The 44,152-nt window shown below is 61.1% G+C and carries 35 protein-coding genes and 1 tRNA gene; 22 read left to right on the forward strand and 14 right to left on the reverse strand.

The features are described from left to right. Positions 1–400 precede the first annotated feature (400 nt). Entirely contained in the window at positions 401–904 is a 504-nt protein-coding gene (locus AC07VF_RS21425) for a GNAT family N-acetyltransferase (protein WP_495010177.1), read from the forward strand. Positions 905–1,243: 339 nt separating this feature from the next. Here AC07VF_RS21425 and AC07VF_RS21430 read toward each other — a convergent pair whose 3' ends face one another. Both AC07VF_RS21430 and AC07VF_RS21435 read right to left on the reverse strand, forming a co-directional pair. Then, complete coding sequence (locus AC07VF_RS21430; RefSeq protein ID WP_495010176.1) at positions 1,244–1,711, reverse strand: hypothetical protein; 468 nt, start codon at positions 1,709–1,711, stop codon at positions 1,244–1,246. A gap of 209 nt (positions 1,712–1,920) precedes the next feature. Beyond that, positions 1,921–6,777, reverse strand: a complete 4,857-nt coding sequence (locus tag AC07VF_RS21435) for an NAD-glutamate dehydrogenase (protein ID WP_495010175.1) — start codon at positions 6,775–6,777, stop codon at positions 1,921–1,923. Between the two features lie 813 nt (positions 6,778–7,590). Here AC07VF_RS21435 and AC07VF_RS21440 point away from each other — a divergent pair. The 11 genes from AC07VF_RS21440 (at position 7,591) to AC07VF_RS21490 (ending at position 21,215) form a co-directional block, all read left to right on the forward strand. Next, complete coding sequence (locus AC07VF_RS21440; protein WP_192171037.1) at positions 7,591–7,953, forward strand: hypothetical protein; 363 nt, start codon at positions 7,591–7,593, stop codon at positions 7,951–7,953. Between the two features lie 187 nt (positions 7,954–8,140). Further along, a complete protein-coding gene (locus AC07VF_RS21445) occupies positions 8,141–9,100 on the forward strand; it encodes an AAA family ATPase (protein ID WP_037013687.1) in 960 nt (319 codons plus the stop codon). Positions 9,101–9,104: 4 nt separating this feature from the next. After that, entirely contained in the window at positions 9,105–10,049 is a 945-nt protein-coding gene (locus AC07VF_RS21450; RefSeq protein WP_423572641.1) for a DUF58 domain-containing protein, read from the forward strand. After that, positions 10,046–10,537, forward strand: a complete 492-nt coding sequence (locus AC07VF_RS21455) for a DUF4381 domain-containing protein (RefSeq protein ID WP_423572642.1) — start codon at positions 10,046–10,048, stop codon at positions 10,535–10,537. The genes AC07VF_RS21450 and AC07VF_RS21455 overlap by 4 nt, the downstream gene beginning before the upstream one ends. Next, complete coding sequence (locus AC07VF_RS21460) at positions 10,530–11,597, forward strand: vWA domain-containing protein (RefSeq protein WP_423572644.1); 1,068 nt, start codon at positions 10,530–10,532, stop codon at positions 11,595–11,597. Before AC07VF_RS21455 ends, AC07VF_RS21460 begins: the two co-directional genes overlap by 8 nt. A gap of 8 nt (positions 11,598–11,605) precedes the next feature. Further along, positions 11,606–13,327 carry a VWA domain-containing protein gene (locus tag AC07VF_RS21465; protein ID WP_495010019.1) on the forward strand — a complete coding sequence of 574 codons (1,722 nt, stop codon included), beginning with the start codon at positions 11,606–11,608 and terminating at the stop codon, positions 13,325–13,327. Beyond that, the gene (locus AC07VF_RS21470; RefSeq protein WP_495010016.1) at positions 13,324–15,018 is read left to right on the forward strand and encodes a BatD family protein; all 1,695 of its coding nucleotides are present in this window, start codon (positions 13,324–13,326) and stop codon (positions 15,016–15,018) included. The genes AC07VF_RS21465 and AC07VF_RS21470 overlap by 4 nt, the downstream gene beginning before the upstream one ends. 68 nt (positions 15,019–15,086) lie before the next feature. After that, positions 15,087–16,328, forward strand: coding sequence for an exonuclease SbcCD subunit D C-terminal domain-containing protein (locus AC07VF_RS21475; protein WP_495010015.1), 1,242 nt, complete (start codon positions 15,087–15,089; stop codon positions 16,326–16,328). Then, entirely contained in the window at positions 16,325–19,972 is a 3,648-nt protein-coding gene (locus AC07VF_RS21480; RefSeq protein ID WP_495010014.1) for an AAA family ATPase, read from the forward strand. Before AC07VF_RS21475 ends, AC07VF_RS21480 begins: the two co-directional genes overlap by 4 nt. Before the next feature lie 101 nt (positions 19,973–20,073). Beyond that, positions 20,074–20,583, forward strand: a complete 510-nt coding sequence (locus tag AC07VF_RS21485) for a peptidylprolyl isomerase (protein ID WP_037013702.1) — start codon at positions 20,074–20,076, stop codon at positions 20,581–20,583. Positions 20,584–20,615: 32 nt separating this feature from the next. Then, positions 20,616–21,215 (forward strand): glutathione S-transferase, encoded by a 600-nt coding sequence (locus tag AC07VF_RS21490; RefSeq protein WP_495010018.1) that lies wholly within the window; start codon positions 20,616–20,618, stop codon positions 21,213–21,215. 34 nt (positions 21,216–21,249) lie between these two features. On the opposite strand, the gene AC07VF_RS21495 is transcribed toward AC07VF_RS21490, so the two are convergent. The 8 genes from AC07VF_RS21495 to AC07VF_RS21530 form a co-directional block, all read right to left on the reverse strand. Further along, on the reverse strand, positions 21,250–21,480 hold the full coding sequence (locus AC07VF_RS21495; RefSeq protein ID WP_172611276.1) for a hypothetical protein: 231 nt from the start codon (positions 21,478–21,480) through the stop codon (positions 21,250–21,252). Further along, positions 21,477–21,668: a hypothetical protein gene (locus AC07VF_RS21500; protein ID WP_495010013.1), complete on the reverse strand. Its 192-nt coding sequence runs from the start codon at positions 21,666–21,668 to the stop codon at positions 21,477–21,479. Before AC07VF_RS21500 ends, AC07VF_RS21495 begins: the two co-directional genes overlap by 4 nt. Positions 21,669–22,232: 564 nt before the next feature. Continuing rightward, positions 22,233–22,415, reverse strand: a complete 183-nt coding sequence (locus AC07VF_RS21505) for a hypothetical protein (RefSeq protein WP_074890378.1) — start codon at positions 22,413–22,415, stop codon at positions 22,233–22,235. A gap of 183 nt (positions 22,416–22,598) precedes the next feature. Continuing rightward, complete coding sequence (locus AC07VF_RS21510) at positions 22,599–23,768, reverse strand: lactonase family protein (RefSeq protein ID WP_495010012.1); 1,170 nt, start codon at positions 23,766–23,768, stop codon at positions 22,599–22,601. Between the two features lie 240 nt (positions 23,769–24,008). Then, a complete protein-coding gene (locus AC07VF_RS21515) occupies positions 24,009–24,314 on the reverse strand; it encodes a DUF5629 family protein (RefSeq protein ID WP_495010011.1) in 306 nt (101 codons plus the stop codon). Positions 24,315–24,397: 83 nt separating this feature from the next. After that, complete coding sequence (locus tag AC07VF_RS21520; protein ID WP_423572652.1) at positions 24,398–25,723, reverse strand: MFS transporter; 1,326 nt, start codon at positions 25,721–25,723, stop codon at positions 24,398–24,400. A 216-nt stretch (positions 25,724–25,939) separates the two neighbouring features. Beyond that, positions 25,940–26,932 (reverse strand): AraD1 family protein, encoded by a 993-nt coding sequence (gene araD1, locus AC07VF_RS21525; RefSeq protein WP_495010010.1) that lies wholly within the window; start codon positions 26,930–26,932, stop codon positions 25,940–25,942. Between the two features lie 51 nt (positions 26,933–26,983). Then, the gene (locus tag AC07VF_RS21530) at positions 26,984–28,300 is read right to left on the reverse strand and encodes an MFS transporter (protein WP_192171020.1); all 1,317 of its coding nucleotides are present in this window, start codon (positions 28,298–28,300) and stop codon (positions 26,984–26,986) included. 230 nt (positions 28,301–28,530) lie between these two features. Here AC07VF_RS21530 and AC07VF_RS21535 point away from each other — a divergent pair, with 230 nt between their 5' ends. Beyond that, complete coding sequence (locus AC07VF_RS21535; RefSeq protein ID WP_346625420.1) at positions 28,531–30,273, forward strand: IlvD/Edd family dehydratase; 1,743 nt, start codon at positions 28,531–28,533, stop codon at positions 30,271–30,273. Positions 30,274–30,549: 276 nt separating this feature from the next. Beyond that, on the forward strand, positions 30,550–31,272 hold the full coding sequence (locus AC07VF_RS21540) for a FadR/GntR family transcriptional regulator (protein ID WP_133773389.1): 723 nt from the start codon (positions 30,550–30,552) through the stop codon (positions 31,270–31,272). Between the two features lie 90 nt (positions 31,273–31,362). Here AC07VF_RS21540 and AC07VF_RS21545 read toward each other — a convergent pair whose 3' ends face one another. Continuing rightward, positions 31,363–32,055, reverse strand: coding sequence for a sensor histidine kinase (locus tag AC07VF_RS21545; protein WP_282372427.1), 693 nt, complete (start codon positions 32,053–32,055; stop codon positions 31,363–31,365). Further along, positions 32,052–33,656, reverse strand: a complete 1,605-nt coding sequence (locus AC07VF_RS21550) for a response regulator (protein WP_495010009.1) — start codon at positions 33,654–33,656, stop codon at positions 32,052–32,054. The genes AC07VF_RS21545 and AC07VF_RS21550 overlap by 4 nt, the downstream gene beginning before the upstream one ends. A 310-nt stretch (positions 33,657–33,966) precedes the next feature. Here AC07VF_RS21550 and AC07VF_RS21555 point away from each other — a divergent pair, with 310 nt between their 5' ends. The 4 genes from AC07VF_RS21555 to AC07VF_RS21570 all read left to right on the forward strand — a co-directional run bounded on the left by AC07VF_RS21555 (position 33,967) and on the right by AC07VF_RS21570 (position 40,027). Continuing rightward, the gene (locus AC07VF_RS21555; RefSeq protein ID WP_495010008.1) at positions 33,967–35,607 is read left to right on the forward strand and encodes a methyl-accepting chemotaxis protein; all 1,641 of its coding nucleotides are present in this window, start codon (positions 33,967–33,969) and stop codon (positions 35,605–35,607) included. 378 nt (positions 35,608–35,985) lie between these two features. Continuing rightward, complete coding sequence (gene mqo, locus AC07VF_RS21560) at positions 35,986–37,626, forward strand: malate dehydrogenase (quinone) (RefSeq protein ID WP_495010007.1); 1,641 nt, start codon at positions 35,986–35,988, stop codon at positions 37,624–37,626. Positions 37,627–37,830: 204 nt separating this feature from the next. Beyond that, positions 37,831–38,427, forward strand: a complete 597-nt coding sequence (locus tag AC07VF_RS21565) for a chemotaxis protein CheB (protein WP_346625424.1) — start codon at positions 37,831–37,833, stop codon at positions 38,425–38,427. Between the two features lie 22 nt (positions 38,428–38,449). Then, the gene (locus AC07VF_RS21570; RefSeq protein ID WP_495010017.1) at positions 38,450–40,027 is read left to right on the forward strand and encodes a sensor domain-containing diguanylate cyclase; all 1,578 of its coding nucleotides are present in this window, start codon (positions 38,450–38,452) and stop codon (positions 40,025–40,027) included. An 84-nt stretch (positions 40,028–40,111) separates the two neighbouring features. Here the strand turns inward: AC07VF_RS21570 and AC07VF_RS21575 are convergent. After that, a tRNA-Arg gene (locus AC07VF_RS21575) sits at positions 40,112–40,183 on the reverse strand. Between the two features lie 286 nt (positions 40,184–40,469). On the opposite strand from AC07VF_RS21575, the gene AC07VF_RS21580 reads away from it, so the two are divergent. From AC07VF_RS21580 to AC07VF_RS21590, 3 genes are all read left to right on the forward strand, one after another. After that, positions 40,470–40,718 (forward strand): hypothetical protein, encoded by a 249-nt coding sequence (locus AC07VF_RS21580; protein ID WP_495010006.1) that lies wholly within the window; start codon positions 40,470–40,472, stop codon positions 40,716–40,718. Positions 40,719–40,792: 74 nt separating this feature from the next. Further along, positions 40,793–40,990, forward strand: a complete 198-nt coding sequence (locus AC07VF_RS21585) for a PA3371 family protein (protein ID WP_192171011.1) — start codon at positions 40,793–40,795, stop codon at positions 40,988–40,990. Positions 40,991–41,404: 414 nt separating this feature from the next. Continuing rightward, a complete protein-coding gene (locus AC07VF_RS21590; RefSeq protein ID WP_192171010.1) occupies positions 41,405–41,731 on the forward strand; it encodes an Arc family DNA-binding protein in 327 nt (108 codons plus the stop codon). 126 nt (positions 41,732–41,857) lie between these two features. Here AC07VF_RS21590 and mgtE read toward each other — a convergent pair whose 3' ends face one another. Beyond that, positions 41,858–43,300 carry a magnesium transporter gene (gene mgtE / locus AC07VF_RS21595; protein ID WP_192171009.1) on the reverse strand — a complete coding sequence of 481 codons (1,443 nt, stop codon included), beginning with the start codon at positions 43,298–43,300 and terminating at the stop codon, positions 41,858–41,860. Between the two features lie 321 nt (positions 43,301–43,621). Between mgtE and AC07VF_RS21600 the strand changes: the two genes are divergently transcribed. Then, on the forward strand, positions 43,622–44,107 hold the full coding sequence (locus AC07VF_RS21600; RefSeq protein ID WP_495010005.1) for a DUF4124 domain-containing protein: 486 nt from the start codon (positions 43,622–43,624) through the stop codon (positions 44,105–44,107). The last annotated feature ends 45 nt before the right edge of the window (positions 44,108–44,152 follow it).

The raw sequence follows: 44,152 nt of genomic DNA on the forward strand, positions 1-44,152 counted from the left end.
GCTGAAGCCGGTCCTACCGACACAGCGCATGCTTTTTGTAGGACCGGCTTCAGCCGGGAAGACGGTCCCACTGAGTGCACGCGCTGCTGCTGTTAGTGGGACCGGCTTCAGCCGAGAAGGCCATCCCACTGGATGCACGCGTTGCCGTTAGTGGGACTGGCTTTAGCCGGGAAGGCGCCTGCTCAGGCAGGCAAAGACTGATGAAACGACACCGTCCCCGTGGGAGCGAGCTTGCTCGCGAATGCTGTTGATCGTTCCCACGCTCTGCGTGGGCATGCATCCCGTGACGCTCCGCGTCACAACTCACGCTATCCATGCTTTTGGGCGCTGGCCACCGTAGCCACATCCGCAATTAGCCGCTTAGACTGTCCCCTCTTTCTGTTTTCAAAGGATGAATCCAGTGAATGTTGCTGTTGATCAGGTGGTGATCCATCGTTTTACCGAGGCCCATATCGAGGGTGTCACTGCGTTGTATAACGACCCCAGTGTGTGTCGTCAGGTGCTTCAGATGCCGTATCAGTCGGCCGATGTCTGGCGCAAACGGCTGGCGGGGGCGGATGACCGTTCGGTGAAGCTGGTCGCTTTGCATCAGGGTCATGTGATTGGCAACATCGGTCTGGAACAATACGCGCGCATTCGCCAGCGTCATGTGGGCGCCATCGGCATGGGCGTGGCGGCGGAGTGGCATGGCAAAGGGGTGGGGTCGCGGCTGATGGCCGCCGTACTGGAAGTCGCGGACAACTGGATGAACCTGCACCGGGTTGAACTCACCGTGTTTGCCGATAACGAAGCCGCCCTGGCGCTGTACCGCAAATTCGGCTTCGAAACCGAAGGCCGCCTGCGGGACTACGCCATACGCGACGGCGTCCTCGTCGACGCCATCAGCATGGCGCGATTGAAATAACCGCGCTTTAGAAAGAGCGACGCTGAGTGTCACAGGCTGCATACCCACGCGGCGCGTGGGTACAATCATCCTGACTCAGCGGAAGGGCATAATTCGGGAGCGAATTAATTTACGGTGAAGCGTAGTAAATAAATCAGTCCCACTAAATCCCCTTGAACGATCAACAGCATTTGCGAGCAAGCTCGCTCTTAAAAGAACGGTGTCGTGTCATCAACCTTCGCTTGCCTGAGCGAGCGTCTTCCCGGATGAAGCCCGTCCCATCGAAAAAACTCTACAACGAGAGAGCGACCTATTCTATTACCACTGATTCACAGGGTAACAGCCGAAAGCATTATCCTGTCACACGCTAACAGGGGATTTGAAAGTGATCTTCTTGATATGTGCTGAAGGCATTGGCGTTCCGTCGGGTCGACCACTACCACCTGCTACCAAATCCGTGATATAGCCATCAACTGTACCGGTCTCAAGATTTATTCCGTCTATATGGAGGGTGCCATCAAGCCCCATTCCACCGCTGGTGCAATGAAAGCTACCTCCCTCGACGAGTAATATGGATACCCGATCTACCGGAATCTGATGATCGCCAGGCGTCAGGTTGAAGCCAGCGTTAAAGTCGATTCGGAGCACCCAGTCTGTAGGCTTGGTCTCTCCCCGGACATTATTTCCATAAAGATAATTTTTAGTCAGATAAGCATAGTGCAATTTTATTCGGTTACCATCACCATCCTTATCTAAAAAGATTTCTGCCGGCTCAGAATCAACCTTGTCTAGGCTAACCTCTAGCTGTTTTGCAATATTCGCGTCCATATGACATCTCCTTATTTGAATTAAAAAACTAACGCAAATAGTCGTTGGCGTAAAGTATATACATGGACCCTTTCGAAATAGCGTTCATAGCTTTAATCGCTATACAGTTTAAACAACACCGAGCGCCTGGCCCTCATCCTCAAGAATCCTTTCATAAAAAAGCCCCGCGTCTCTCAACGCGGGGCTTCCGTTTACAGCCGACTAAACCATCACACCACAGCCGTCTGCCCACTCATCGCCAGATCCAGCAACTCACGGTTAGCGACCGCATACATCGCATAATCGTTACCGCTTGCCGCACGCAACTCCACCAACATCGCGCGCCAGCGCTCGACCATCGGCAAATGCTGCTCCAGCCACAGACTCAAACGCTCCTCGACATCCGCAGGACCATTCGCCATCTGCAACACCGACACCGTAATCGCCCGCTGCTGCCAATCGATATCATCACGGAACGCCTCACGGGCCAGCGCCTGCCAATTGTTCTCCACCGACAACGCACTGATCTGCTGCAGATACCACGTCACATCCAGCGAACTGCCCACCGCGAAATACACCTTCGCCACATCCGCTGCATTCTGACCGGTCACATCAGACGCCTCGATGATCGGCAACAGCGTGTACAAATGACTCGTACCCGCCACCATCCGCGCCAGCAACTCCGGCACGCCCGCCGCCACGTACTCCTGATAACGCGTCTGCCAGACCTCACGGGTCGGCCCTTCCAGCAACTCGTCCAGCTTCAGACCCAGCGCCGCGATGTGCGGACCGAAGTGCGCCACATCACGGGCCGCGTCCAGCTCGTTGCGACGGCTGCGCAGGAACCAGCGCGTCGCGCGACGGCCCAGACGCATCAGCTCATCCATCAACGCCAGTTGAATCTCGGCCGGGACCTTGTAGTCCAGCGCCTCGATCTGACGGAACCAGTGCGGGAGGTGGAAGATGTCACGCACGATCACGTAAGCCCCAGCCACGTTGGCAGCGGTCATGCCGGTCGACTCTTTGAGCCGCTGCACGAACGTGATGCCCATATGGTTGACCAGGTCGTTGGCGATCTGCGTGCTGACGATTTCGCGCTTCAGACGGTGACGACGCATCGACTCGGAGAACTTCGCGCCCAGTGACGGCGGGAACGCCGTTTCCATGTCGCGGGCCAGGTAGTCGTCATCCGGAACGCGGGATTCCAGCAGCGCTTCCTTGAGGTCGATCTTGCTGTAGGAAATCAGCACCGACAGCTCGGCCCGGGTCAGGCCCTTCTTCTCGGCGATGCGCTCGGCCAGTTGATCTTCCGCCGGCAGGAACTCGATGGCACGGTCCAGCTTGCCGCGCGTTTCCAGGTCGCTCATCAGGCGTTTGTACTCGGCGATGCGCTCGTAGGCACGGCGCTCCGCCAGGGACAGGGCCTGGGTCTGCTTGTAATTGTTGCCGAGAACGAGGTTGCCCACTTCGTCGGTCATGCTTTCGAGCAGCAGATTGCGCTGCTTCTCGGTCATGTCGCCGGCCTGGACCACTTCGTTCAGGAGGATCTTGATGTTTACTTCGTGGTCGGAGCAGTCCACACCACCGGCGTTGTCGATGAAGTCGGTGTTGGTCGCGCCGCCCATCAGGCCGAATTCGACACGGCCCAGCTGGGTCATGCCGAGGTTGCCGCCCTCGCCCACCACTTTGCAGCGCAGCTGATTGCCGTTGACGCGCAGTGCATCGTTGGCCTTGTCGCCGACGTCCGCGTGGGATTCGGTGCTGGCCTTGACGTAGGTGCCGATGCCGCCGTTCCACAGCAGATCCACTGGCGCCTTGAGCAGCGCGTGCATCAGTTCGGTCGGGGTCAGCTTGTCAGCGGTGATGTCAAAGCGTGCTTTCATCTGCGGGGTGATCGCGATGCTTTTCGCGCTGCGCGGGAAGATACCGCCGCCTTCGGACATCAGGCTGGTGTCGTAATCGGTCCACGCCGAACGCGGCAGGTCGAACAGACGCTGACGCTCGACAAAACTGCTCGCCGGGTCCGGATTCGGATCGATGAAGATATGCAGGTGGTTGAAGGCCGCCACCAGCTGAAGCTTGTCGGACATCAACAGGCCGTTGCCGAAAACGTCACCGGCCATGTCGCCGACGCCGATCACGCTGATGCTGTCCTGCTGCACGTTGATGCCGCGCTCGCGGAAGTGGCGCTGCACGCCGACCCACGCGCCCTTGGCGGTGATGCCCATTTTCTTGTGGTCGTAACCCGCCGAGCCGCCGGAAGCGAAGGCGTCGCCGAGCCAGAAGCCGTAGTCGATGGCGATACCGTTGGCGATGTCGGAGAAGGTCGCGGTGCCTTTGTCGGCGGCGACGACCAGGTATGGGTCATCGTCGTCGTGGCGCACGACGTTGGCCGGCGGCACCAGTGCGCCTTCTTTCAGGTTATCGGTGATGTCCAGCAGACCGGAAATGAACAGGCGGTAGCAGGCAATCGCTTCGGCCTGGATTTCATCGCGGGTCCCGGTGGTCGGCAGACGACGGGGCAGGAAGCCGCCCTTGGCGCCGACCGGCACGATGACCGAGTTCTTCACTTGCTGGGCTTTGACCAGACCCAGCACTTCGGTGCGGAAGTCTTCTTCACGGTCGGACCAGCGCAGGCCGCCACGGGCCACGTTGCCAAAGCGCAGGTGCACGCCTTCGACGCGTGGCGAGTAGACGAAGATTTCGAACTTCGGCACTGGCTTCGGCAGCTCTGGGATCAGGCGCGGGTTGAACTTGAAGCTGAAGTAGCTCTTGCTCTGGCCGTTGGCGTCGGTCTGATAGAAGTTGGTGCGCATGGTCGCCTTGATCAGATCAAGGTAGCGACGCAGGATGCGGTCTTCGTTTAGCACTTGCACGCCGTCCAGCGCGGTCAGAATGGCCTGCTCCAGACGCTGCTGCATGTCGTCGAGGTCGCCGCCGCTGAGCTTGCGCGCCAGGTAGAAGCGGGTCTTGAACAGACGCGTCAGTTCGCGGGCAATGTCGGCGTGGTTGTTCAGCGTGCTGGCGATGTAACCCAGGTCGAAGCCCAGACGGATCTGCTTCAGGTAACGCGCGTAGGCCCGCAGCAGCGCCACGTCGCGCCACGGCAGACCGGCCGTCAGCACCAGACGGTTGAAGGCGTCGTTTTCGGCTTCGCCACGGACGATGTGGACGAAGGCGTCCTGCAGCGTGTCGTTGAGCTGTTGCAGATCCAGTTTCAGACCTTCGCCGTAGGTGAACGCGAAGTCGTGAATCCAGAATTCGCGGCCATTGGTGTGGCGCAGGCGGTACGGGAATTCACCGAGCACGCGCAGTCCAAGGTTTTCCAGAATCGGCAGCACGTCGGACAGCGCCAGCGGCGTGTCAGCGTGGTACAGCTTGCAGTGCAACTGCGCCTTGTCGCCCGACAGCGGCTGGTAAAAGCTCATCACCAGCGGATTGGCTTCGGACAGGCTCAGCACGTGCTGCATGTCGACCACGGCGGAATGCGCGGCGAAACGCTCGCGGTAGCCTGCCGGGAAACCTTTCGGGAAGTCGGCCAGGACATTGGTGCCCTGGGCTTCACCGAAGCTTTCGATGACCAGACTGGCGTAGTCGTCTTTCCACGAACGGCAGGCCTGGATGACTTCGTTTTCCAGCTGCTGCGGGTCGATGTCGAGGGTGACTTTCGGGTCCACACGCAGGATCAGCTGCACGCGCGCCAGTACCGACTCGGAGAAGAAGGTCCAGAACTCGCAGTCAGTGGCTTTCAGGCGATCCATCAGCACTTGCTGGATCTTCTGACGGACTTCGGTGGAGTAGACATCGCGCGGCACGTAGGCCAGGCAGTAGCAGAAACGGCCGTAGGGGTCTTTGCGCAGGAACACGCGGATCTTGTTGCGCTCCTGGATCTGCACGATCGACATGACGGTGGTGAACAGCTCGTCCACCGGGGTCTGGAACAGGTCATCGCGGGGCAGCACTTCAACCACCTGCGCCAGTTCCTTGCCCAGGTGGGCCTTGGCGTCGAAGCCGGAACGGCGCTCGACTTCGGCAACCTTGCGGCGGATGTACGGAATGGCGCGCACGCTTTCGCCATACACCGACGAGGTGTACAGGCCCATGAAGCGCGATTCCTTGATGACCTTGCCGTCGGCGTCGATCTGGCGGATCGACACGTAGTCCGGGTATGCCGGGCGATGCACGCGGCTCGGGTGCGCGGCTTTGGCGAAGGACAGCAGGGTCGGCTCCTGCAGGTACTTCACTGCATAGCCTTCGATGTGCAGGTCTTCGGCAGTGAGCCCTGCGCGCAGCAGTTTGGTCAGACCGAGGAAGGACGACGGGTCGTAATGAAGCTGACCGCCCTCGCCTTCGTCGTCGACGGTAAATTCTTCATAGCCGAGGAAGGTGAAGTGGTTGTTCACCAGCCACTCGAGGAACACCTTGACCTCGGATTTCTCCTCGGGGTCGATGTTGTATTCGGTGGCGTCGATGCCGACCAGCAGCTCGTGGAGCTTGGCTTTCATCGGCTCGAAGTCTTCAACGGCAACGCGGACTTCGCCCAGCACCTGCTCCAGTTCGCGGGCGAGCACGTTCAGCTCCGCGGCATTGGCGCAACGGTCGATCTCCAGGTACATCAGCGATTCTTGCAGGACGTCGTCGCCGGTGGTGCCTTTTGGCAGCAGTTCGAGCAACTGGCCTTTCGCGTCACGGCGGACGCTCAGCACGGTGGTCTGCAGCGTGTGGATGCTGTAACCGCGGCGGTTCAGTTCGGTACGCACCGAGTCGACCAAAAAGGGCAGGTCGTGGTGCAGGACTTCGACGGCGGTGTGGGTGGACTGCCAGCCGTGACGCTCGTAATCGGGGTTGTAGACGCGGACCTGGGGCGTGCCGTGCTCGAAGCGTTCGAGCAGGCGCCAGGCCGAGAGGGTGCAACCGGCCAGGTCAGAGAGTCTGCGCTGGGTGAGTTCGTCGAGGGAGATGATGCCGAAGAATTGCTCGGCGAACAGCGCCACTTGTGGCAGTGCCTGTTCGCTGATGTGCTGAGCCAGTGCCGCTCGCAGTTGGTGCTGGAAGTCGGACTTGCTGGCTGCGGTGAAGAACGCCATCTGTGGTACTCCGATTGGCTTGAGCTTTTATATAGGAGAGATGCGTGTGTCGGGTGGAGCTTGTGTGTTTGTCTCGTTTGCGTCTGGTCGATGATAGTCAGCATAACGTGACAGGGGGCGTCGCGTTTCGCGTTGCCTGTTTTACTAACGCTTTTGGTGTGTGTGCCGTCACATTTGTTCGGCGTGGGTGCAGCTTAACGAGTGGCGCCCTGAATCTGCTTGCGATGCTGCGACATATTCGGACATCGGGTTGCAGGCCTGGACCTGCGGCGTGGCTTAGTGCGCCAGGATCAAGGGCGTCGGCCTGGCGGCCTCGGTTTCGCCTTCGGCGAGTTACTTTTAAAAAGCACTAAAAGTAACCAAAAGTGCCTGCTCTCGGTTTGGCCCTTCCTTCGTCAGGGTTCCTTCACTCCGGTCTCGCTCCGTGGGCCCGCGCCGAACGGACATCCATGTCCTGACGGCGCTCTCGCCGCATCCATGCGGCTCGACCCACTGCGCGAAACCTGCGTTCAGCCTGCACCCAAGTCGCGATTGGCGGTGACTGGACTTTTTGCGTATGAAGATCAAGAGCATGGAGCAGATCAAAAGCTTCCCGGCTGAAGCCAGTCCCACAGGCTGTACGCGATGCTTTTTTAGTGGGACCGGCTTTAGCCGGGAAGAGGCCGGTTTGGTCGCTGTTAATAATGGAGCGAACGCATCAGGTCAGGCTCCTCCCAACCACTCGGCCCGTCACCCACCGCAATCTTCAGCAAATCTCTCACAGGACTGGCAAAATCCATCCCTGCCCTGAACCCATCCACGGGAGTTACCGCCATGCAAATGACCACCGACAGCTTCATCTACAACCCATGCGACGAGGAGGAGGATGATATGGCGCTGGCCTGCTGCCATGGCAGCAGCACCGGTGATCTGTTTCTGCTCGCGCGTTTCCCCGATGAGGATGAGGTCGATATCACGTTTCGTGACGACACGATCCATGTCGAAGACAACATCACCGTCACCCTGAGCGCCACCCGGCTGTTGGTCGAGATCGACGCCAACGATGCCGAACCCCTGGGCGGCGACACCACGTACGACATTAGCCACAACACACCTGACAGTGAGTTGACCGACCTGGACGCCACGTTGCGGATCATCCTCAACGGTGTCGGGACGTACGTCAGCCAGATCAACTGAGACCCCGGCAGCACCGGGCGGCAATTGACGCAAATGTAAGACAGTTCTTGTTTTAGCCCAGTCCTTTGCTGAAAAGCCGAAAAAACCCGCCGGCCGATTAGTCGGCGCCCCTGCGATGGATTAAAGTAACGCCCCCAGCTTCGGCGCCACTTGGCGCTGCTGCCTCTCCTGCCAGGAACTGTCATCGATGGAACATCGTGAAGCGTTGATCGCGCTGCGGACCTTTCTCTCCACCCAGATTCTCGGGCAGGAGAAACTGGTTGAGCGCTTGCTGATCGCGCTGTTGGCCGACGGCCACATGCTGGTCGAAGGCGCGCCGGGTCTGGCGAAGACCAAAGCGATCAAAGAGCTGGCGGAAGGCATCGAAGCGCAGTTCCATCGCATTCAGTTCACCCCCGACCTGCTCCCGGCCGACATCACCGGCACCGAGATCTATCGTCCGGAAACCGGCAGTTTCGTCTTTCAGCAAGGCCCTATCTTCCACAATCTGGTGCTCGCCGACGAAATCAACCGCGCGCCGGCCAAGGTGCAATCTGCCTTGCTGGAAGCCATGGCCGAGCGTCAGGTCAGTGTCGGGCGCAGTACCTACGACCTGTCGCCGCTGTTTCTGGTGATGGCGACGCAGAACCCCATCGAGCAGGAAGGCACCTACCCGCTGCCCGAAGCGCAGCTCGATCGTTTTCTGATGCACGTCAAGATCGGCTTCCCGGACGCCACCGTCGAACGCAAGATTCTCCAGCAGGCTCGGGGCGAAGCGCTCAATGGCGAGACCAAGCCCGAGCGCCGGGTCAGCCAGCAGGCGATTTTCGCCGCGCGCAAGGAAATCCTCGGCCTGTACATGGCCGACGCCGTCGAGGAATACCTGGTGCAACTGGTGATGGCGACCCGCACGCCCGCCAAGTTCGATGCCGAGCTGGCCGAGTGGATCGGTTACGGCGCCAGCCCCCGCGGTTCGATTTCCCTGGACCGCTGCGCCCGGGCCCACGCCTGGCTGGCCGGGCGGGATTTCGTCAGCCCCGAAGACATCCAGGCGATGGTCTTCGATGTGCTGCGTCATCGCATCATCCTGTCGTTCGAAGCGGAAGCGGCCGGCATCGATCAAGACCGCGTGATCCAGCGCATTCTCGACGTCGTGGCCGTCGCCTGAGCCCATGCAACCCTATCTGATCTCTCAACCGGGCATCCGCATCAGCCTCGCCGACCTCATTGAGATGCGTCATCGCGTGCGGGAAGTGCAGCTGTTTTCAACGCCCAGCCAGCGCAGCCCGTTGATCGGTCTGCACCACTCCAAGCTGCGCGGGCGCGGCGTCGACTTCGATCAGGTCAGGGTGTATCAGGCCGGCGACGACGTCAGGACCATCGACTGGCGCGTCACCGCCCGCACGCAAGAGCCCCACACCAAACTGTTTCACGAAGAACGCGAGCGGCCGATTTTCATTATGGTCGAGCAAAGCCGCCGTCTGTTTTTCGGCTCCGGGCTGATGTTCAAATCAGTTCTCGCCGCCCAGGCCGCCGCGTTGGTGGGATGGGCTGCGCTGGGCCACAACGACCGGGTCGGCGGGCTGGTGTTTGGTGACAACGAGCATTACGAAATCAAACCGCGACGCAGCAAACAAAGCCTGCTGCAACTGCTGAACCGGCTGGTGCGGGTCAATCAGTCGCTGCACACCGAGGCCGCTGCCGACCGCGACACCTTCGGCGTGGCGCTGCGCCGAGCGCGGGAGGTGATGCGTCCGGGCAGTCTGGCGATCATTCTGTGCGACGAGCGCGCGTTGTCCGACTCCGTAGAACAACAGCTGACTCTGCTGTCCCGGCATTGCGACCTGTTGCTGCTGCCGCTGTCCGATCCGCTGGATCACGCGTTGCCCGCCGCCGGTTTATTGCGCTTCGCTGACCGGGGCGCGCACCTTGAGCTCGACACGCTGAACGCCGACTTGCGTCAGAGCTACCGTGCCCAAGGCGAGGCGCGTCAGGCGCGCTGGGAATTGCTGGCGCAGAAGCTGCGCGTGCTGATGATGCCGCTGAGCACCCAGCGTGAAATGGTCGAGCAACTGCGCGAATACCTCAACGGCCAGCGTCCGGTGAAACAGCCATGAGTGCGCTGGACCAGCTGCAACCGCTGATCCTGCCGGAGCCGGTCGGGTTCTGGCCGCCCGCGCCGGGCTGGTGGCTGTTGCTGATCCTGCTGCCGGCGCTGGGCTACGGCCTGTGGCGCGCGCGCACGCTGCTGCCGAAAAAGGCCAGCCGCGACACCGTCGAGCCATTGGACCCGCTGCGCCAGGCCGCGCTGGTCGAACTCGCGCAGATGCCCAAACCCTACGACGGCGCCCCGGCCGGTGCCTGGCTGCAACAGATCAACGGTCTGCTCAAGCGCCTGTGCCGCAATCACTACCCCTACAGCCAGAGCCACACCCTCAACGGCCGCAAATGGCTGGCGTTTCTTGACAACCGCTGCCCGGCCGCCGGCCTCACGCGCTGGATGATCCTCGTCGAGGGCGCCTACAAGCCCGAATGCAAACTCGACGACAAGGCCATCAATGGCCTGACCCAGTCCGTCGAGACCTGGATTCGCAAGCATGTTTGAATTCGCCTGGCCGTGGCTTTTCGCCCTCCTCCCCCTGCCCTGGGTGATGCGCTTCGTGCTACCCGCCGCAGACAGCGGCGAAGCGGCGTTGAAAATCAGCTTTCTCCCCGAACTGGAAGGCCTCGCCGGTCGCCGCGCCCGAACCCGTTTGCCGGGCTGGCGGCGTCAGTTGCCGTTCATTACCGTCTGGCTCCTGCTGCTGGTCGCTGCCGCCCGCCCGCAATGGCTGGGGGAGCCGTTGCCGGTTGCCGCCAGCGGGCGCGATCTGTTGGTGGCGGTGGACGTGTCGGGGTCGATGGATTACCCGGACATGGTCTGGAAAAACGACGAGGTCAGCCGGCTGACCCTGGTGAAAATGCTGCTGGGGGACTTTCTTGAGCACCGTCAGGGCGATCGCATCGGCCTGATTCTTTTCGGCAGTCAGGCGTACCTGCAGGCGCCGCTGACCTTCGACCGCAAGACTGTGCGGGTCTGGCTGGACGAAGCGCGCATCGGCATTGCCGGCAAGAACACCGCCATTGGCGACGCGATCGGGCTGGCGTTGAAGCGTCTGCGCCAGCGTCCGGCCCAGAGCCGCGTGCTGATTCTGGTCACCGACGGTGCCAACAACGCGGGCCAGATCGACCCGCGAACCGCCGCGCGTCTGGCCGCCAGCGAAGGCGTGAAAATCTACCCGATCGGCATCGGCGCCGATCCCGACAAAGGCGCCACCAGCATTCTCGGCCTCAACCCCAGCCTGGATCTGGACGAGCCCGCGCTGCGGGAAATCGCCGCAGTCAGCGGTGGCCAGTATTTCCGCGCGCGCAACGGCGCCGAGCTCGCCGGCATCGGCAAGGCGCTGGACCGGCTGGAGCCTGTCGCGCAACAACCGACCCAGGCACGTCCGGCGCGGGCGCTTTATCACGTACCGCTGACGATGGCGCTGTTGTTGAGCCTGCTGCTGGTGGTTCAGGAGCGCTGGCCGAACAACGCGGTTTATCGCTTCTTCGCGCGCCGGCCGACGATTGCGTGGCGTACGCAGTGGCGTCAGCACTTGAAGCGCCTGACGAGGCGCCCATGATCGAATTCCTGTCCGGTCTCTGGCCCCATTGGTCCCGCCCAGGCTGGCTGCTGATGCTGCCGGCGCTCGGCTGGCTGTTGTGGCGGTTATGGAATCGGCAGAAGCGCGTCGGGCGCTGGCAGATGATTATTCCCAGTGCCTTTCATTCCGCCCTGCTCAGTGGTGGCGGCGGTCGGGAAAGCAAATTGCCGTGGGTAGTGCTGGGTCTTGGCTGGTTGCTGGCGCTAATGGCACTGCTCGGGCCGAGCTGGCAGCGGGTTGAGCAGAACAGCCAGCGGCCGGTCGATCCGCTGGTGGTGATGCTGGAGCTGACCCCGGAAATGCTCGCGGCTGACAGCCCGCCCACCCGACTCGAACAGTCGCGACGCAAGTTGCTCGATCTGTTGCAGGCGCGCAGCGATTCACAGACCGCGATCATCGTGTATGCCGGCAGCGCCCACACGCTGGTGCCGCTGTCCGATGATCTGGCGACCAGCAAAAACCTGCTGGATGCGATCAAGCCGTCGATCATGCCTGAAGCCGGCCAACGCGCAGACCTCGCCGTGCGCAAGGCGCTGGATTTGCTGGAACAGGGTGACCTCGGCCAAGGACGGCTGCTGTGGATCGGTTCGTCCCTCAGCGACGCCGAGCGTCAGGGCATTCGCACCGCCATGACCGGCCGCGATGCCCCTCCTTTACTGATGCTCGGGGTCGGCACCGCGGAAGGCGCGCCGGTCACCCAAGAGAAAGGCGGTTTCCTGAAGGACGCCCAGGGCGGCATCCTTGTGCCGCGTCTGGACGGGCCGGTGCTCAAGGATTTCGCCGACAGCATGGGCGGTCGTTACGCCTCGCTGCGCCTGGACAATCAGGACCTGAACGACCTCGGTCTGCTCGACGGTCCGAAGAGCCTGATCAGCCAGGGCCAGAAGGTGCGGCTCGACCGCTGGGCCGATCAGGGCTACTGGTTGCTGCTGCCGCTTCTGCTACTGGCCGGTTGCGCCGGGCGACGCGGTTGGTTGCTGTGCCTGCCGCTGTTGCTGATGGCCGTGCCGCAACCCAGCTATGCCTTCGGTTTCGAAGACCTGTGGCGCCGCCCCGACCAACAGGGCGAACACTTGCTCAAGCGTCATCACCCGGCGGAAGCCGCGCGGCATTTCGAAGACCCGCAGTGGCAAGGCTTCGCGCTGTATCAGGCCGGTGACTATGCCGGCGCCGTCCAGCGCTTTGCCAAGGGCAGCAGCGCCGCCGACCATTACAATCGCGGCAATGCACTGGCCCGAAGCGGTGAGCTGGAAGCCGCCATCGACGCCTATGAACAGGCGCTGGAGCGTCAACCGGACTTCCCGGCGGCGTCAGCCAACAAGGCGTTGGTGGAAAAGGTGCTGGAGCAGAACAAGGCGTCGAACCAGGCGAAAGCGGACGAGAAGGCGAAGAGTGACGAGAACGCCGACAATGCCCGCGAAGGCAATACCGGACAGTCGTCATCGAGTGCGCCGTCTGCCCAGCAGGATGCCGATGCCGACCGCTCGGCCAGCGATCAGCAAAACGCCGCCGACGAGCAGGCTTCCGGCGCGGGATCCGACAGCGACGAGCCGGCGCGTGCCTCCGGCAAACCGGCCGACGGACAGATCGATGGCGAGCAGAAACAGGCGCTCGAACAATGGCTGCGGCAGATCCCCGACGAACCCGGGGAGCTGTTGCGGCGCAAATTCTGGTACGAACAACAGCAGCATCAGGAAAAAACCCGATGAGTCGTCTGCACAGGTTGCTGATCGCAGGAATGTGGTGCCTGTTCGCCCTGGTGGCGCCGTTGGCCCAGGCCGACAGTGCAGGCTCCACGCTGCAATCCAGCGTTGACCGCACACGCGTCAACACCGGCGAAACCGTCGAACTGACCCTTGAAACCGACGACGCGACCGTCTTCGGCCGACCGGACATGAGCGCGCTGGACGCCGACTTCGAGGTCCGCGACACCCGCCAGCTCAACAGCCTGACCACGCTGGAAGGCAATGTTCACGCGACGACCCGCTGGCTGATCACGCTGATGCCGCGCCACAGCGGCTCGATTGAAATCCCTCCGCTGAAGCTGGGCGAAATGACCAGCCAGCCGATCGTGCTGCAAGTGGTCGACGTCGGCCCCGCCGCCCAGGGTCAGGAGCAGAAGCTTGCGCCGGTATTCATGGAGGCGAGCCTTGACCAGGACAGCGTGTATGTTCAGGCGCAGGTCTTGCTCACCGTGCGCATCTACCACTCGGTGTCGCTGTTCGACGACAGCAGCCTGACACCGCTGCAAGTGCCCGACGCGCGCATCGAAAAGCTTGGCGACACGCGCACGTACGAGAAACAGATCAATGGCATTCGCCACGGCGTGATCGAAATGCGCTATGCGCTTTACCCGCAGCATAGCGGTGCGCTGACCATCCCCGCCCAGGCGTTCAGCGCCACGCTGGTTCAGGACACCACCGACGCCGCTGCGGCCGCCGCCATGGCGCCCGGCGCGATTGCCAGCGGGCCGAAACCCGGCCGACTGATGCACGTGACGTCGCTGCCCCTGACCCTCGACGTCAAGCCGCAACCGGCGCACTACCCCGCCGATACGCCATGGCTGCCGGCGCGCAGCGTCAGCCTCAGTGAAAACTGGAGCCCGGAACCTGCCCACAGCCAGGTCGGCGATTCCCTCACCCGCACCCTGCAATTGAAGGCCGAAGGGCTGTCCAGCGCGCAATTGCCGCCGCTGCCTGCCACCGACGTCAGCGCGTTGCGGCGCTACCCGGACCAGCCGCAACTGAGCAATCAGGCCGGTGAGCGCGGCTTGACCGGCGTGCGTGAGGAACGCGAGGCGCTGGTGCCCAATCGTCCCGGCGCCATCGAGATTCCCGCTGTCGATCTGGTCTGGTGGAACACCCAGGAAGATCACCTGGAGCACAGCGCCCTGCCCGCCCGCACCTTGCAGGTCAGCCTCAATCCGGCGTTCGCCGTGGACACGCCCGTGAGCGATAACGGTAATGTGACGGTGATCGGTCCGCCGGTGTGGCCGTGGCAGTTGAGCACGGTGGTGTTGAGTTTCACCACGCTGCTGGGCTTCGGCCTGTGGTGGCGCGGGCGGTGGCAACCGGCACTGGCCCGGGTCGCGCAAACGGGGCCGAGTCCGCGTACAGTGCTCGACGACCTGAAACGCGCGTGCCTGGCCAACGACCCACACGCGACCCGCCAGGCGCTGGACGCCTGGGCCCGTCAACAACCGGAAACCCTGGCCGACATGGCCGCGCGCTTCGTGCCGCTGTCCCATGCGCTGGACGGATTGAATGGCGCGCTGTACAGCGAGACCGAAAAACTGTGGCTGGGCGAAGACCTCTGGCGCGCCGTCAAAGCGCTGCCCGCCATTGAAAACCCCCAGGACCCGAACGGAGGCGACAGCCTGCCGCCGCTGTATCCAAAATGATTTCCATCGATCAGCGCGTTTTCCGGCAACACTGGAAAACAGGCTGATCGTTAAACCAAGGTACCCCCATGCGTCTGTTCCACACCTCCGACTGGCACCTCGGCCAGAACCTTCATGGTCAGGAGCGAGATTTCGAACACGCCAGCTTTCTGACCTGGCTGCTGGCCCGTCTGGCCGAGCGCAAACCGGATGTTCTGCTGATCGCCGGCGACATCTTTGACACGGTCAATCCGCCGGTCAAATCCCAGGAGCGCCTGTACGATTTCATCGTCAGCGCCCACGAGCAGAACCCGCAGCTGACCATCGTCATGATCGCCGGCAACCACGATTCCGGCTCGCGCATCGAACTGCCCGCGCCGCTGATGCGACGCCTGCGCACCCACGCCCTGGGCCGGGTGCTCTGGCTCGACGATGGCGTGCTCGACGTCGATCGCCTGTTGCTGCCACTGAGCAATGCCAAGGGCAAAGTCGTCGGCTGGTGCCTGGCGCTGCCTTTCCTGCGCCCCGCCGAAGTGACCGGCGCCGCGTTGGGCGATAACTATCTGCGCGGCATCGGGCAGGTCCACGAAATGCTCATCGCCGCCGCAAACCAGCGGCGCAAGAAAGGCCAGGCGCTGATCGCTATCAGCCACGCGCACATGGCCGGCGGCTCGGTGTCGGAAGACTCCGAACGCAGCCTGATCATCGGCAACGCCGAAGCCCTGCCCGCCAGCCTGTTCGGCGAGAGCATCACCTACGTGGCCCTGGGTCATCTGCACAAACCCCAGCGAATCAATGGCGAAGACCGCATTCGCTACTGCGGCTCGCCGATTCCCCTGTCGTTTTCGGAAATCGGCTACCAGCACCAGATCCTCGAAATCGAGTGCGACGGCGACACACTGGTCAGCGTCAAACCGCTGCTGATCCCCCGCGCCGTGAACCTGCAACGGGTCGGCCCGGCAAGCTTGGCCGAGCTGTTGCTGCAACTGCGGGATCTCCCGGACATCGACCTGCTGGCCGACGTCGACCGTCAACCGTGGCTCGAAGTCCGCGTACGCCTGGACGAGCCGCAGCCGGATCTGCGCAACCAGATTGAGGCCGCGCTGGAAGGCAAGGCCGTGCGACTGGTGCGCATCGCCGCCGAATACGCCGGCAAGGGCGGTCGCGATGAAGACGCCAATCAAGACTTGATCGAGCTGGACCAACTGAGCCCGCAGGAACTGTTCAGCCGTGCGTGGCAGGACAGTTACGGCAGCGAGGTCGACGAACAGACGCTGCAGGACTTTGCGACCCTGCTTCAGGACGTGCAGCTGGAGAACGAGCAGCCATGAAGATCCTCGCCATTCGCCTGAAAAACCTAGCCTCGCTGGCTGGCCCGTTTGAGCTGGATTTCACCGCCGAGCCCCTCGCCAGCGCCGGCCTGTTCGCCATCACCGGCCCCACCGGCGCGGGCAAGAGCACGCTGCTGGATGCCCTGTGCCTGGCGCTGTTCGGCGCGATTCCCCGGCTGAACAACATCGGCCAATCCCGCGTGCCGGAGATCGACGGGGATATCAGCACCAACGATCCGCGCAACCTGCTGCGTCGCGGCACCGGCAGCGGTTACGCCGAGGTGGATTTCGTCGGCATCGACAAGCGCCGGTATCGCGCGCGCTGGGAAGCCAACCGCGCCCGCGACAACGCCACGAAAAAACTCCAGGCCAGCCGCCAAACACTGATCGACCTGGACAGCGAGCAGATTCTCAGCACGCAGAACAAGACCGAGTACAAGACCCTGCTCGAAGCGCGACTGGGGCTGAACTTCGAGCAGTTCACCCGGGCGGTGATGCTGGCGCAAAGCGAGTTCAGCGCCTTCCTCAAGGCCGACGACAAAGACCGCAGCGAACTGCTGGAGAAGCTCACCGACACGGCAATCTACAGCCAGTTGGGCCGCCGCGCCTACAGCAAAAGCAAGGAAGCCGAAGAAGCGCTGAAAACCCTTCAGGCCCAGGCCGGCACGCTGACGCCGATGGAGCCTGAGCAGCGCGCCGAGCTTGAGCAGCGCTTCAACGACGCTCAGCAGCAACTGAAACTGCAACAGGCGCACCTGCGCCAGCTGGAGCTCAAGCAGCAGTGGTTCAAGGAATTGAATCGCCTGCGCGACAGCCATCAGGCGGCCAACGAACAGCTCGCCAGCGCCCAGCAGACGTGGGACGCGCACAGTGTCGATCGTCAGCAGCTCGCGCTATTGGAGCGTCTGGCGCCGCAGCGGCATCTGTTCGGTCAGCGGTCCAGGCTTCAAGCTCAGCTCGCGCCGCTCACCGCCGCGATTCAGGCCCATCAGCTCCAGCAAACCGGGCTCGATGGGCGCATCGCCGACCTGGACAGCAAACGCATCAGCGCCGACGGCGCGTTGCAGCAAGCGCAGGAACAACTGCTCAATGCGCGGCCTGTCCTGAGTGAAGCGTTCGAGCAGCAGGCGCAGCTCAACCATCTGAATCAGGAACTGCAACAACTCGGCGAGCAAACGCGTGCCGCGCAGCAGGCCAGCAACGAAGGTCAGTCGACCCTCGATCACCTGGCCGAGCAGCAGCGCCAGGTCGAAGGACGTTTGCAGTCGATCGCCGATCAACTTGAGCAGAGCGCGTCGCTGACCACGCTGAGTCAGTCGTGGAGCGCCTACCGGCCGCGTCTTCAGCAAACCGTGCAGCTCAGCGCGCGCCTGATTCAGGGACGTGCCGAGCTGCCGCAGCTGGAGAAAAACGCCACCCTCGCCGAGCAGACGCTAAGCGAGCGCCGCAGCGCGTTGCAGGCGCTGTACGACGACGCCGAGGTTAAGGCCGACGCGGTCAGCCACGAGATCGAACGGCTGGGACAACTGCTCCAGCACAACCGCCAGCAGCACGGCGCCAGCGACTCACTTGAACGTCTGTGGCAGCGGCATCAGGACGTCGCTGGCCGCCTGCTCGACGTGCAAACCCGCCAGCAGCAGGCCACCGAGCGTCGCGCCCAAAGCATCGCTCAGGGCCTGAAACTCAAGGCCGAGCACGAAGCCGCCGAGCAGGCGCTGAAGGTCACCGTTGAACTGCTGCAACGCCAGCGCCTGGCCCGCAGCGCCAGTGTCGAGCAACTGCGCGAGCAATTGGTCGATCAGCAACCGTGCCCGGTGTGCGGCAGCGAAGAACATCCCTATCACCAGTCCGCCGCGCTGCTTGAAGCGCTGTCGGGGCACGACGACGGCGAAGAAGCACGCGCCCGGCAAACCGTCGGGCAGCTCAGTGAAAAGCTCGCCGAGCTGCGCGCCGAAGTCGCCGAGCTCAATAACCAGCTCAAGCAGTCCAAACCGCAGCAGGACCAACTGGCCGAACAGCTGGAAAGACTGGCGCCTGAACTGGAAGCTCACCCGGTCTATCCGCGTTTGCTGGAGCAACCCGAGCACCTGCGCGGCGACTGGCTGAGCGAACGCCTGCATCAGCTGGCCCAGGACATTCACAGCGCCGAACAGCGCCAGACCCGTTTGCTGAAAGTGCAGCGGGACGCCGAGTCCCTGCAACAGCAGGTGCTCGATGCGCGCGAGGCCAGTCAGCAGGCGATGAAGCTGCTCGACGATCAGCAACGCCATATCGCCCTCGACAATCAGGGCTTCGAAGCGGCGCTGCAGGAGTTTGAGCCGCTGCTGCCTGCCGAAAGCCTGAGCCAGTGGCGCGAGTCGGCGACCCAGAGCTTCATGCAGCTGGACAACGACATTGCCGCCCGCGTCGAGCAACTGGATCAGCAGAAGACCGAGCAGCAGGAGCACAGCGAGCGCGCGCAAAAACTCGAGCGCGAGCAGGTTGCCCAGCAAAGTCGCGCGGCAGAACATCAAAAGTTGAGGGCTCAACTCGATGCCGGTCAGCAGCAACACCAGACGGTGCAACAGCAACTGGCGCAGACCCTCGGCGACCACGCGTCACCCGAGCGCTGGCAGCACGCCCTTGAGCAGGCGGTCGAGCAGGCGCGGGAGGCGCAAAACGCCATCGCCCATGAACTGCAAGCGGCGCGCAGCGAACTGATCAAGCTCACCGCAGAGCTGGAGGGTGAGCAACAGCGCTTGCACGCCCTTGAACAGGAGCTGGGAGAACTCGAGCGGCAGATCGCCGAGTGGCGCAGCAGCCACAGCGAGCTCGACGATGCCGCGCTTGAGGTGTTGCTGGGGATGAGCGACGACAGCGTTGGCGAGTTGCGTCAGCAATTGCTGTCCAGCGAAAAAGCCCTGGAGCAAGCCAGAGTTCTGGTGGCAGAGCGCGCGGCGCAGTTGCAGCAGCATCAGGCCCGGCACAGCGACAGTGGCGACGCCGAGCAGTTACTGGCCGCGTTGACCGAAGCGCAGGCGCAATCGGTGGTTCAAGATCAACTGTGCGCCGACCTGCGCGCCCAGGTCAGCGAAGACAACCGCCGTCGCGACGCCAGCAGCGAGCTGCAACAGCGCATTGCCCACGCACACGCTGAATATCTGCGCTGGGCCCGGCTCAACGCGCTGATCGGCTCCGCCACCGGCGATACGTTCCGCAAGATCGCCCAGGCCTACAACCTGGATCTGCTGGTGCACCACGCCAACGCGCAGCTCAAGCAGCTGGTGCGTCGCTATCGCCTGAAACGCGGCGGCAGCATGCTCGGCCTGCTGGTCATGGACACCGAAATGGGCGACGAACTGCGCTCGGTTCACTCGCTCTCGGGCGGTGAAACCTTCCTGGTATCCCTCGCCCTGGCGCTGGGCCTGGCGTCCATGGCTTCAAGCACGCTGAAGATTGAATCGCTGTTCATCGACGAAGGCTTCGGCAGCCTTGACCCCGAATCCCTGCAACTGGCCATGGACGCCCTCGACGGGCTGCAGGCCCAGGGCCGCAAGGTCGGGGTGATCTCCCACGTGCAGGAAATGCACGAGCGCATCCCCGTGCAGATTCAGGTGCGGCGTCAGGGCAATGGCCTGAGCACCGTCGAGGTCAGCAGCGGCTAATCCGTTTTTTCACGACGCACGGAAGCGCCCGATGGCGTTTCTGTGCAACCCTGTATCCCTTGCGCGACAGTCGCGCCAAACTCGAAAGAAGGTAAAACCACGTGGCAAACTCAAAAGTATTTTTCGACATCACTGCCAACGACGAGCCAATGGGCCGCATCGTCATGGAGCTGCACAACGACGTCGTTCCGAAAACCGCTGAAAACTTTCGCGCGCTGTGCACCGGCGAAAAAGGCGACGGCCTGAGCTACAAGGGTTCGTCCTTCCACCGCGTGATCCAGAACTTCATGCTGCAGGGCGGTGATTTCACCAACCACAACGGCACCGGTGGCAAGTCGATCTACGGCAACAAGTTCGAAGACGAAAACTTCACCCTCAAGCACACCGCCCCAGGTGACCTGTCGATGGCCAACGCTGGCCCGAACACCAACGGCAGCCAGTTCTTCATCACCACCATCGTCACCGAATGGCTGGACGGCAAACACGTCGTCTTCGGCAAAGTCATCGAAGGCATGGACGTGGTCAAGGCCATCGAAGCGCTGGGTTCGCAATCCGGCCGCACCAGCAAGAAAGTCGTCATCGCCGATTGCGGCGAACTGACCGAGGCTTGAGCATGACGTCGGCGCCTCACGCTGAATCGACGGTGCCGACGCTCTACTCGTTCCGCCGCTGCCCCTACGCCATGCGCGCTCGCATGGCGCTGGGGTATTGCGGCGTACCGGTGCACACCGTGGAAGTCAGCCTCAAGGCCAAACCGGCTGAAATGCTCGAACGCTCACCCAAAGGCACCGTGCCGGTTCTGGTGCTGCAAGACCGGGTGCTGGAGCAGAGTCTGGACATCATGCACTGGGCCTTGGCGCAGCATGACCCGGACGATTGGTCCCTCGCACGCAACGTCGAAGGTCAGCAACAGATCGCCGCGCTGATCGCGGAAAACGACAGCCGCTTCAAACAGGATCTGGATCACTACAAATACGCCGTGCGTTATCCCGAATTCACGCAGGAAGAATACCGCCAGCGGGGTGAGAGGTTTCTGCGCAGGCTGAACGAATTACTGACGTCACGGGACTTTCTGATCGCCGATCGACTGACCCTGGCCGACATCGCCATAGCGCCGTTCATACGGCAATTTTGCGCGGTGGATGCGGACTGGTTCTGGCAAAGCCCCTACCCCCACCTGCAACGCTGGTTACAGCGCTTCCTCGCCTCGGACCTGTTCATCAATGCGATGGCCAAGCGCTGATTGCAGCGCGTTGCTAAATAGCCCCACCACTTCGCTACACCACGTCCAACTGAAAGATCGGCGAAATCATCTCGCTGTGCCGTGGCGGCGGATTACCCGCATTGAGCTTCTGCGAGCGCTGCATCTCGACCGCTTCCGCGACCTCGGTCTTGAACTCCATGCTGCGCGCCACACCGCCCACCGACCCTTCGCCATGGCCGAGCAATGAGCAGCCGTTGTTGATCAGTGCGAAGAACACAATCACCCAGAAGTTCGCGCCTTTCACGACGCACGCCCCTGGGACTGAACAGCCGCACGATCGAATTCAACGGACGCTGTTTGCGTCGATATTGGCGACGCAGCATTGAGTTGTGGATTCGTGCTGATGACGGTAACCACTGCGATGAAAACCACATACAACGCTATGGCGGTATATGCGCCGTGTTTAATTGAATTGAGGATGGCAGTGGCCATGATTGAAGCTCCGGGACGTGTCTGTTTCAGGCGCCCAGAATGCTTGAAGTTGTGCGGGTTAAAAAACGATGGCTGGCGATTCAAAAGATCGATGGGGTTGATTATTTGGGAAATTAATCAGGCTGATAGACCAACGCATTGGTCCTATTTACATCAATCCAAGTGGGAGTGAGCTTGCTCGCGAATAGGCTGGGACATCCGCCAAATCTCCAGAGGCTGAGATGCAGTCTTCGCGAGCAAGCTCGCTCCCACATGATCGGTGTCTGCTGTCGGGAACCGGGCGTCGCCCCCTTGAATTCAACCCACAAAAAAATCCCCATCGCTTATCCAGCTGACGGGGATCAAAGGGGAGGAATTCAACGCTTTCGCGAACAAGCTCGCCGGCACTTGATGCATGGCCTGACACGCAATGGTCAGTGGGTCGCATCAACCTGTAGAAGACGAAGTTGCTCGCGAAAGCGTTTTCCGATTATCAAAAAGTTGCAGCACATCAGGTTCTTACAAATCCATTCCCCGGCAACGATACGTTCGTTAACGGGGAATGGATTCACTTCGAATTTCTATTCATTGTTGAATCTTGTGATCCAGAGCGGCGTAGAAGTTGGCGCTTTGTTGCAGGTACTTCGGGGTGTAACTCTGGGTCGAGCTGACTTTTTTGTCGGTCGCTTCGACACTGGCACTGGCAGGCAATGCAACGGTAGCGGAGATGGCGGACGCGGCAATGATGGAGAAGATATTGAAGTTCATGGTGGGTACCTCGCTGTGGTGTGTCGTTTCAAGTCTTGACCGTCGTGGCCGTGGAATGAAAGTTACGCCCGAGGATGTTCTGGAAAAAATTTTTTCTGGCACTAGCCCTTATCACCTGAATTGATACAGGCCCAGAGCCCTTGAAAATCAAGGGATGGGCCTGCGTCAAAGCGTCACGGGGTGTCAGTGTGCGGTGAGGAAATGGAAGTCGGACGGCGAATCGAAGTCGAATTTCTGCACGGTGTCGCCCAGCAGACCGGTTTTCGGGTCGACGCGGACGGTCACGATCTGGTTGCTTTTCTGGTTGGCGATCAGCACGAAGTGGCCGCTAGGGTCGAAGGCGAATTCGCGAGGTTCCTTACCTTCCACGGTGCGACGCTGGACTTCCTTGAGCTGGCCGTTCGCGGCATCGATGCTGAACACCAGCAGCTCGTTCACTTCGCCACGGTTGGCAACGTAGAGGAACTTGCCATCCGGCGAAGGGTGCAGGCCACCCGCGGCACGGTTTTGCTGACCTTCCTTGTTGGCGAGGTCAACCAGTTGGGTCTGCTTGAACACGCCGTCGTGATAATCAAACACCGCGACCTGGGCGCTCATTTCCATCGTCAGCCAGGCGTGCTTGCCGTCTTTGCTGAAGGTCAGGTGGCGCGGACCGCTGCCCGGTGGCAGGTCGACTGAAGGCACTTTCGCCGGCTTCAGCGGCTGAGGCTGTTTGGCGTCGTAGTTGAAGACAAACATCTTGTCAGCGCCCAGGTCCATGGCGATCAGGTACTTGCCGTCGGGCGTGGGTACCGCCGCGTGAACGTGGGACGAAGCCTGACGCTCCGGATTGACCTTGCTCGCTTCGTGGGTCGTGGTCTGCACCACAGGCGCCAGTTTGCCGTCCTTGCCGACCGGCACCACCGCCAGCACGCCACCCGGTTGCGGGTGGACGGCGTAGTTGGCGACGAAGAGGAAACGCCCGTCCAGGCTCAGGCTGGAATGGGTCGGCTCTTCGCCCTTGGTTTCGATCTGATTGAGGAACGACACCGCGTGGGTCTTGGGGTCGATAGCGTAGCTGCTGACCTTGCCGACGACGTCTTTCTGGCCCGGGCCGTTCTCGTTGACCGCGAACATATGACGCTGGTCTTTGGAGAGCGTCAGCCAGGACGGGTTGTCGCTCTTGATCACCTGATGCGGTTTGGCGTCGAGCTGGCCGGTCTGGGTGTTGAAGCCGAAGCGGTAAATGCCTTCGCTGGCGCCGGCGGTATAGGAACCGACCAGTACGTCGTAATCAGTCATGGGTTTGGCCTGAACGGAGAGCGCGGAAAGGCTGCTGGCGAGCGCTAACCACGGCAGAAGTCTGGGAGTCATTGGGCTGTTCTCTTTTTGGAGTTGTTGGCGCGCCGTGCACGCAGATGGTCACCGGCTATGACAGCGTATTGCGTAGAGTAGTTGCCGAGTGGGTGCTGTGAAACTGCGGGGACATGGCGCTTGGCGGGGCTGGATTGATTTATGGTTGGGCGTCGCGCGCCCGGGGACAGATTGATTTACGGTGAAGCGTTGTAAATAAATCAGTCCCCTCGATATTCACTGCAGTCCAATAGTGCGCGGTTATTCCTGCTCGCCCTCTTCATCGTCATCCTCGTCACTCGCCGCAATCCCTTGCAGCACGACAATGCGGTGGTCGGCGTTGCCGTTGTTGATGACCCAGCTTTGCAATGCGGTATCGAACTCGGCGGCGTCGATCTGCGCCAGGGAGAAGCGCCAGACCTTGCGCTCGCGGCCGTCCATGCTTTCGATCTGGAGCATTTCATCGAGGGTGAATTCGAAAGCGTGCAGGCCGTCGATTTCGATCATGCTCTGGGCGGTCAGCGCGGTCTGGAGTTCAGTGCGCAGGGATTGCGGTGTGGTGGTCATGGCAGTGGTTCGCATCAGTGAAAGCGCGAATGATAGGTGAAAAGACGCCGAAGCGCTGGCCTCGGCGTCTGACGACCGCAGGTTCAGTCCTGAACCGCTTCCTTCACGTAGTAGCGCGACGGGATGCCCCAGACAATCAGCGCGATGGCCAGCACGCTGACGGCGAATAACGCGAACAGCGCCGGGGTCGCCGTGCCGGTGAGGTCCTTGATGCGGCCGACCATGAACGGCGCGATGATCCCGCCCAGTTGCCCGAGGGAGTTGATCAGCGCGATGCCCGCAGCGGCAGCGATACCGGTGAGGAAGCGCGGCGGGATGGTCCAGAAGATCGGCATCCAGGCGATGATGCCAGTCATGATCATGGTCATGCCGATCATCAACGGCACCAGTTGCCCGGGAAACAACGCACAGACCAGATAGCCCGCAGCAGTCAGCGTCGCGCAGCCCGCCATGTGCCAGCGGCGCTCGCCGTGGCGGTCGGAGCTGGCGCCGATCAGCAGGTTGCCGATCACCGCGCCCACGTACGGAATCACTGTCAGCAGACCAATATTCAGGGTGTCGGTCACGCCAGCGGTTTTGATCAGCTGCGGCATCCAGAACAACAGCCCGGTCAGCGCCATGACCAGGCACAGGTAAATGCCTGACATGACGTAGGTGGTCGGGTGTTTCCAGATGTCTTTGACGGTCTGCTTGACGACGGGCTGGGCCTCTTTCGCCATGCGCGCCAGCACCACCTGTTTCTCCTGATCACTGAGCCAGGTGGCGTCTTCGATGCGGTCCTTGACCAGCCAGAACACCACGGCGCCGAGCAGGATGGACGGGATGCCTTCGATCAGGAACAGCCAGCGCCAGCCGGCCAGGCCCATGACACCGTCGAAGTGACCGAGGATCAGCCCGGCAATCGGACCGCCGACGATCCCGCACAGGCAGATGGAGCTTTTGAAGTAGGAGTTCACCCGCGCCCGACGTGAGCCCGGATACCACTGGGTGAAGAAATACAGGACGCCGGGGACGAAGCCGGCCTCCATCACGCCGATCAGAAAGCGCAGCGTGTAGAACCAGAATTCGGTCTGCACGAACATCATGCAGGCCGACGCGATGCCCCACGAGACCATGATCCGTGCGATCCAGATCCGTGCGCCGATCTTGTGCAGCAGCACGTTGCTCGGCACTTCGAACAAAAAGTACCCGACGAAGAACAGGCTCGCGCCCAGGCCGTAGACGGTTTCGCTGAAACCCAGGTCGCTGGCCATCTGCAGCTTGGCGAAGCTGATGTTGACGCGGTCGAGATAGGCAAACAGGAAACAGGCGATGAACAACGGCACGATTCGCCAGCTCACCTTGCGGTAGATGCTGTCCTCGAGGGCGTCGGCATCAAGGCGTTCCAGCGGGATGGCAGTGGCGGTCATGGGTCGCACCTCGTTTTGTTTTTATGGGTGTCGTATCGAGCGCAGCAGCCAGCCACTGTAGGAGTGAGCTTGCTCGCGATAGCGAAATTCCGGTCACCCCTTTCAGCGACTGGATCACCGCTTCGCGAGCAAGCTCACTCCTACAGGATTTCTGCAACGCGGCGAATCACCACGCATGCAGTCCTGGCCATTCAAGCGTTCCGCAAGAGCGGGACATCAAAGCTGCTTGATGCCACCCGGCTGGAAAACCGCCTCGGCCGGCGCAATGCCGTTGATCAACGGCGCGCCAAACTCATGCTGGCTGATCTCGAACTTGTCCCCCGGCTGCGTCTTGATGCCATCGGCAAACGACAGCGTCGCGGTGCCGAAGAAATGCACATGCACATCCCCCGGCCGCAGGAACTGGGCGTATTTGAAGTGGTGGTATTCGAGGTTTTCCAGGCTGTGGCACATGTTGGCCTCGCCGCTCAAGAACTCCTTCTCCCACAGCACTTGCCCGTCGCGATGGATGCGGCTGGTGCCCGCCAGGTTCTGCGGCAGATCGCCGACCCGCAGCTCCGGGCCGAAGGAGCAGGCGCGCAGCTTGGAATGGGCCAGGTACAGGTAGTTCTTGCGCTCCATGATGTGATCGGAGAATTCATTGCCGATGGCGAAACCCAGGCGGTAAGGCTTGCCGTCGTGACCGATCACGTACAGGCCGCTCAGCTCGGGCTCTTCGCCGGCGTCTTCGGAGAAGGGGGGCTGCGGGAACGACTCGCCCGGACGGATGACGATGCTGCCGTCGCCCTTGTAGAACCACTCCGGCTGCACGCCTGGCTGACCGGCTGCTGGCTTGCCGCCTTCCAGGCCCCATTTGAAGATGCGCATGGTGTCGGTCATGCCCGCTTCGTCATTGCCCTGCTGGTGCATTTTGTCCCGCGCCGACGCGCTGCCCAGATGGGTGAGCCCGGTGCCGCTGACCAGCAAGTGCGCCGGATCAGGGTGATCCAGCGGCGGCAGGATCATCAGATCGGCACGCAGCTGCGAGTAATCGTGGTTATCCCCCAGGCCCAGGCTGTCAACCTGCTCGGCGAGGGAGATCTTCTTGTCGGTGGCCGCCAGGGCCAGATCACGGGTGCTGGTGGCGCCCTGGATTTCGCGCACCAGCGGACCGTCCACCAGACCGACGCGACGCTGGCCGTTGCCCAGTTCGAACTGTACTAAATGCATGGGGTTCTCCTGTTTGGGGTCTACACGGCCGCCCCACAGAGCGGCCTGAGGTTAACGAGAGCCGCGCGCGCTGGCGGCAAATTTCGATTCGGGCAAGGCGTGCTTGCGTTCCAGAACACGGTAGACCACGCCGGTCAGAATCAGGCCGCAGATCATCACGCCCGAGAGGAAGTACAAGCCGCTGGCCAGGTTGCCGGTCAGTTCTTTCAGCCAGCCGATGACGAAGGGGCCGATGTAGCCGCCCAGATTGCCCACCGAGTTGATCAGCGCAATGCCCGCCGCGGCACTGGCGCCGGCGAAGAAACGACCGGGCAGTGTCCAGAACACTGCCGTGCAGGAAAACAGCGAGAACGCCACCAGCGACAGCGCCGCCAGTTGCAACACCGGCACGGTCAGGTACGCGCTGAGAAACAGACCGATGGCGCCGATCACATACAGCACCGCCAGATGACCATAGCGGTCATTGAGCCGATCGGAACTGCGCGGGACGATCAACAGGCCGACGATGCCAAAGATGTACGGCACCGCAGAAATGAAGCCCGTGGTCAGGTCACTGCCGCCAAACTGTTTGATCAGCGTCGGCAGCCACAGGCCGAGGCCATAAATGCTCAGCGTGACGGGGAGATAAAACAGCGCCAGCAGCAGAACGCGTTTGTCTTTGAGCGCATGCAAGGGGTTGCCGTGGCGGGTCTGGCCGTATTCTTCCAGGTCTTTTTTCAGCTCGCCGGCGAGCCATTGTTTCTCGACCGGATCCATCCACTTCACGTCCTTCGGGCCATCAGGCAACCAGCGCAACACCGGCAAGGTGAGCAGAATCGCCGGCGCGCCGATGCACAGGAACAGCCACTGCCAGCCGTGCAGACCGGCCACGCCTTCCATGCCGAGCAAACCGCCGGAAATCGGGCCGGTGATCATCATCGCGATGGGTTGGGAAAGGATGAACAGGCCGAGGATCTTGCCGCGATGGCGGACCGGAAACCATTGGGTGATGTAGTACAGAACGCCGGGGAAGAAGCCCGCCTCGGCCGCGCCGAGCAGAAAGCGCATGACATAGAAGCTGGTCGGGCCCTGGACGAAGGCCATGCCCATGGTGATCGCGCCCCAGGTGAGCATGATCCGCGCGAACCAGCGCCGCGCGCCAAAGCGTTCGAGCATCAGGTTGCTGGGGATTTCCAGCAGGAAGTAGCCAATGAAGAACAGGCCGGCGCCCATGCCATAGGCCGCGTCACCGATGCCGACGTCCGCGCCCATGTGCAGCTTGGCGAAGCCGACGGCGGAGCGATCCACATAAGCGATCAGGTAGAGCAGGATCAGAAAGGGAATGAGTTTCAGGGTGATGCGACGAATAAGCCTGAGTTCCTGGCTCATGGATGCGGTCCTCATTGTTTTTGTTATGGAAGCCTGCGGGGATCGCCTCTGCCTTCGTGTGCGCATTGCTGCGGATGAAGCCGGCAGGGTCGTCGCTCGGTTGAGATCGACTATATAGTATTACTATTTAAGACTACAACTCTTCCACTCGCGACATTTTCGGCCTATTTTAGTCAGCACCTGCAGCCTTTAGTCTTACAAATAAAGCCTAACAATAAGAGTGCCGATTTATGTCTGATTCCGCCAAGAAACCCGTGCTGCGCTCCGCCCAGTGGTTCGGTACCGCCGACAAGAACGGCTTCATGTACCGCAGCTGGATGAAGAACCAGGGCATCGCCGACCATCAGTTCCAGGGCAAGCCGATCATCGGCATCTGCAACACCTGGTCCGAACTCACCCCCTGCAACGCCCACTTCCGCACCATCGCCGAACATGTCAAACGCGGCGTGATCGAAGCCGGTGGTTTCCCGGTTGAATTTCCGGTCTTCTCCAACGGCGAATCGAACCTGCGCCCGACCGCCATGCTGACCCGCAACCTGGCGAGCATGGACGTTGAAGAGGCCATTCGCGGCAATCCCATCGACGGCGTGGTGCTGCTGACCGGTTGCGACAAGACCACCCCTGCCCTGTTGATGGGCGCTGCCAGCTGTGACATCCCGGCCATCGTCGTCACCGGCGGGCCGATGCTCAACGGCAAGCACAAGGGCAAGGACATCGGCGCCGGCACCATCGTCTGGCAGATGCACGAATCCTATAAAGCCGGGCAGATCAGCCTCGACGAATTTCTCTCCGCCGAATCCGGCATGTCGCGCTCGGCCGGTACCTGCAACACCATGGGCACCGCTTCGACCATGGCGTGCATGGCCGAAGCGCTGGGTACGTCGCTGCCGCACAACGCGGCGATTCCTGCTGTCGATTCACGCCGTTACGTCCTGGCGCACATGTCCGGCATGCGGGCGGTGCAAATGGTCAACGAAGACCTGCGGCTGTCGAAAATCCTGACCCGCGAAGCCTTCGAAAACGCCATCCGCGTCAACGCAGCCATCGGCGGTTCGACCAACGCGGTAATCCACCTAAAAGCCATCGCCGGTCGCATCGGCGTGGACCTGGAACTGGACGACTGGACCCGCATTGGTCGCGGCACGCCGACGCTGGTGGACCTGCAGCCTTCCGGGCGCTTCCTGATGGAAGAGTTCTACTACGCTGGCGGCCTGCCTGCGGTGTTGCGTCGTCTCGGCGAGAACAACCTGATTCCCCACCCCGACGCCTTGACCGCCAACGGCAAGACGCTGTGGGAAAACGTGCAGAATTCGCCGATCTATGGCGACGACGAAGTGATCCGCGCCATCGACAATCCGCTGGTGGCCGATGGCGGTATCTGCGTGCTGCGCGGCAACCTTGCGCCGCTGGGTGCGGTGCTCAAACCGTCCGCTGCCACGCCTGCGCTGATGAAGCACCGGGGTCGCGCGGTGGTGTTCGAGAACTTCGACATGTACAAGGCGCGCATCAACGATCCGGATCTGGACGTGGATGCCAGCAGCATTCTGGTGATGAAGAACTGCGGGCCGAAGGGTTATCCGGGCATGGCCGAAGTCGGGAACATGGGTCTGCCGGCCAAGCTGCTGGCCCAGGGCGTAACCGACATGGTGCGGATTTCCGATGCGCGCATGAGCGGCACGGCGTATGGGACTGTGGTTTTGCACGTGGCGCCCGAAGCAGCAGCGGGTGGTCCGTTGGCGGTGGTGCAGGAGGGGGATTTCATCGAGCTGGATTGCGCAACCGGCCGCCTGCACCTGGACATCCCGGAAGCGGAACTGGCCGCGCGTCTGGCTGACTGGCAAGCACCGCCACAGCTGTTGATTGGCGGATACCGTCAGCTGTACATCGATCATGTGATGCAGGCGGATCAGGGTTGCGACTTCGACTTCCTGGTCGGCATGCGCGGCTCGGAAGTGCCACGACACTCTCATTGATTGAAAGCCATTGATTGAACGCGCCACGCCGCCGGACCTGCGGCAGCGACCGGGGTGGCGCTCCACCTTGCTCGCGAATACTGATTTTCCGCCACTAAAGATGCGGTGGCTGGACTGACGCTTTCGCGAGCAGGCTCGCTCCCACAGGATCTGCGTGAGTCGCGGGAATCCAGTTTGTTCAGCCGCAACCAATCCGGGTCATTTCGAGCGGCGCGTCTCTTTGTCCGCCAATGCTATGATGCGCCGCATTCACCGCTCAGGATTGCCCCGCGCCCCATGGATTACCGTAAGCCCTCCGACCGTAAAAGCATGCACTCGCGCATTGTCCAGGACATCGGCATGCAGATTGTCTCGGGCCGCTTCAAGCCCGATGACAAACTCCCCGCCGAAGCCCTGCTCTGCGAAGAATATGCCGTCAGTCGTCCTGTGCTGCGCGAAGCCACGCGGGTGTTGGTCGCCAAAGGGCTGGTGTATTCCCGGCCACGGGTGGGCACGGTGGTCAAGCCGCGCCGCGAATGGCACATCCTTGATCCGGACGTGCTGCACTGGCTGATGCAAAGCTCGCCGCAGAACGAGTTTTTCGCCCTGCTCACCAGCGTGCGCAGCATCATCGAACCGGCGGCCGCCGCCCTCGCCGCGCAACACGCCACCCCCGAAGACATCACCGCCATCGGCGAGGCCTACGAGCGCATGGCCGCCGCGCCGACCGTTGAAGACGTGCTGCAACCGGACCTCGATTTCCACAGCCGCATCGCCGACGCCACCCACAACGACTTGCTCGCGCACTTGTGCAACATGCTCTCGCTGGCCTTGCGCGAGGCGTTGAAGCATTCCAACAAACGCCCGAACCTGCACGAGCTGGCATTGCCCCGCCATCGTGCGATCCTCACCGCCATCGAAAATCGCGATGCGCTGGGCGCCCATCACGCCACGCTGGTGCAACTGGACGATGCGCGCAACGCGCTGAATGTGGTGCTGGGGCAAGGCGTGAAGTTGTAGCTCTACGAAGGCGACGCGCGCAATCCGTAGGACCGGCTTTAGCCGGGAAGCCTTTGATCCGCTGTTGACCTCAGCAAATCGCCCTGGATATCAGGGCAGATAAATGCTGAACAGCCCGCCGCCCAGCTCGCCGCCGTTGGCGATTTCGATGTGGCCATGGACGCCTTTGCGCTGATGCTGTCTGGCGATGTTCGCCGCGAAATACAAGCCCAACCCGGTGCTCCCGCTGTTCTGGTTGATGCCCAGCACGTAATCGGTCTGTTCCTCGATCATGCGCAGCGGAAACCCCGGTCCGTCGTCGTTGATGCTGATCACCAGTTGCTCGCCGACCTGCCCTGCCGTAATCAACACTTCACTGCGCGCAAAGCGAATGGCGTTGATGACCACGTTGGACACCACTGAACCGACCAGCTCGCGATCAAAGAAGCCCGGCAGACCGAAGTCGTTTACCGCATAGCGCGCCGTGATGCCACGACTGACGAGCACTTCCTGATGAAAGGCCAGCTGCGCTTCGATGAAGTCATCCAGCTCGTGATAATCGGGGCGCATCGGCAGCTGATTCACCCCCAGTTTGTAGAGCCCGAGCAGCTGCACCAGCATGCCATTGAGGTGGGCGAACTCGTAATCGATGACGCCTTGATCCGGCGTACCACGACAGGCCTCCGGAAGCTGCTTGACCCATTGGCCGTGGGCCTGGATCAACGACCCCAGCGCGTTCTTCATGTCGTGAACGGTGGACGCAATCACCATCGAGAAGTCGAGCCCGAGATCCTGATCTTTCATTCGCCGAAAGCCCTGAGTCGCAGTTTCTGGAAACGCTCGAAGCGCGGGTCGGTCTCCGGCATCTTGCCGACCATCTTGAGACTGCTCTGGCATTCCGCCAGGCTCGCCGCGTCGAGATTCTGAACGCCCATGTGCAGCAATGACTGCGCCATGTTCAGGGCGATACTGATGTTCTTCGGTTGCAGGGCCAGGCCCTGACGGAACAGGTCCTGCGCCTCGCCGAGCTTGCCGGCGCGGTAGCAGCGAATGCCCTGGATATTGAAATCGATGGCCGCTTTGCCGGCGCCGAGAATCTCGGGATCGTCGGTGTGCCTGGCGATATTGTGCATCACCACTGGATCGTCGCCGTAGATTTCTGCACAGCTTTTCAGAATGCCCGCGCCAGCGTCTTCCTGACCGAGCGCCTTGAGCTGCGACGCCACCGCCAGCGCCGCATCGGCGCTGAGAAACTGCTCCATGCCCTCAAGCCGTTCCATCGCCTGCTCGGTCAGTTTGGCGGCCATTTCCGGATCGGAGGATGCGACGCTGGTGGCCTTCATCAAACGCGCGCGCACTTGCAGGCCGGCGTCGTTGCCGTTTTCCTTGGCGACTTCGGTGAGGGTCTGGTTGATCTCGATGCGGGTGCGGGCATCCAGCCCGCGCTCGCCGCCACGGCTGATCAGTGCCTGAGCAAAACCGAGGTTGGTTTCCGGGTCCTTGAAGCGGGAGAACTGGCCTTGGGAAACGGCCTGACGGTAGGCCTTTGAAGCGCCATCGAAGTCCTCGTTTTCCAGCGCCAGCTTGCCCAGCAGACGCTGACGGCGCACCGCATACGGCGATAACCGCACCGCCTCCTCCAGCATCTTCTGCGCACGCTTGTTGTCGCCGCTGGCCACCAACACGTCGGCCAGCCCGTCGTACAGCACCGGCATGGCATTGAAGGCGCGAATCGCTTCTTCGTACACGCCCTGCGCTTCAGCGTTGCGCCCGCGCTTGAACAGCAGCTTGCCCAGCGCCACATACGCCCAGGGTTGCGGGCGGTCGGCGAGGATCGACTTGAGAAAGGCCTCGAGCGGCTCGTGCTGATTGAGGTCACGCAGTGCATCGGCTTTGTAGCGCAGGCACAGCGGCGCAAAACGTGGGTCCTGCTTGGTCAGCGCAGCACAGGCCGTCAACACCTCGGTCGGATTGCCACGGTCAAGCGCTTGCAGGATCGGCTTGAGCAGGGTCTTGCGCTGGACGATCTTCTCCAGACGCTGAGCCAGGCTCGCACGGTTGAACGGCTTGGTCAGGTACGCATCCGGCTCCCACTCCAGCGCGCTCATCACCATCGCCTGGCTGTTCTCGGCAGTGACCATGACGAACACGCTTTCGTGGCTGATCAGTCGATCGGACATCAGGTCTTCGAGCACCTGCTGGCCGTTCTTCTTGCCGTCACCCAGATTGAAGTCGTGGAGGATGAAGTCGTAGCGCTTCTGCGCGCACATCTTCAGCGCCTCCTCGCCGGTGTCGGCAGTGTCCACCGCCTTGACGCCCAACTCGCGCAGCATCGAGCGGACCGAACTGCGGAAGTCGGAAAAATCGTCGACGATCAGAAAGGTTTTTTGGTTCCACGCCAGCATCGAGATTCCTGTCACCGGATAAATAGTCGGCCCTGAGGCACTTGCAAGGGCGGCGGTCTCGTTCCCGGTCTGGGCAGAGAGGGCCAATAAAGTTGCGGCATGACGCCACTTGTCCGAGTTATCGGCGGCAGCAGGACAAAGCTTAGGCACGCCATGCGGGAAAAAATCACGCCCTCGCGCCGTGTTGACGGGGCATCGATGCGTAAGGAGGCGTGGGTCAACGGGTAAAGTCCTTGAGTGTGCAGCCGATATCCAGTCATGCAACGCGTACCCAACCAGCCGCAACCCCATCCCCGTTCGAGTGCACTCCATGTCCTGGCTGACCGACCTGAAATTGAAGACCAAGCTCCTTTCGGCTTTCTGTCTGTGCGCGCTGATCACCGTGGTGGTGGGTGTACTGGGGCAGAGCGGTATTTCCCGGCTGTATGAACTGTTTGAAAACACGGTGAGCGACAATCTGGTGTCGATCGCCAAGGTCGATTCGGTGAAGGCCAACGTCATCGCCACCAACCGCGACTTTTTCAAAGCCATCGGACTGAGCGCACTCAAGGCCAACCCGGACGACATCAACGCAGCCATCCAGTCTCTAAAGGAAAACCAGGCCCAAGCCGAGACCGACTTCAAGACCTACCGCGCCACGCCACTTGATCCGGATGAAAAAGCCGCAGGCGATGACTTCGAACGCGACTGGGCCGCTTACATCAGCGCCGCCCTCAATGCGCTGTCTGTGGCGCAGAGTGGCGACCTTGAGCAAGCCAGCAAATTGGCCGCCACCAGCGTAACGCCTAGCTATCGCAAGACCATGGGCGAGCTGAAAATCATGATCGAATCCAACCTGCGGCAAGCCAATGAACAGGCCCAGCAAGGCATCGAAACGGACAAGCAGGTGACGTGGATTCTGATCATCGGTTCGTTGATCGCGGTGGTGTGCGCCATTGCGTTGGGGCTGATCGTCACCCGCATGATCACCCGGCCGATCTATCAATCCGTGACCAGCGCCACCCGAGTGGCGGGCGGTGATCTGAGCCAGGCCATCGCGGTCGGCGGTCAGGACGAAACCGGCCAGTTGCTCAAGGCGCTGTCCAACATGCAGGGCAGCCTGAAGGGCACGGTTCAGCAAATCGCCACCGCTTCGGATCAACTGGCGTCCGCCGCTGAAGAACTGACCATGGTGACCGACGACAGCACCCGCGGGCTAATGCGTCAGAACGATGAAATCCAGCAAGCCGCCACGGCCGTCAACGAGATGACCGCTGCGGTGGAAGAAGTGGCGCGCAACGCCGCGAGCGCTTCGCAGGTGTCTGCGCAGACCTCCGAAGATGCCATCAAGGGCCAGCAACAAGTGCAGCAGGCTGTCACCGCGATGAACACCATGACCGTGGAAATCACCGAATCGACCCAACGCGTCGAAGCGCTGGCCGGGCAGATCCGCGACATCACCAAAGTCCTCGACGTGATCCGCGGTATTGCCGAGCAGACCAACCTGCTGGCGCTCAACGCGGCCATCGAAGCGGCCCGCGCCGGCGAGCAAGGCCGTGGCTTTGCGGTGGTGGCGGACGAAGTACGTGCCCTCGCCCACCGCACTCAAACCTCCACCGGCGAAATCGAATCGATGATCACCAAGGTGCGCAATGGCGCCGACGAAGCCGTGCAGGCCATGGGCAAGAGCCAGGCAATCGCCGTGCACACCCAATCATTGGCCACCGAAGCCGGCCACGCACTGGAACGCATCAGCGAAGGCGTCAGCCAGATGAACGAACGCAACCTGGTGATCGCCAGCGCAGCGGAGGAGCAGGCGCAAGTGGCCCGCGAAGTGGACCGCAACCTGGTGAACATCCAGGACCTGTCGACCCAAACCGCAGCCGGTGCCAATCAGACCAGCGCGTCGAGTCAGGCGTTGTCGCGGCTGGCCGTTTCCTTCCACTCCATGGTGGGCAAATTCACCCTGTAAACGGCTTGGCGTTTCGGCGCCCGGCCAGCCAATCGCCACCCTGAGACAAAATGGCGTATTGACTAATTTGACACCCGATTTGTCGAAAATGACATTTCGGGTACAATCCCCGCCCGCCGCAGGGGATGGACCTGATGACCAGGTCCTGCGGTGGATGATGTTTACTCAAGCTGCTGATTCCAATGATCGAATAAAAAGCACAGCACCGAGGGACATAGAACACGAGGTCGACCTTTTCACTGGCCTTTTGACCCTTCCTCCTCGTTTTCCGAGAGCGAAGCCTGTCTGACGTTCGCGCCGCACACTGGCGCCCGGCATCGCAGGACGTTGCGCGACGATTGCTGCAGGCGGATAACTTTCTATCTATTGGATGATTCGATGTTCAAGAAAACGAGCACCGCTCTACTGGGCCTCGCGATTTCGGCCACCTTCCTGCAAGCCCATGCCGCAGAAAGCAAGAAAGTCGATGTACTGCTGATCGGCGGCGGCATCATGAGTTCGACCCTGGGCGTCTGGCTCAATGAACTCGAGCCGAGCTGGTCGATGGAAATGGTCGAGCGCCTCGACGCCGTCGCCGAAGAAAGCTCCAACGGCTGGAACAACGCCGGCACCGGTCACTCCGGTCTCGCCGAGCTGAACTACACGCCTGAAGACAAAGACGGCAAGGTCAACATCTCCAAAGCCATCGAGATCAACGAAGCCTTCCAGGTCACCCGTCAGTTCCTGTCCTGGCAGGTCCGCCAGAACGTCCTGAAGAACCCGCCTTCGTTCATCAACACCACACCGCACATGAGCTTCGTGTGGGGCGATGACAACATCAAATTCCTGAAAAAGCGTTATGACGCGCTGCAAGCCAGCCCGCTGTTCCGCCCGATGCAGTATTCCGAAGACCCGGCACAGATCGCCAAGTGGGTCCCGCTGATGATGGAAGGCCGTGATCCTGCGCAGAAGCTGGCGACCACCTGGACGCCGATCGGCACCGACGTCAACTGGGGTGAAGTCACCCGCCAGTACGTGTCTTACCTGCAGACCCGCCCGAACTTCGATTTGAAGCTGTCCAGCGAAGTCAACGACATCACCCGCAACGACGACGGCTCTTGGCACGTTGAGTACAAGAACCTGAAAGACGGCACCACCACCGGTACCGACGCCAAGTTCCTGTTCATCGGTGCAGGCGGCGGCGCATTGAAGCTGCTGCAGAAATCCGGCATTCCCGAAGCTCAGGACTACGCAGGCTTCCCGGTTGGTGGTTCGTTCCTGGTGACCGAGAACCCGACCGTTGCCATGCAGCACATGGCCAAGGCCTACGGCATCGCCTCCACCGGCGCGCCGCCCATGTCGGTTCCGCACCTGGACACCCGCGTGCTGGACGGCAAGCGCGTGATCCTGTTTGGCCCGTTTGCGACCTTCTCCACCAAGTTCCTGAAAGAAGGTTCGTACTTCGACCTGTTCAGCAGCATGACCACCCACAACATCTGGCCGATGACCAAAGTGGGCGTCGAGCAGTACCCGCTGGTGGAGTACCTCGCCGGTCAGTTGATGCTGTCCGACGACGACCGCTTCAAAGCGCTGCAGGAATACTTCCCGCACGCCAAGAAAGAAGACTGGCGCCTGTGGCAAGCCGGTCAGCGCGTGCAGATCATCAAGCGTGATGCCGACAAGGGCGGCGTGCTGAAACTGGGCACCGAAGTCGTTTCTTCCCAGGACGGCACCATCGCTGCCCTGCTGGGCGCATCGCCAGGCGCGTCGACCGCTGCACCGATCATGCTCAACGTCCTGGAAAAGCTGTTCAAGACCCAGCTCGCGACGCCTGAGTGGCAAGCGAAGGTCCATCAGATCGTGCCGAGCTATGGCACCAAGCTGAATGACTCGCCAGCCGCTGTTCAGCAAGAGTGGAACTACACCGCCGAAGTACTGCAACTGGGCAAACCGCCAGTGCTCGATCAGAGCGTCGGCACCAGCACTGCCGCGCCGGGCAAGCCTGCTGAAAGCAAGCCCGCCAGCGACATGGCGCTGTAACAACGCCTGACCGGTTTGCATCTACTCTGATGCGGCTGTTCACGAAAGCCACGAGACAGCGCGTCTCGTGGCTTTTTATTGCCTGTTGAACAGCCCACGGCCGCCCGACGCACGTTGTGACGTTCATCAGCGCTTGAAGACGTGAAAATGAACGGCAAGCGCTTGCGCTGTGTCCATCCTATGGAACCATTCAGGAAGAAAGGTATGGACGCTAAAAACACGCAAGTGATGAGGGATGTCATCGTGATCGGTGGTGCGCAAGGCGCCACGGAAGCCCTGCGGCACCTGCTCGTCAAGCTACCGAAAGATTTTCCCGCTGCCGTGCTCATCGTGATTCACACGAACCCGACAGGTCCGGACTACATGGCGTCGGTGCTCGGTCGCTACTCGACGCTGCCTGTCGGCTACGGCAAAGAAGGCGAGCCGGTACTGCCTGGCCGTGTGTACCTGGCACCTCCTGACCGGCATCTGGAGATCGTCCCCCCCGGGATCATTCATCTAGACGACGGCCCCAAGCTGCACCTCGCACGTCCTGCCGCCGATCGCCTGTTCGCCACAGCTGCCGACGTATTTCGCGAGCGGGTGATCTGCCTCGTGCTGTCAGGCGGCGATTCCGATGGTGCGGATGGCGCGGTAGAGGTCAGGAACGCCGGCGGGTTGAGTTTCGTGCAGCGTCCCGAGGAAGCGCCCGTGCCCAGCATGCCGATCGAGACGATGCGCAAAACCGTGTTGAGCCCTCAACTGAGCGCGGAAGAAATGGCAGACGCGCTGATCAAAGCGGTCGGCAGCGTCCACAGCTGACTATTAAAGGAGGCCAATGAGCATGCCAGGAGGCGAACAGCATCCACCGCCGTCAGGCGCCTTCGATCTATTGGACTTGGGCCCGGGGCGCAACACGGCCGTCTTTCGCCTCACCCTCGCATTCATGATTCTGGTGCTGCTGACGTTCGTTTCAGTTGAGGGGTGGCGCGCGTGGCGCGATTACAACCACGCCTACGACTTCGCCCGGGACTCGGTCACCAACCTGGCCCGTGCCACGGCGCAGCACGCGGAGGACGCCATCAGGCAGGTCGACATCCTGACCTTCGCCATCGGTGAGCGTGTCGAGGGCGATGGACTGGCCAATATCGACGTTCCACGTATCCACGCCCTGATGATGCAGCAATCCAGACTCATGCCTCAGCTTCACGGGTTGTTCATCTACGGCGCCGACGGGCGATGGATCGTGACCGACAAAGACGTGACCCCGGACACCGCAAACAACGCAGACCGGGACTACTTCAACTATCACCGCACCCATACCGATCAAAGCGTGCGCATCAGCAACGTGGTCAAGAGCCGCTCCACCGGCGAGTTGATCATCCCCGTCTCCCGCCGGCTGAACAATCCTGATGGCTCGTTCGCGGGCGTGCTGCTGGGGACTATCAAGCTCAGCTACTTCATGGATTATTACGGCGACTTCAAGATTGATGATCGCGGCGCGCTGGTGCTGGCGATGCGGGACGGCACGATCCTGGTCAGGCGTCCGTTCATGGATTCCGTGGTGGGGCAAAGCCTGGCCGACAGCGAGATCTTCAAACGCTACCTGCCGACCGCCAATGAAGGGACTGTGGAGATCAAAGCGGTGGTGGACGGCACGTACCGGTTGTACGGCTTTCGTGCGCTGTCGAGTTATCCGCTGGTGGTCGCAGCCGGGCTGTCAAGAGAATCCTTCGTCGGGCCGTGGCGTCATGACCTGCTCAAGTCCGGACTCGTGCTGTTGGTCCTGATCGCCGGGTTTATCGGATTTGCCTACATCGTCCTCACGCAGTTGCGCGGCCGCATGGCCATGGAGAGCGAGATTCGCCTCGCCCATCAGGCGGTCAAAGACATGGCGCTGACAGACAGCCTGACCCGACTGGGCAACCGGCGGCGACTCGACATGGCGCTCAACAGCGAGATCGGCCGCGCAAAACGACAGCGTTACCCGCTCGCCTTGATCATGCTCGACATCGATTACTTCAAACGCTTCAACGACCGCTACGGCCATGCGGCAGGTGACGACTGTCTCCAGCAGGTCGCGCAGGCCATCAGCGGGGTGTTGAAACGCCCTGCCGACCTCGCCGTTCGCTACGGTGGCGAGGAATTCACCGTGCTGCTTCCGGACACCGACATTCAGGGCGCGGGCCTTCTCGCCGAGGACATTCTGCAGGCCATTCGGGGGCTCGCGCTGGCGCACGCCGATCACCCCGAGCAGATTGTCACTGCAAGTGCCGGCGTCACAGCCAGGTTCCCTGCGATGGAAGACACGACGCCTGCCGGCATGATCAAAGCAGCGGATGCCTATCTTTATTACGCGAAAAATAATGGTCGCAATCGGTGGTACGCGGATCAGCACACTCAAGCGAGCGCGCGCGCATAAACGAGGGAGTGTTTCGAATGGCCGGGTGACCGAGAGGTTTTATGTGAGAGATAACGTGCTGAAGCGGGAGGAGTAGATCAGATATGTCCCCTGCAGGAATCGAACCTGCATCTAGCCCTTAGGAGGGGCTCGTTCTATCCGTTGAACTAAGAGGACACCAAAACAGACGGCGTGCATCTTAACGACAAGGCGCTGGCTTGTCATGTCGTCATTATCAACAGGGGCCGTAGGATGCTGCCTGCCAGTCACATCAGAGGGTTATCGTGCAGAATGCAAGGGCGGCCATGGGCCATATTGCAAATCGCAACCCTACAATCCCTAAAATGCGATCTATGCTATTGGTTTATAAGGGATTTATCCGCCATAGAGATTGGCACGCAGACTGCACTAGTTACCTTCGCGAATCACCCCTCTGAACGCCGTCCCAGCGAAGGTACCCGAGATGAACATGACACTGTCCCTGCTCAACGCTGCCGCGCTTGTCGCATTGGTCGCCTTTCATTTTCAGGGTGATGGCAGCCAGTCAGAGGCGGTGAAATCAGAGACCGTCGCCGTCCAGGCTCAGCCTCATTACCTCCTGCAACAGACCCCGCGGTTCGCAGCCATGCCAAGCCAACTCACAGAAGCCATTCTGGCCCATGACAATGAAGAAGCCGTGCCGGTTATCCGCTCGGAACGCTGGGTGTTTTGATCAGCAGTCACTGTCAGTCATTCCAACGGCTCCGACCCGCCCTCTGTCAGAGAGCACCCCATTAGAGAGCAGCTATGTCCAAAGCAGCAATTTCGTTCCTGATCCTGGCCCTGATGGCTATCGCCGCAGACCAGCTCATGGATCCGTCAATGGAAACCCTGAGCACCTTGGCTAAAGCAGCTGCCGGTATTTTCGCCAGCCTGTTCGTGGCAGCGCTGTTCGTGGGCCGCCGTATCAAGTTCGATCCGGTATTACGCCAGGCCAAGCCCTGAGCGCTCGCTGATCTGGCGCCAAGGGAATCGCCATCTCTCCGGCAGCTTTCCTGAAGCGTGAGCTGCCTCGAAGCATTCGACCCTTCGTCTCTTTCTTGACTGGCCCCTCGTATTATCCTCACTCTCCCACTACGCTGGAGACAGATAGCCATCACGGCGTCGTCCAGCGCTGCCGGGATGTTCATTATCCACTTTGCAAACCAGAACGCATTTCGGATAATTGGTGCTGGCTAAAAGCCTTTATCTAGTTCAATATTTGTCACACATTTGACGCCAAGGATCCGACGTATTGATGCAGGATGGCGGTCCTTTATGCGGGTGGTTGAACATTTCAGCTAAAAGACAGTCAGAGCATGACATCTCGCGGCCTAATGCAAGAACCGCCTCTCTCTTTGAACTAATTCGGTTAAATATATGAGCCCTATGAAACAGGCCAATTATTCCAGTCGCACAGCTGACAAGTTCGTAGTTCGTCTACCGGAAGGCATGCGCGAGCGTATTGCGGACGTTGCCAAACATCATCATCGCAGCATGAACTCGGAAATTATTGCGCGTCTTGAGCAGAGTCTGATTCAGGAAGGTTCACTGGGTGACGAGCCAAGTCTGCGCCTGGACAGCCCTGAGCTTTCGCTTCACGAACGCGAGCTGCTGCAGCGCTTCCGTCAGTTGGCTCACCGCCAGCAGAACGCACTGGTTTCCCTGATTGCACACGACACTAGCCTGGCAAACGACGACAAATAAGTCGTTTAAACCAGAGACTTGAAAGCCAGCGCTCTGCTGGCTTTTTTGTGCCTGAAATTAATGCCGCCGGTGTTTCGCGCCCATTAAAAAACCGCCCTGAAGGCGGCTTTGCTTGAACCGTGGGGGTCAGAGTAAAAATAATGTCGCCAGCCCGAGAAAGATGAAGAACCCGCCGCTGTCGGTCATGGCCGTGATCATCACACTGGCGCCCATCGCCGGATCGCGACCGAACCGCGCGAGGGTCATCGGGATCAACACACCCATCAATGCCGCCAGCAGGAGATTCAATGTCATGGCGACGGTCATCACCACCCCAAGGGACCAGCTGTGATACAGCAGATAAGCGACGATCCCTATCACCCCGCCCCACACCAGGCCGTTGATGAGCGCGACGCCCAGCTCCTTGCGCATCAGGCGTGAGGTATTGCCGGTGTTGACCTGATCGAGGGCCATGGCCCGAACAATCATTGTGATGGTCTGATTGCCCGAGTTACCCCCAATCCCTGCCACGATCGGCATCAATGCTGCAAGCGCCACCAGCTTCTCGATGGAGCCTTCGAACAGGCCGATCACCCGCGAGGCGAGAAAGGCGGTAATCAGGTTGACGGCCAGCCAGGACCACCGGTTGCGCAGGGATCGCCAGACGGAGGCGAAGATGTCCTCCTCCTCCCGCAAACCCGCCATGTTGAGCACTTCGGTCTCGCTCTCCTCACGGATGAGGTCGACCATCTCATCGATGGTCAGACGGCCGATCAGCTTGCCGTTCTTGTCGACCACCGGGGAGGAAATCAAGTCGTAACGTTCGAACGCCTGGGCGGCTTCATAGGCATCGCCATCTGGATGGAAACTCACCGGATCACTGGCCATGACCTCTGACACTTGCTTCTCGGGGTCGTTGACCAGCAGACGCTTGATGGGCAGAACGCCCTTGAGTACGCCATCGGAGTCAACCACGAACAGTTTGTCAGTGTGACCGGGCAGCTCTTTCAGACGGCGCAGATAGCGCAGAACGACTTCCAGGCTGACATCCTCGCGGATGGTCACCATCTCGAAGTCCATCAGGGCGCCGACCTGCTCCTCGTCATAGGACAGGGCGGAGCGCACGCGCTCGCGCTGCTGGCTGTCCAGCGCCTCCATCAGCTCATGGACAACATCGCGCGGCAGCTCTGGCGCAAGGTCGGCGAGCTCGTCGGCGTCCATTTCCTTGGCGGCGGCCAGCAGCTCGTGATCGTCCATGTCGGCGATCAGGGTTTCCCGAACGGAATCGGACACTTCGAGAAGGATGTCGCCGTCACGCTCAGCCTTCACCAACTGCCAGACCGTCAGACGGTCTTCGAGGGGAAGTGCTTCGAGGATATAGGCAACGTCGGCGGAGTGCAGGTCGTCGAGCTTACGCTGCAGCTCGACGAGGTTCTGCCGGTGAACGAGGTTCTCGACGCGATCCTGGTGCTGGCCTTCCTGACGGTGTGTCAGGTCTTCGACGATACGCTGACGTTGCAGCAAGTCGATGACTTGGGCGAGACGATCCTGAAGGCTTTCCTGCGTCTTTTTTACTTCGATTTGGGTCATAGGCGAACTCCACTCCCAGCAGTGGAACCCGCCAGAAGATCAATCAGTCGATTCTTGATTGGTGAAACTTAGTGTTGAGTTGCTACTGGGTAAGTCCATGGAGGTAGTCCACAAGCCCCGGCGGGGCTGACGGGCGCAATCATACACCGCTTGCCGTGGCGGGAGGCTAAAAATTCAACGTGAAACAATCGGTTGCAACACAACCTTCATCGCTGTCCGAGTCAGTGAGATCGCCCGGTCACATCCGGTGAACAAAACCCGCTCGCCGCGAGAAATCCTCATCGCTACCCTTCTCGGACACTGGTCAGGGAGGACATCGCGATGCCGCTGAACACTGAAAAGCTCTTCATCACCCTGCTGCTGTTTTCGCCACTCGGCGCAGGCGCCACCACCGTCAATCGCTGCCAGGATCAGAGCGGCAACGTGACGTTCACCACACTGGCTTGCCCCAGCGGGCACACGACAGCGGCGCAGGGTATCAACCCGGCTTCAGGCACGACCTTCGCAGTCCCTCCTCCGCCTGCAAAAACGGACACCCTGCAAAAGCGCAAAAGTAACGAAGTGGTGGTCGTGGGTCAGCGCGATGATGGTTGCGGAAATATCCTGAGTGCGGAGCAACGGCGCAAGGCGATCATCAATCAGCAGACGCCAACGGGAATGAGCAAACGCGACGTCGAAAACTTGCTAGGGCGACCGGAAAAGATCATCAGCCGTAACGCTGAAGTTCGTTATGTGTATGAGGAGAAGAAGGGACGCAGCAGACAGGTGTCATTCGATGAACACGGCTGTGTAAAAGGCAAACGCTAGAAAGCAAAAAGCCCGCATTTGCATGCGGGCCTTTCGTTTTATGGT

It is taken from the genome of Pseudomonas sp. GW821-FHT02H06 (genome assembly GCF_059421525.1).

What these genes read in the sequence shown, in the direction of transcription:
- AC07VF_RS21590 (WP_192171010.1), top strand. Translation starts at nt 41,405, where the DNA reads ATGAGCCCTATGAAACAGGCCAATTATTCCAGTCGCACAGCTGACAAG.
- AC07VF_RS21565 (WP_346625424.1), top strand. Translation starts at nt 37,831, where the DNA reads ATGGACGCTAAAAACACGCAAGTGATGAGGGATGTCATCGTGATCGGT.
- AC07VF_RS21600 (WP_495010005.1), top strand. Translation starts at nt 43,622, where the DNA reads ATGCCGCTGAACACTGAAAAGCTCTTCATCACCCTGCTGCTGTTTTCG.
- AC07VF_RS21450 (WP_423572641.1), top strand. Translation starts at nt 9,105, where the DNA reads ATGCAACCCTATCTGATCTCTCAACCGGGCATCCGCATCAGCCTCGCC.
- AC07VF_RS21540 (WP_133773389.1), top strand. Translation starts at nt 30,550, where the DNA reads ATGGATTACCGTAAGCCCTCCGACCGTAAAAGCATGCACTCGCGCATT.
- AC07VF_RS21545 (WP_282372427.1), bottom strand. Translation starts at nt 32,055, where the DNA reads ATGAAAGATCAGGATCTCGGGCTCGACTTCTCGATGGTGATTGCGTCC.
- AC07VF_RS21550 (WP_495010009.1), bottom strand. Translation starts at nt 33,656, where the DNA reads ATGCTGGCGTGGAACCAAAAAACCTTTCTGATCGTCGACGATTTTTCC.
- AC07VF_RS21460 (WP_423572644.1), top strand. Translation starts at nt 10,530, where the DNA reads ATGTTTGAATTCGCCTGGCCGTGGCTTTTCGCCCTCCTCCCCCTGCCC.
- AC07VF_RS21520 (WP_423572652.1), bottom strand. Translation starts at nt 25,723, where the DNA reads ATGACCGCCACTGCCATCCCGCTGGAACGCCTTGATGCCGACGCCCTC.
- AC07VF_RS21475 (WP_495010015.1), top strand. Translation starts at nt 15,087, where the DNA reads ATGCGTCTGTTCCACACCTCCGACTGGCACCTCGGCCAGAACCTTCAT.
- AC07VF_RS21440 (WP_192171037.1), top strand. Translation starts at nt 7,591, where the DNA reads ATGCAAATGACCACCGACAGCTTCATCTACAACCCATGCGACGAGGAG.
- AC07VF_RS21430 (WP_495010176.1), bottom strand. Translation starts at nt 1,711, where the DNA reads ATGGACGCGAATATTGCAAAACAGCTAGAGGTTAGCCTAGACAAGGTT.
- araD1 (WP_495010010.1), bottom strand. Translation starts at nt 26,932, where the DNA reads ATGCATTTAGTACAGTTCGAACTGGGCAACGGCCAGCGTCGCGTCGGT.
- AC07VF_RS21585 (WP_192171011.1), top strand. Translation starts at nt 40,793, where the DNA reads ATGTCCAAAGCAGCAATTTCGTTCCTGATCCTGGCCCTGATGGCTATC.
- mqo (WP_495010007.1), top strand. Translation starts at nt 35,986, where the DNA reads ATGTTCAAGAAAACGAGCACCGCTCTACTGGGCCTCGCGATTTCGGCC.
- AC07VF_RS21535 (WP_346625420.1), top strand. Translation starts at nt 28,531, where the DNA reads ATGTCTGATTCCGCCAAGAAACCCGTGCTGCGCTCCGCCCAGTGGTTC.
- AC07VF_RS21505 (WP_074890378.1), bottom strand. Translation starts at nt 22,415, where the DNA reads ATGAACTTCAATATCTTCTCCATCATTGCCGCGTCCGCCATCTCCGCT.
- mgtE (WP_192171009.1), bottom strand. Translation starts at nt 43,300, where the DNA reads ATGACCCAAATCGAAGTAAAAAAGACGCAGGAAAGCCTTCAGGATCGT.
- AC07VF_RS21455 (WP_423572642.1), top strand. Translation starts at nt 10,046, where the DNA reads ATGAGTGCGCTGGACCAGCTGCAACCGCTGATCCTGCCGGAGCCGGTC.
- AC07VF_RS21580 (WP_495010006.1), top strand. Translation starts at nt 40,470, where the DNA reads ATGAACATGACACTGTCCCTGCTCAACGCTGCCGCGCTTGTCGCATTG.
- AC07VF_RS21530 (WP_192171020.1), bottom strand. Translation starts at nt 28,300, where the DNA reads ATGAGCCAGGAACTCAGGCTTATTCGTCGCATCACCCTGAAACTCATT.
- AC07VF_RS21470 (WP_495010016.1), top strand. Translation starts at nt 13,324, where the DNA reads ATGAGTCGTCTGCACAGGTTGCTGATCGCAGGAATGTGGTGCCTGTTC.
- AC07VF_RS21445 (WP_037013687.1), top strand. Translation starts at nt 8,141, where the DNA reads ATGGAACATCGTGAAGCGTTGATCGCGCTGCGGACCTTTCTCTCCACC.
- AC07VF_RS21435 (WP_495010175.1), bottom strand. Translation starts at nt 6,777, where the DNA reads ATGGCGTTCTTCACCGCAGCCAGCAAGTCCGACTTCCAGCACCAACTG.
- AC07VF_RS21510 (WP_495010012.1), bottom strand. Translation starts at nt 23,768, where the DNA reads ATGACTCCCAGACTTCTGCCGTGGTTAGCGCTCGCCAGCAGCCTTTCC.
- AC07VF_RS21500 (WP_495010013.1), bottom strand. Translation starts at nt 21,668, where the DNA reads ATGGCCACTGCCATCCTCAATTCAATTAAACACGGCGCATATACCGCC.
- AC07VF_RS21570 (WP_495010017.1), top strand. Translation starts at nt 38,450, where the DNA reads ATGCCAGGAGGCGAACAGCATCCACCGCCGTCAGGCGCCTTCGATCTA.
- AC07VF_RS21515 (WP_495010011.1), bottom strand. Translation starts at nt 24,314, where the DNA reads ATGACCACCACACCGCAATCCCTGCGCACTGAACTCCAGACCGCGCTG.
- AC07VF_RS21480 (WP_495010014.1), top strand. Translation starts at nt 16,325, where the DNA reads ATGAAGATCCTCGCCATTCGCCTGAAAAACCTAGCCTCGCTGGCTGGC.
- AC07VF_RS21555 (WP_495010008.1), top strand. Translation starts at nt 33,967, where the DNA reads ATGTCCTGGCTGACCGACCTGAAATTGAAGACCAAGCTCCTTTCGGCT.